Below are 47,132 nucleotides of genomic sequence, written 5' to 3' on the forward strand. Positions count from 1 at the left end.
CGCCGCCAGATCCTCGCGGCTGAACGGGTGCGCTTCCAGTGACAGCACGTGCAGGCGGCGCGCGCGCCGCGGATCGTCGCGCCACGCGCGCCAGACCGCCAGGAAATTCAGGCCCAGGCCGAAGCCGGTCTCGCAGACCGTGAACGCGTCGCGGCCGCGCCAGCGTTCCGGCAGGCCGTTGCCGCGCAGGAACACGTGTTCCGCCTGGCCCAGGGCTCCCGAGGGCGAGTGATAGACGTCGCCATACGCCGGGCTGTAGAGCCGGCCTTGCGCGTCGACGTCGGCAACGGCGGGGGTCAGGGGCACATAGGAGGAAGACATGGGGAAAACCGGGCGCTTCAGGGAAATTTCGGGAATATCGGCAAAGCGGGATTATCGAACGGCGCGGCCGGCCTGCGTTGGATGCGCGCCACGCGCGGCGCGGCTTTTGCCCCGCCGCAACGGCTTTGACGCATACCTGGGCTTACACTGATTTCATGGAAACCTATGACCCGCCCCGCTCGCTGACCTCGCCCATCGACCTGTGCGCGGCGCTGGATGCCGCGGTCACGGCCGCCCATGCCGGCGCGGCCATCCTGCAATCCTACGCGCATCACCGCGCCGATCTGGTGATCGATCGCAAGGCGCGCAACGATCTGGTGTCGCAGGCCGACCGCGAGGCCGAAGCCGCCATCATCGACGAACTGCAGGCGCGCACGCCGAAATTCGGCATCGTCGCCGAGGAAACCGGCGGTCAGGCGCAGGGCGCGGCCACCTGGTACATCGATCCGCTGGACGGCACCACCAATTTCCTGCACGACATCCCGCACTATGCGGTGTCGATCGCGCTGATCGCCCACGCCGGCACCGCCATCTCCGCCAACGAGCGCCTGGCGCGGGACATGCCGGTGGCGGGCGTGGTCTACGACCCCAGCCGCGAAGAACTCTTCACCGCGGTGTATGGCCTGGGCGCCTGGCTCAATGGCCGCCGCATCACCTGCTCGCGCACCCGCACGCTCGAAGACTCGGTGCTGGCCACCGGCTTTCCGTTCCGCGACTTCTCCTTCGCCAGTCAGTACATGCCGATGCTGCACGACGCCATCAACCGCGCGCGCGGCGTGCGGCGCATGGGCGCGGCCGCGCTCGACCTGGCCTGGACCGCCTGCGGCCGCTATGACGGCTATTGGGAAATGGGCCTGGCGCCCTGGGACGTGGCCGCCGGCACGCTGATCGTGCGCGAGGCGGGCGGCGCCTGCAGCGACATGCACCGGCAGGATTCCTGGCCCATCGGCGGACGCGTGGTGGCCGGCAACCCGGACATCGAACGCGCCCTGCACGAGATGATCGCGCCGCACCTGGACCAGCCGGGCTGAACGCCCGGCCGCGCCGCAGCCTCAGGCCGGCTGGCCTTGCGGCGCGGCGGCCTCGGCGTCCGGCCGCAATTCACGCCGCAGGATCTTGCCGACATTGCTCTTGGGCAGTTCGTCACGGAACTCCACATAGCGCGGCCGCTTGTAGCCGGTCAGCTTGTCCTTGCACCACTGCTGCACCTGGGCCTCGGTCAGCGCGGAATCCTTCTTCACCACGAACACCTTGACCGCCTCGCCCGAGTGCTCGTCCGGCACCCCGATGGCCGCGCACTCCAGCACGCCCGGCATCTGCGACACCGCCGCCTCCACCTCGTTCGGATAGACCTTGAAGCCGGACACGGTGATCATGTCCTTCTTGCGGTCGACGATGCGCGTGTAGCCCTTGTCGTCCATGATGCCGATATCGCCAGTGCGGAAATAGCCGTCCGCCGTCATCACGTGACGCGTTTCCTCGGGCTTCTGCCAATAGCCGGCCATGACCTGCGGCCCGCGGATGCTGACTTCGCCGCGCTCGCCCAGCGGCACCTCGTTGCCGGCGTCGTCGAGGATGGCGACGTAGGTGGACGGCAGCGGCAGGCCGATGGAACCGGAATACGCCGTGGCATCGCACGGATTGACCGTGGCCACCGGCGACGTTTCCGACAAGCCATAGCCTTCGATCAGGGGCTTGCCCGTGATCTTCAGCCAGCGCTCGGCCACCGCCTGCTGCACCGCCATGCCGCCGCCCAGGGCCAGCCGCAGCCCGGAAAAATCGAGCCTGGCGAAATCCTCGTTGTGCACCAGCGCGTTGAACAGCGTATTGACGCCGGGAAACACGTTGATGGGCACCTTGCGCCAGGCATTGATCAACGAAGGCTGGTCGCGCGGATTGATGATCAGCACGTTGCGCATGCCCGCGTACATGCCGTACAGGCCGCAGACCGTCATGGCGAACACGTGATAAAGCGGCAAGGCGCTCAGCACGGTGATCTGCCGATCCGTCATGTCGCGCAGGGCCGGCGCCGCCACCGCCTCCATCTGCTTCACATTGGAGGTCAGGTTGCGATGCGTCAGCATCGCCCCCTTGGGCACGCCGGTGGTCCCGCCGGTGTATTGCAGCACCGCCAGGTCGTCCATCGAGATCGCCGGCGCGGTGAACGGCAGGCCGGCCCCCTTGGCCAGCACCTTCGGCAGCATCAGCGCGCCATCGAGCTGCCAGGCGGGCACCAGTTTCTTGACATAGCGGGCCGCCAGGTTCACCAGCGGCGCCTTCAGGCCGCCCAGCAGGTCGCCCGGCCCGGTCACCACGATGTGCCTGAGCTGGCCCCGGTCGGACACGCTCTGCAGGGTGTGGGCGAAATTCTCGAGGATCACGATGACCGCCGCGCCGCTGTCCAGCAACTGCCGCTGCAATTCCTCGGCGGTGTACAGCGGGTTGACATTGACCACCGCATGGCCGGCCCGCAGGGTGCCCAGCAGGGCCACCAGGTAGGCGGGCACGTTGGGCATCATCAGCGCCACCCGCGAGCCCTTCGGCAGATCCAGGCTTTGCAGCCAGCCGGCGAACCCGCGCGCGTGCGCGTCCAGCTGCGCATAGGTGATGTCACTGCCCATGGCGGTGCAGGCGACGCGCCCCGCGAACTGCTTGCAGGCCCGGTCCAGCAGGTCGGTCAGCGATGTGTAGCCGTCGATGGAGATGTCGGCGGGAACCCCTTGCGGGTAATGGGCAAGCCACGGACGGGTCATGGTGTTTGTCTCCATTAAATTGATTTTTGATTGATGATAACCTTGTTGCGTTCCCAAATTCCGCCTGATTCTTCCCATGAAACTGCTCGATCCCATCGTTGCCTGGCGCGACGATATCTCCCAGATCCGGCGCGACATCCACGCGCATCCCGAATTGGCGTTCGAGGAATTCCGCACCGCCGACGTGGTCGCGGCCAAGCTCGAAGAATGGGGCATTGAAATCCATCGCGGCCTGGGCGGCACCGGCGTGGTCGGCATCATCCGCGGCGACCGGCCCGGCGAGCGCGCCGTCGGCCTGCGCGCCGACATGGACGCCCTGCCCATGCAGGAAGCCAACACCTTCGCCCACGCCAGCAAGCACGCCGGCAAGATGCACGCCTGCGGCCACGACGGCCATACCGCCATGCTGCTGGCCGCCGCCCGCTACCTGTCGCAGCACCGCGACTTCGCCGGCACGGTCTATGTGATCTTCCAGCCGGCCGAGGAAGGCGGCGGCGGCGCCAAGCGCATGATCGACGACGGCCTGTTCACCCGCTTCCCGATGGAAGCGGTGTTCGGCATGCACAATTGGCCCGGCATGGCGCCCGGCCAGTTCGGCGTGACCGCCGGCCCCATCATGGCGTCCAGCAACGAATTCTCCATCGTGGTCAAGGGCAAGGGCACCCATGCCGGCATGCCCAACCTGGGCATCGACCCGGTGATGGCGGCGGTGCAGCTGGCGCAATCGCTGCAGACCATCATCACGCGCAACCGCAATCCGCTTGACGCCGCGGTGCTCAGCATCACGCAGATCCACGCCGGCAGCGCCGACAACGTGGTGCCCAACCATGCCGAACTGCGCGGCACGGTGCGCACCTTCACGCTGGAAGTGCTGGACCTGATCGAACGGCGTATGGAAGAGATCGCGCGCCACACCTGCGCCGCCATGGACTGCGAGGTGGAGTTCACCTTCCAGCGCAACTACCCGCCCACCATCAACCATCCGGAAGAAGCGGCTTTCTGTGCCGACGTCATGCGCGACATCGTCGGCGACGACAAGGTCAACGACCACGTGCAGCCCACCATGGGCGCCGAGGACTTCGCCTTCATGCTGCAGGAATTGCCCGGCTGCTACGTCTGGATCGGCAACGGCGTCGGCGATCACCGCGCCGCCGGCCATGGCCTGGGCCCGTGCATGCTGCACAACGGCAGCTACGACTTCAACGACGACCTGCTGCCGCTGGGCGGCACCTACTGGGTACAGCTGGCGCTCAAGCGCCTGGCCAAGCCCTGACGCCCCGCTAGAAACCGCCCCCCTGCCCCGTCCGCACCGCCTGGCACATCGCCAGGAAGCGCTGGGCGGCGCGGGCGGCGGCGTCCGCGTGCGGCACCAGGATGCTCAGTGTGCGCGTCAGCGGCCGCGGCAACAGCCGCAACGCCGCCAGCGCGCCGTCCTCGTGCCGCATCGACATGGCCGACACGAAGCCCACGCCGAGTCCGGCGCGCACCGCCTGCTTCACGCCCTCCACCCCGGCCAGTTCCAGACCGATCGACGGCGCCAGGCCGGCATCGGCAAACGCCCGCTCCACCAGCCGCCGCACGCCTGAACCGGGCTCGCGCATCACCAGCGCCGACAGCGCCAGGTCGCGCAGCGTCACCGCGCCCTTGCCGGCCAGCGCGTGATCGGCCCGCACGATCGCCACCACCTCGTCCTGCCGCCACGCGTGCACCGCGGTATCGGCGGGCAGGCCCGCCGGCACGTCGCCCTCGATGAAGGCCAGGTCCAACGCCGGCAGGCGCTCGACGATCTCGCGGGTATTGCCATCGGACAAGTGCAGGCTGACCGCCGGAAACGCCTGGCGGAAGTCGGCCACCAGCGCAGGAAGCAGGTAGCTCGCGGGCGTGGTGCTGGCCCCCAGCCGCAGCACGCCGGTTTCCAGGCCGCGCCAGGACTCGCGCACCGCCTGCGCCTGGCGATACACCTGGCGCAGCTGGCGCGCCTGTTCGGCCAGGCGCTCGCCGGCCTCGGTCAGCGCAATGCCGTGGCCGCTGCGACGGTATAGCGGTTCCCCGAACCATTCCTGCAAGGCCCGCAGCTGGCCCGACACGGCCGGCTGTGACAGGTGCAGTTGCTGGGCCGCGCGGCTGATGTTGCCGGCATCGGCCACCGTGGCGAAGGTGAGCAATTGATCGGGGGTCATGGGCGGTCCGGCCGGCGGCAACCGTATTATCAGAATTTCCGATATTTCATATCAAAAATGAAAATTTTCCAAATAATTGTCGCGAAACTAATATTTCGTCTGGTTATTTAGATATGCACAAAGGCCCGCCATGAGCACCGCCAGCACCACCGTCCCCCAACATGCCGCCCCCGCCGCGCCGCCCGCCACGGCCGCCGCGGCCACGCCCTGGCGCGACAAGCTCAACGGCGTGCTGTTCGTCGGCCTCATGTCGGCCGCGGTCATGCAGCTGGCGGACCTGCCCGCCATCCGCCAGCTCGGCTTTTCGCCGCTGGTGGTCGGTATCGTCTGCGGCATGCTGTACGGCAACTTCCTGCGCGGCACCATGCCGGTCGACTGGGGCGTGGGCGTCAACTTCACCGCGCGCCGCCTGCTGCGCATCGCCGTGGCCTTCTACGGCCTGAACATCAGCATCCAACAGATCGCCGCCGTCGGCCTGCCGGGCCTGGCGGTCTCGGTGGCGGTCGTGGTGGGCACGCTGCTGATCGGCACCTGGGTGGGCCAGCGCCTGCTCGGGCTGGACCGCGACACCGCCATGCTGACCGCCGCCGGCAGCGCCATCTGTGGCGCCGCCGCCGTGCTGGCCTTCGAACCGACCCTGCGGGCGCAACCGCACAAGAGCGCCGTGGCGGTGGCTACCGTGGTGCTGTTCGGCACGCTGTCGATGTTCCTGTACCCGGTGCTGTATCACGCCGGCTGGCTGCCGTTCGACACCCAGTCGCTGGGTATCTACATCGGCGGCACCATCCACGAAGTGGCGCAGGTGGTCGGCGCGGCCAGCAACATCGACCCCGCCACCACGGAAGTCGCCACCATCGTCAAGATGACCCGCGTCGCGCTGCTGGTGCCGGTGCTGCTCATCCTCGGCCTGTACCTGCGCAGCGCCGCCAGCCATGCCGGCGGCAACGCCAAGGGCGCCAAGCTGCCGATTCCCTGGTTCGCGGTCGGCTTCCTGGTCCTGGCCATCGTCAACTCGCTCAACATCATCCCCGCCGACGTGATCGCCGCCATCCGCCGCCTGGACGTCTTCGCCCTGACCATGGCCATGACCGCGCTGGGCATCGAGACCCGCTTCGCCAATATCCGCAAGGCCGGTCCGCGCGTGATGGCGCTGGGCCTGATCCTGTACGCCTGGCTGCTGGTCGGCGGCTACGGCATCGTCAAGCTGGCGTCCTGATCCGCGCCCGCTTCGATAAAGCGCGCCGACGGGGCGCCGGCCCGCGCCGGCGCCCCGTTTTTCCTGCATAATCGGCTGGTTGCCTTGCATTGGAGCCGGCCGCATGACCTCCAGCACCAAAACTCCCTTCACGACCTTGCCCGCCAATCGCGACGCCGTATTGCGCGTCATGCCGATGCCGGCGGACGCCAACATCCACGGGGACGTTTTCGGCGGCTGGATCATGTCCCAGGTCGACATCGCCGGCTCGATTCCCGCCGCCCGCCGCGCGGCCGGCCGCGTCGCCACGGTCGCCGTCAACGCCTTCCAGTTCAAGCAGCCCGTGTTCGTGGGCGACCTGCTCAGCTTCTACGCGGCCATCGTCAAGACCGGCAAGACCTCCATCACCGTCTCGGTCGAGGTCTACGCGGAACGCCAGCGCCTGGACGCCGAAGTCGTCAAGGTCACCGAAGCCACGCTGACCTACGTGGCCACCGACGAAGCCCGTCGCAGCCGCCCCCTTCCCATTCTTTGAGTCGTAACGCATGACGCAGTCCGCCGCCGCGCAGAAACCGCCCGCGACGCCCCGCCGCCTCGACCCGGAAGACGCGCAGCACGCCCTGGCCGAAGTCCAGGAACGCCTGCGCCGCCAGCAACTGGTCGCCGACCTGGTGCATCGCCAGGAAGAAGGCGACGCCAAGGCCAACCTGGTCGAAGACCTGGTGCACCGCCAGCACGAGGCCGAGCTCAAGACCCTGCTGGACGGCCTGCATCCCGCGGACATCGCCTTCATCCTCGAATCGTTGCCCAAGGATGAACGCCAGACGATCTGGAAGCTGGTCAGCCCCGAGCACGACGCCGACGTGCTGCTAGAGGTCGAAGACTGGGTGCGCGAATCGCTGATCGAAGCGATGGACCGCCAGGACCTGGTGGCCGCCACCGGCAACATGGACGCCGACGAACTGGCGGACCTGGCGCCCGACCTGCCGCCGGACGTGGTGGCCGAGGTCCAGAAAGGCCTGACCGAGGAAGAGCGCGCGCAACTGCTGGAAGCCATGGGCTATCCGGAAGACAGCGTCGGCGCCATCATGGACTTCGAAATGGTCCGGGTGCGCGAGGACGTCACGCTCGAAGTGGTGCTGCGCTACCTGCGACGCCTGCACGAACTGCCCGACCACACCGACCAGATCTTCGTGGTCGACCGCCAGGACAAGCTGCAGGGCATCCTGCCGCTGTCGCGCCTGCTGGTCAGCGAACCCGAGACCGAAGTGCGCGCGGTCATGAACTCGGATTTCCTGACGCTCAATCCGCTCGACTCCGACGCCGACGCGGCCGGCGCCTTCGAACGCTACGACCTGGTGTCCGCGCCCGTGATGGACGACCAGGGCCGCCTGATCGGCCGCGTCACCATCGCCGACGTGGTCGACGTGATGCGCGAAGACTCGCAGGAACAGGCCCTGTCACGCGCCGGCCTGCAGGAAGAGGACATCTTCGCGCCAGCCAGGGCGCTGCGCAACCGCGCGCCCTGGCTGCTGTTCAACCTCTGTACCGCCGCCACGGCGTCGTTCGTGGCCTCGCAATTCGAGGGCACGGTCAGCCAGATCGTGATCCTGGCGTTCCTGATGTCCATCGTCGCCGGCATCGGCGGCAACTCGGGCAACCAGACCATGACGCTGATCATCCGCGCGCTGGCCATGGGCCGCATCACCGGCCGCAACCTGTGGCAGCTGGTCAAGCGCGAACTGTTCGTGACCCTGATGGTGGGGCTGTGCGGCAGCCTGGTCGCGGCCCTGTTCGCCTGGGCCATCTCGCATTCGATCTCGATCGCGCTGGTGATGATGGCGGCGATGGTCTGCAACATGCTGGTCGGGGCCTCGGTCGGCGTGCTGGTGCCGATGGTGCGGGCCCGCTTCGGCAAGGACCCCGCCATGGGGTCGTCGGTGCTGCTGACCTTTGCCACCGACTCGCTCGGCTTTTTCATCTTCCTGGGCCTGGCCACCATTTTCCTGCTGTAGCGCGTCCACAACGGACTTGCACAGGATTGTTTCACCGTATATCCAGGGCGGCTTTTTGACAGCGGCATGACAGTCAAGATGGCGGCGGCTCCGTTACAGTAACGGAGTTGTCATCATTCTCTGTTCTTACAATGACCGCCAGATTCCGGGCCGCGCTTTTTTGCCTGCTGCTCTCGACCTTCAGTGCCGCCGCGCACGCCTGCGACAATTTGCCCTCGTGGGCCCAGTCCGCCTGCCAACGCCTCGACCAGATCTGGACCGAAGGCGGCAATGATCTCTATTTCAGCGGCTACGCGTGGCACAACCGCGCCATGTACAGCCGCGAGAAGATCAACAGCTTCAACGAGCTGGCCTGGGGCGGCGGCTATGGCCGCAGCATCTACGACGAGGACGGCGACTGGCAAGGCCTGTACGCCATGGCCTTCCTGGACTCGCACAGCAAGGTCGAGCCGATCGCCGGCTATGGTTTCCTGAAGATCGGACGGGTCAGCGAGAACTTCCGGCTAGGCGCCGGCTATACGGTATTCCTGACCGCGCGCCACGACATCATGAGCTACGTGCCCTTCCCCGGCGTGCTGCCGCTGGTCTCGGCCGGCTACAAGGACACCATGCTGTACGCCACCTACATCCCCGGCTCGCGCGGCGCGGGCAACGTGCTGTTCATGTTCGGCCGCTGGGCCTTCTGACGGCCCGGCGCGCCGCCGCGGAACCGTCCCAGGCGCCCGCCGCAAGGCGCTTCAGCGGCCTCGGGCGAGCCGCCTTTCAGCAGGGCTGCATGCCCAGGCGACGCACCAGTTCGCCCAGGCGCCAATCGTCAATGCCGTGGGCGCGCAGCGCTTTTTCGGTTTCCACCACGTAATCCAGGCAGGGGCCTGAATGCCCGACCGCGTTGCGCACCGACGCCAGCAGGCGGTCGTCGCTCAGGTCGGCGGCGTATTCCTGGCAGGCGCGATTGAGCAGAAACACCAGGCCGCGCACCGGCGCCTGTTCGGTATGGCAGGTCAGCCAGCGCGGCGTATAGGCGCCAGTGACCATCTCGCGGCGCCACAACGCCTGGAACACCACCGGCACGTCATCGGCCGCGATCTGAAACGCCACGCCGCGGCAGCAGCCGCCGCGGTCCAGCCCGAACACCAGTCCGGGATTGTCGGGCGAGCCGCGGTGGTCATGCGACCACAGGCAAAGCGAGCGGTGATAGCCGCGCACCGTGGCCAGGCGCCGTTCGCGCCAGGCAAAGCCGGGATGCCAGATTAGGGAGCCGTAGGCGAACACCCACAGGTCGTCGGTGCCGTTCCATCCCACCAAAAGCTCTTCCACCGACGCGGGTTGCGTCTTCGCCAGTCCGGCACAGCCGGCGGGTACTGCCAACGACATAGGGTCCTCTGATATCCCGGGTTCATTCCCATGGCGGGAATGACGGATATGCTACGCCGCCCGGCGCGCAAAAGAATTGCGAGATAGGGCGCCTGCAACAGGCCGAAAGAAATTTGTATTCGCCGGAGGCCGGCGCCAGGGAAAAAAATTGCGCGTTGGCGTCCGGGCCCGTTTGCCACCGGCCGCCCCTCCGGGAACGACCCCGCGCGGAGCGTGTCGGGCGGCCGCGCCTAGAGCGCGTCCAGCGGCAATTCCGTGGTGCTCTTGATGACTTCCATCGAGAAGCTGGCGCTGACGTCCAGCAGGTCGACTGCGGCGATCAGGCGGCGGTAGAAGCGGTCATAGGCCGCCATGTCCTCGACCACCACCTTGAGCAGGTAGTCGATGTCGCCCGCCATGCGATGGAATTCGACCACGTTCGGCAGCGCCATGACGGCGTTGATCAGGCTCTGGGTCCATTTCTCGTTGTGCTGGCTGGTCTTGATGGAGACGAACACGGTCAGGTTCAGCCCCAGTGCGCGCGGGTCCAGCAGAATCGCGTTGCGGGCGATGACGCCGTCGTCCTTGAGCTTCTGGATGCGGCGCCAGCATGGCGTGACGGACAGGTTGACCTGCTCGGCGATCTCGGCGACCGAGCAGGTGGCGTCCTTCTGCAGCAACGCCAGGATCTTGATGTCCGTCTGGTCCATGGAGGTTCCTCAAGCGATATCGCCGCAATCTTGCCCTGACGCCCGGACCGCGTCCAGCCGTGGAACACCCTAAGCGGCCCGGGACAGCGCCGGCGGCGCGGCTTCAGTACGTGCCGGGGTAGCCGCCGCCATCGAGCAGGATGTTCTGCGCCGTCATGTAGCCCGCCTGCGCCGAGCAGACATAGGCGCACAGCGCCCCCAGCTCCTCGGGCTGGCCATAGCGGCCGGCGGGACTGGCGCGGCCACGCTCGTCCCACAGCTGCTCGAAGGTCTTGCCGCCTTCCTCCAGCATCCCGCGGATATGGCGCGCCTGCGCATCGGTGGCGAAGGCCCCGGGCAGCAGGTTGTTGATGGTGACGTTGTGCCTCACGGTCTGTCGCGCAAGGCCGCTGACAAAGCCGATCAGCCCGGCCCGCGCGCCGTTGGACAGGCCCAGTTCGGCATGCGGCGCCTTCACGCTGCGCGACACGATGTTGACGATGCGGCCGAAGCGCCGCTCGATCATGCCGTCGACCACGCGCCGGATCATGTCGATCGGGCCGAGCATCATCGAGTCCAGCGCCGCGATCCAGTCATCGTGCGACCAATCGCGGAAATCGCCCGGCATGGGGCCGTCGGCATTGTTGATCAGGATATCGGGATGGGGACAGGCGGCCAGCGCGGCGTCACGTCCCTCTGGCCGGGTCAGGTCGGCCGAGACCCAACCCACGCCGATGCCGGCCTCCCGCGAGATCTCGCTCGCGGCCTGCTCCAGCGTCTGCGGATTGCGCGCCGCGATTGTCACCGCCACGCCTTCGCGCGCCAATTGCAGGGCGCAGGCCCGTCCCATGCCGCGGCTGCCGCCGAATACCAATGCCGTCTTGCCGCTGATCCCGAGATCCATGCCAACCCCTCCAGAGTGGTTCCAAGATGCGGATCAGTATAGGAGCGGGGGCGGCGCGCCGGGGTGGAATTTTTTTCTAAACATCCGTTCCATGCGGGCCAATTTGGCAAAGGCATTCCAGCATGAAACCCTAAGATGAAAGCTTGTCATTCAGGCGTACGTCCATGCCCAACCTCCCGCTCGCCACCGCCGACCTGCGCTCGCTGTGCGAATCGGTGCAGGCCGCCCAGATGAACGCGGCCCGCGCCTTGCTGCGCGAGCTGGCCGCCAGCGTCGCCAATGCCGGCGACATGCTGCAAGCCCTGCCCGCGGAACTGCGCGCCGGCCGCCCCGACCGCTACACCCGCCACATCGCCTATGCCGACCCGCACGGCGCCTTCACCGTCGCCTACCTGATCTGGCGCCCGGGACAATTCAGCCCGGTCCATGGCCACAAGACCTGGTGCACGTACCAGGTGCTGCAGGGCGAACTGGCCGAAACCCATTACCGCTGGGACCCCGCCGCCGGCGCCGCCCTGCCCTGCGGCGAAATCAGCCGCCGCCCGGGCGACATCATCACCGCGTCCCAGGGCCTGCATCAGATCCACCGCCTCGGCAATGCCGGCCCCGGCGTTGCCGTGTCCCTGCATATCTACGGGGTCGACCAGGCCGATCTCTGCACCGGCGTCAATCATCTGGTGCCCACGCCCGCGCCGCACTGACGCCGTCCGCCGCAACCGGCATCCCGAAAAAAAGCGGGGCCTTCCAAGGCCCCGCTGCACATTTCCCGGCCGGGTTCTCAGCCCATCCACTGGCTGACCGGCGCCGCGGCGTCCTGCAGCGGCTGCGCCACCACGTCGATCAGCGCCGGGCCGTCATGCTCCATCGCCGCCTTGATCGCCGCGTCCAGCTTGGCCGGGTCCTCGACCCGCCAGGCCTTCACGCCATAGGCTTCGGCAATGCGGGCGTGGTCGGTACGGTCGAAGTCCACGCTGTAGTAGCGCTTGTCGTAGCCGGCCTTCTGGCTGGCCTTGATCCAGCCATAGACCGAGTTCGAAAACACGATCATCAGCAGCGGCGCCTTGTGGCGCACGATGGTCTCGAGCTCGCCGACCGTGAATCCGAAGCTGCCGTCGCCCATCACCGACACGCACTTGGCGTTCGGCCGGCCGACCCAGGCGCCGAGCGCCGCCGACATCGAAAAGCCCAAGGCGCCATGGGCGCGGTTGGTGATGAAGTGGCGGCCGGGCCGCGACACGTCGTAGTAGGCCGAGAAGTACGGGCACGGCGTGCCGGGATCCGCGCACACCACGGCGTCGTCGGGCAGCAGGCGATTGAGCGACTGCACCACGCGTTCGGGGCGGATCGGCGCCTCCAGGCTGCTCGCCAGCGGCTCCAGTTGCGCGCGCCGCGCGGCCTTGGCGCGGCCCGCCAGCACCGCGCCATCGACGGCGTCGGACGGCCGGTGCGCCAGGCGCGCCTGCACCTCGGCGCCCAGCGCCTGCAGGGCCAGCTTGGCGTCGCCCACCATGCCGACTTCGGTCAGGTAATTGGCGCCGATCACCATCGGGTCGATGTCGATGTGCAGGATCGGCACGTCGCGGTTCGGGAAGCGCCAGTGCTCGGTCGAGGTCGAACCCGCGCGGCAGCCGACGAACAGCACCACGTCGGCCGCGGCCACCACGTCGCGCGTGGCCATCACGCCGCCGTTCGACCCCACCACGCCCGCGTTCAGCGGATGCGTGTCGGCCAGGCTGCCCTGGCCGCTGACGGTCACGCAGACCGCCGCCTTCAGGCTCTCGGCCAGTTCCTGCAGCGCGCCGCTGGCGCCGGCGATCACCACGCCGCCGCCGCAGATGATGACCGGCGAACGCGCGCCCACCAGGCGCTGCGCCGCGCGCGCCACGTCCGACGGATCCGGCGCGTAGCGCAGCGACGGAAATTGCGCGTGCTCGGGCTGGGCCCAGACGTCGGCGCCATCGACCTGCTGCTTCATCACGTCATACGGAAAGCACAGGTGCGCCGCGCCGGGCTTGCCGGTGGTCATGGCGCGGAACGCCGCGCGCACCATGCCGGGGATCTGGTCGGCGCGATCGATGGTGCGGTTCCACTTCGTCAGCGGCCGGTACAGCGCCTCCTGGTCCAGCTCGGTCAGCGGGTACTTGCCGCGCGAACCCACCGCCACGTCGGACGTGATGCCCAGCACCGGAATGGACGACTCGTTGGCCTCCACCAGCCCCGGCAGCAGATAAGTCGCGCCGCCGCCGCTGGGCCCTTCGCATACGCCGACCTTGCCGGTCACGCGGGCATAGGCGTCGGCCATGTAGCCAGCGCTGCGCTCGTCACGGGTCAGGATGTGTTGCATGCCGTGATCCAGCCGGTAGAGCGCGTCGTAGAACGGCAGGCTGGTATCGCCGCACAAGCCGAAAATATGTTTGACGCCGTTGTGTTGCAGCATCCGCACCATTGCTTCGGCGCCAGTCAAGGTATCCATGTCTTCTCCACGCGATGCGCGGACCGGGCGGCGCGCGAAGGCGCGCCGCCACCGGCCGCTCAGTTATCCAGGTTGATGTTGCTGCTCTTGATGAACTTGCTCCAGCGGTCGTATTCCGCCTTCACGTAGGCATCCAGCGCCGGGCCGTTCGAGGCCACGATCTCGAAGCCGGCCTCTTCCAGCTTCTTCTTGACGTCCGGATCGGCCAGCACCGTGTTGAACGCCTGCGTCAGCTTCTTGACGGTCGCCGCCGGCGTGCCCTTGGGCGCGAACATGCCGCTCCACGAATAGGCGACGAAGCCCGGAAAACCGGACTCCGCCACCGTCGGCACGTTGGGCAGGTCCGGCAGGCGCTTCTCGCCGGCCACCGCCAGCGGCTTGATCTTGCCGGCCTGGATCTGGCCGCGCAGCGCGGCAAAGCTCAACCAGGTCATGTTGGCCTGGCCGCCCACCACGGCCTGGATGGCCGGTCCGCCGCCGCCGTACGGCACGTGCAGTAGCTCCACCTTAGACAGGCGCTTGAGTTCTTCGGGCGCCAGGTGGTTCAGCGATCCCACGCCGGTGGAGGCATAGTTGAACTTGTTGGGCGGCTGCTTGGCCGCGGCCGCCAGGAATTCCTTCAGGTTATCGCCCGGCACGCCCGGATTGGCGCCCAGCACCAGCGGGAAGCGCACGGTCTGGGTGATGGCGACGAAGTCCTTGAAGGTGTCGTACGGCAGCTTGGGCTTCACCGCCGGGTTGATGCCGTGATTGTCGAAGCTGACAAGCAGCGTGCTGCCGTCCGGTTCGGCCCGCGCCACGAAAGCGGTGGCGATCTGGCTGGCGGCGCCCGGGCGGTTCTCCACCACCACGGCACGGCCGCCCAGTTCCTTGGACAGCCGAGGCTGCAGGATGCGGGCCAGGATGTCGGTGCTGCCGCCGGGCGGATACGGCACCACCAGGATCAGCGGCTTTTCCTCCGCATGGGCGGGCGCGGCGGCCAGGCCGCCTCCCAGCGCGGCAAGCGCGCACACGGCCGCCAAGGCGCGCCGCATCGTTGTGTAGGTCATGTGTTTTCCCCTGCTGTTGTGGTGTTGGCCGGCGCTGCGACAGCGGGTTCGGCCTGGTCCCGCATGTAAATCGTGGAAAAGCCGGTGCGGATGACATCGGTGATCTGGTCCAGCCGCCGGCCGATGTGGCTGCGCATCATGTCCGGCAGGGCATCCATGTCGCGCCGCTCCAGCGCCTGGACAATGCGCAAGTGTTCGCCCTGGGTGTGGCTGCGGCGGCCCTGCTGCATGTCGATCCAGCGCACGAAATGGATGCGGGCGTTGACGCTCTCCAGCGCGCGCACGAATTCGTCATTGCGCGAATAGCGCGCCAGTGTCAGGTGAAACGCCTCGTCCAGCTCCAGCAGGCGGGTCGCGTCGCTGTCCTCGGGCACGTCGCGCGAGCGTTCGACAAACGCGCGCAGCGCCGCCAGTTCCTCGTCGGTGGCGCGTTCGCAGGCGGCGCGCACAATGCCGGCCTCGAGCACCGCGCGGTATTCATAGAGGCTATGGATCTGCTTGGCGTCGAGCAGCCGCGCGATGAAACCGCGGTTCACCGAACGGGTCAGGAAGCCCTCCACCATCAGTTGGTTGAGCACCTCGCGCAGCGGCGTGCGGCTCACGTTCAGGCGCCTGGCCAGTTCGACTTCGTTAATGCGCTCGCCCGGCTTGAACTCGAAACTCACCGCCATCGCCTTGACGGCGTTGTACAGCTCGGCCTGGCCGGCCGTGGTGCGGGCTGCGGGTCGGGATGACGTCATGAGGGTGTCGGCCGCCTGGGCGCTCCGGGTTGGGGTTGAAGTGCATACTAAAGTGCATACACTTTGCCCCACAACCCGGGTTTGCCCGAAAGACGCACGTCAGCGTTCCGTCCCCGGAAAGACAGGGAGGGAAGTTGGACGAAGGGAAAGACCCGCGCGACGACCGCGCGCGGAAGGTTGGATCAGACGCCGGTATCGAGCGTGTAGTGGGCGCCGTCGCGGTTTTCCAGCGTCAGCGTGGACAGCACCGGGGTCACGGCCGTGGCGTCTTCCCGCACGTGGATGCGCAGGTTGGCCAGCGGCACGTCCCAACCGCCGGCGGCGGCCTCGGCCGTCACCCCTGCCACCAGGGCCAGCCGTTCGGCCACCTGGCGCGGCTGCGCGGCACGGGCGTCGATGCGAAGCAGGCTGCGGGCGCCATTGGGATGGGCCATCAATTCAGGCGACCAGACGCACTCGGGCGTCAGGTGACGGCAGAAATACATGCGAATGCCAGGCAGCGGCTGCTCGGCGAAACGCACGGTATGGAAACGGGCCTCGACTTCCCGGCCGTCCAGCATGGCGGGACGGGACAGTTCCTGCATCGGATTGACGGCGAAGCCGGCGGCGAGCAGGCGCTCGCGCGTGGCCTCGGCGTCGTAGGTGCGGAACACCAGCGCCTCGAGCCCGAAGGGCGAATCGGCGATTTCCTTGCGCGCCGGCGGCGCGCCGGGCGGCCAGCCCAGCAGTTCGACGTAGGAGCCTTCCAGCACGATCAGGCGGTTGCACGAACCCAGGTTGTGCACCGCCTTGTCGCTCAGGTGAAAGCCCTGGCGCTCGAAATGCGGCGCCAGCGCATCCAGCCGGTCGCGCACCATGACCACGGCGTGGTCGAACTCGGTCTGGCCGACGGCATGCAGCATGGCGTTATCCGCTCAGACCAGCTTGCCGTGGCACTGCTTGTACTTCTTGCCGCTGCCGCACGGGCACGGATCGTTGCGGCCCACCTTGGGCAGCACGTTGCGCACCGGCTGGGCGCCCGCGTCGTCGGCCGACTGGGCCAGGGCCTCGTCGTAGTCGGAGTGGTGGTACTGCACGTTCTGCACGTGCGACTGGGCCGCTTCGGCCTCGGCCTGCTCGACCTGCTCGGACGACTGCACGCGCACCGTCATCAGCACGCGCACCACGTCGTCGCGGATGCGGTCCAGCATGCCCGAGAACAGTTCGAAGGCTTCGCGCTTGTATTCCTGCTTGGGGTTCTTCTGCGCATAGCCGCGCAGATGGATGCCCTGGCGCAGATAGTCCAGCGCCGACAGGTGCTCGCGCCAGTGCGTGTCGATCGCCTGAAGCATGATCGAACGCTCGAACTGCGACCACGATTCGGCGCCGACCTGGTCGACCTTGCCCTGGTAGACGTCGCGCGCCGCCGCGATCACGCGCTCGCGCAGATCCTCGTCGGTCAGGTTGGCTTCCTTCTCGAGCATCTCGGTCAACGGCAGGTGGATCTGCCAATCAGCCTCCAGCGCCTTCTGCAAGGCCGGGATGTCCCACTGCTCTTCCACCGATTCCGGCGGCACGTAGGTGTTGAACAGGTCGACCACCGCGGCGTCGCGCAGGTTCTCGACCGTGGCGCTGACGCTGGCCGCTTCCAGCACTTCGTTGCGCTGCGCGTACAGCACCTTGCGCTGGTCGTTGGCGACGTCGTCGTATTCCAGCAGTTGCTTGCGGATGTCGAAGTTGCGGCCTTCGACCTTGCGCTGCGCGGTCTCGATGGAACGCGTCACCATGCCGGCCTCGATCGGCTCGCCCTCGGGCAGCTTCAGGCGTTCCATGATGGCGCGCACACGGTCGCCCGCGAAGATGCGCATCAGCGAATCTTCCAGCGACAGGTAGAAGCGCGACGAACCCGGGTCGCCCTGGCGGCCGGCGCGGCCGCGCAGCTGGTTGTCGATACGGCGCGATTCGTGGCGCTCGGTGCCGATGATGCGCAGGCCGCCCGCGGCCTTGACCTGCTCGTTGAGCGGTTTCCAGTCGGCGCGGACCTTCTCGATGCGCGCGGTCTTTTCGGCTTCGGACAGCGATTCGTCGGCGCGGATCAGGTCGACCTGCTTGTCGACGCTGCCGCCCAGCACGATGTCGGTGCCGCGGCCCGCCATATTGGTGGCGATGGTGATGTGGCCCGGCTTGCCGGCTTCGGCGACGATCTCGGCTTCACGCGCGTGCTGCTTGGCGTTCAGCACCTCGTGCGGCAGCTTGGCCTTTTTCAGCAGGCCCGACAGCAGCTCGGAGTTCTCGATGCTGGTGGTGCCCACCAGCACCGGCTGGCCGCGCTCGTGGCAATCGCGGATGTCTTCGAGGATGGCGTTGTACTTTTCGCCGTCGGTCTTGAAGACCTGGTCGTTCTGGTCCTTGCGGATCATGGGCTTGTTGGTCGGGATGATGACCGTCTCGAGCCCGTAGATCTCCTGGAATTCGTACGCTTCCGTGTCGGCCGTGCCGGTCATGCCGGACAGCTTCTCGTACATGCGGAAGTAGTTCTGGAAGGTGATCGACGCCAGCGTCTGGTTCTCGTGCTGGATCTTCACGCCTTCCTTGGCCTCGACCGCCTGGTGCAGGCCGTCGGACCAGCGGCGACCCACCATCAGGCGGCCGGTGAATTCGTCGACGATGATGACTTCGCCATCCTGCACCACGTATTGCTGGTCGCGGAAGAACAGCGTGTTGGCGCGCAGCGCCACCATCAGGTGATGCATCAGCGCGATGTGGCGCGGGTCGTACAGCGACTCGCCCTCGGGCAGGATGCCCAGGCGCGCCAGGATGCCTTCGGCGTTGACGTGGCCGGCTTCCGACAGGTAGACCTGCTGGCTCTTTTCATCGACCCAGTAGTCGCCCTCGGGTTCCGGCTCCTGCGGCTTGGGCTCGCTGGCCATGCGGGTCAGCAGCGGCGGCACCGCGTTCATGCGGATGTAGAGTTCGGTGTGGTCCTCGGCCTGGCCGGAGATGATCAGCGGCGTGCGCGCTTCGTCGATGAGGATCGAGTCCACTTCGTCGACGATGGCGTAGAACAGGCCGCGCTGGCGCCGGTCCTCAACACGGTATTCCATGTTGTCGCGCAAGTAGTCGAAACCGAATTCGTTGTTGGTGCCGTAGGTAATGTCGGCGGCGTAGGCGGCCTTCTTTTCCTCGTTCGGCTGCTGCGGCACCACCACGCCCGTGGACAGGCCGAGGAAGTGATACAGGCGTCCCATCCATTCGGCGTCGCGGCGGGCCAGGTAGTCGTTCACCGTGACCACGTGCACGCCCTTGGCGGCGATCGCGTTCAGGTAGACCGGCAGCGTGGCCATCAGCGTCTTGCCTTCGCCCGTGCGCATTTCGGCGATCTTGCCGCTGTGCAGGGCGATGCCGCCCAGCAGCTGGGCATCGAAGTGGCGCATGCCGAACACCCGCTTGCCCGCTTCGCGCACCACGGCGAAGGCTTCGGGCAGCAGGTCGTCCAGCGACGTGCCCTGGGAATGACGGGAACGGAATTCCGCGGTCTTGGCCGCCAGCTCCGCATCGGAGAGCGCGGAGATCTTGGGCTCCAGCCCATTGATCTGGGTTACCAGCTTGCGATACTGCTTAAGCAGCCGGTCGTTGCGGCTGCCTATGAGTTTTTTGAGCAGAGAAACCATGCGTATGTCGGCCGCACGAGCCCCGCCGCGCCCGCATGGGGCCAGGGCGGCGTCGCCCGTGACTTGATTTATTTGGTTGAGCGGGGGTCCGCTGGGAAACGAACCAGTTTAACGCACCTGGCGCGTAATAGCCTGGACCTATGGCCAGGGTGGCACTGTAGCCTGGATCGGGCGTCAGCGCGCGGCGCTGTCGCCGGCGGCTTGCGCCACCGTCGGCGGCGCGTGCTGCTGCGGGCCGAGGAACAGCCGCGGATCCAGCGGCTGCCCGGCCAGGCGGACCTCGAAATGCAGGTGCGGCCCGGTGGAGCGGCCGGACGAACCGACCCGCGCCACCTGCTGGCCCCGTTCGACCAATTGCCCCTGCTTGACCATCAGGGAAGAGGCATGGGCATACCGTGTGATCAGGCCGTCGCCATGGTCGATCTCGACCATGTTGCCGTAGCCGGGGTGGAATTTGGCTTCCAGCACCACCCCGCCCGAGGCCGCCAGGATGGGCGTGCCCGGCGGCGCGGCGAAGTCCAGCCCCTCGTGCATGGCGGAGCGTCCGGTGACGGGATTACGCCGCCAGCCATAGGAAGAACTGAGGTAGGGATAATCGGTGATCGGCATCGCCGTCGGCATGCGCGCCTGATCGGCCGAGCGCCGGGTCAGCGCCGCGTCCAGCAGCTTGAGGTTGTCGGTCTGCAGGGCCAGCCGTTCCTGGATCTCGTCCAGCTGGCGGCCCAGGGCCTCGGCCGAGGCGGCGCTGGGCGGCGTGCCTTCGGTGAACAGGTCGTCCATCACCTGGGTGGCCTCGGGCGCATGCTGCGTGTCGACCGGGGCCGAGGCCAGTTGCTTGGCCACCTCGGGGTCGGTGTAGGCCACCCCCGCCACCTTCGCCACCCGCTGACCCAGGCCGTCGATGCTGGCCAGCTTGGCCTGCAACGCGCCCACCTTGGCGGCCAGCAGATTCATGTTTCCGCGCAGGAAATCGGCATCACGCCCCGGCTGTTCGGACAGCGGCCAGCCGACGGTGTGTACGGCGGGCAGGATGGGTGTAATGTAGCGCTGAAGGGCGGCGCCGAAGATGGCGGCCGTCATCAGCGCGCCCCCCAGAAACAACGCCAAGCGCGCGCCTCCCAGGGTGAAATGCCCGTCCTGCCCGTCGCGGGCGTGCATAATCACGATTTTCAAGGTTTGCTTCCTAATTCTCAGAGCCGGGATGAATAGACCCACTTCATACCGTCAACGTTCCAGTTCCAGCCGGCGAGGGGAAAATACCGCCCTGGGATGGCTGGGTCATGACATGCGGGGCGCCGGGGTACTGGCGACCGCCCGCAAGCACTTGCAAATCCAATATGCGGTAGCGGCGATCCTGCCCGCCCCGTTGGGCTCCGTCTGCCAGGTCGGCAAGCTGGAAAACCAGCGCCTTCAACTGGTGGTGCCCAGCGCCGCGCACGCGGCGAAGATGCGTCAATTGGCCCCGCGCATCGCGCAGGCCTTGGCGGACCAAGGCTGGAACCTTAACGAAATTGCCGTGAAGGTACAAGCCGGCCTGCCCAAGCCCGGCGCCCGCAAGCCGCTGCCGCCGAAAGAGGCGCAGCCGCTGGGCGATGCCGCCCTGGGCGCCTTCGAGACCCTGCATGACAACCTGCGCCCCGGCCCGTTGGCCGACGCGGTGGCCAGGCTATTGAAGCACCACAAGAGTAGCTGAGATAGCCGGGCTTGTCCGGATGCCCGCCTTTCGGATGACCGCAATGGCTCCATTGCCGGACGGGATGACCCCGCGGTAGGCGCCGGGACCGCGCCAGCGGAGTGAGGCATGGCCCCAAGCGGAGCCATCCAAATGAAAATGGCCGGTTGCCAGCCGGGGACGGACCCCGGCGCACCGACCATCAGCGGCTGACCGGCCTCAGGCCAGTTGCCATTCGTGCCGGAACGCCTGCGGCGCCTCGGCCTGCGATTCGTAGCTGACCAGTTCCCAGGCGTCACGCTGGGCCAGCAGCGCGCGCGCCAACTGGTTGTTCAGGCCATGGCCCGACTTGCACGCCACATAGCGCGCCACCAGCGGCTTGCCCAGCAGGTAAAGATCGCCGATGGCGTCCAGGATCTTGTGCTTCACGAATTCGTCGTCGTAGCGCAGGCCATCGCTGTTCAAGACGCGGTATTCGTCCATCACGATGGCGTTGTCCAGGCTGCCGCCGCGGGCCAGGCCCATCGAGCGCAGCGCCTCGACTTCGTTGACGAAGCCGAAGGTGCGGGCGCGCGCGATCTCGCGCACATACGAATGGGTGGCGAAATCGATTTCGGCGAAATTCGCGGTCGAGTCGATGGCGGGGTGGCGGAAGTCGATCGAGAAGGCCAGCGCGTACCCTTCATGGGGTTCGAGGCGGGCCCACTTCTCGTTGCGGCCTTCGCCCTCGCGCACTTCCACCGTCTTCAACACGCGGATGAACTGCTTCGGCGCGTTCTGCTCGACGATGCCCGCCGAGCGCAACAGGTACACGAAGGTTGCCGCACTGCCGTCCATGATGGGGACTTCTTCGGCAGTGAGGTCGATATGCAGGTTGTCTATGCCCAGGCCGGCCAGCGCCGACATGAGATGTTCCACCGTGGACACGCGGACATTGCCCTGCTGCAGCACGGACGCCATGCGCGTATCGCCCACGCCCGTGGCCTGCGCGGGCAGGTCAACGACTTCGGGCAGGTCAACGCGATGGAACACGATGCCCGTATTGGGCGCCGCCGGGCGCAGGGTGAGCTCGACCCGCCGTCCGGAGTGGACGCCGACGCCTGTCGTGCGGACGAGATTCTGAATGCTGCGCTGTCGGAACATGAGACTAAGGTATTTTTGAGCCAGGAAGCCGGCAAGATGACAAGAGATTGCCGGCGTAACTGACGTATTGTAACTCTGTCCGGTTCTTGACGCCATCAAAGCGTCACGACCGACCGATAAAACCGTCCCCGATTCACGCCATACAAAGAAAACACGGACCGCTCCGCCTCCGGCCTGCCCGCGGGGACAGGCAGGCCGGAGATGAGGGAGTGCATAGGAGCCTGAAATCAGGCTCCTGGTTCAATCCGCCTGCTTGCGCAGAAACGCCGGGATGTCGAAATGATCCATGCCCGAGCTTTCCAGCGCGCGCACCTGGGCCGACGCCTGGCTGCGCGGGTTGCGCATGACCGACGGCATGTCCAGATTGCGGTAGTCGCCCTGACCGGCGGCCGGCATCGTGCCCATGGGCAGGTTGTCGGTGCCGGTACGCAGCGCCTCGGCGGTGTTCTGCACCAGTTGCGGACGCGCCTGCGCACGGCCCAGGCCGGTCGCAACCACGGTCACGCGCAGGTTTTCACCCATCGATTCGTCGTAGGCGGTGCCGAAGATCACGGTGGCGTCGTCCGAAGCGTAGCTGCGGATCGTTTCCATGATTTCGCGCGTTTCACGCATCTTCAGCGAGCGGCTGGCGGTGATGTTGACCAGCACGCCGCGAGCGCCGTTCAGGTCCACGCCTTCCAGCAGCGGGCAGGCAATGGCGTGCTCGGCGGCGACGCGGGCGCGGTCAGCGCCCGAAGCCGATGCCGTGCCCATCATGGCCTGGCCCTGCTCGCCCATGATCGTCTTGACGTCTTCGAAGTCGACGTTGACGTTGCCTTCGACGTTGATGATTTCGGCGATACCCGCGCACGCGTTGTGCAGGATGTCGTCGGCCGAACGGAAGCAGTCTTCCTGCGTCGCGTCCTCGTCCATCAGTTCATACAGGTTCTCGTTGAGCACCACGATGAGCGAATGCACGTGCTTGGCCAGTTCGGCAATGCCGTCTTCGGCCATCTTCAGGCGCTTGTTGCCTTCGAACGAGAAAGGCTTGGTGACCACGCCCACCGTCAGAATGCCCAGCTCCTTGGCGACTTCGGCCACGACCGGACCCGCGCCCGTGCCGGTGCCGCCGCCCATGCCCGCGGTGATGAAGACCATGTGCGCGCCGTTCAGGGCGGCACGGATCTCTTCACGCGCGGTTTCGGCCGACGCGCGGCCTTGCTCGGGCTTGGCGCCCGCGCCCAGGCCGGTGCGGCCCAGGCGAATCTGCACCGGGGCGTTGGTCGCCGCCAGTGCCTGCGCATCGGTGTTGGCGCAGATGAAATCCACGCCGTGCACGCCGCTGCGAATCATGTGCGCGACGGCATTGCCGCCCGCACCGCCCACACCAACGACCTTGATTACGGTCCCTTTGGTGTTGTTCTCAAGCATCTCAAAGTTCATCATGATGACTCCCTCACAAGTCCGATTTTGCAAATCACAAAAATTCCCCAACAACCTATATTTTGTGAATCGCCTCAAAGCCGAAGCCGACTGCTTTGGTCCGCAACGGGTTTGAGACGCCTCCCCTTTCTGGCCCGGCCCGCCCTACCGCCGCGGATCGTGCCAAGGAGCAGGCCCCAACCTGCCCCCCTCTTCAATTCATGAACCATTCCTTCATGCGCGCCAGCAGGCTCTTGAAATTGCCGGTCTGCGCGGCGACCTTGCGGCCGCGCACGCGTTGCATGCGCGCTTCCTGCAGCAGCCCCATCACGGTCGAGAAGCGCGGATTGCGCATCACGTCGGCCAGGCTGCCTTCGTATTCGGGCACCGCCACGCGCACCGGCTTGAGGAACACGTCCTCAGCCAGTTCGATCATGCCGGGCAATTGCGCCGAGCCGCCGGTCAGCACCACGCCGGAAGCCAGCAGGTCCTCGTAGCCGGAGTCGCGCACCACCTGCTGCACCAGCGTGAACAGCTCTTCGACGCGCGGCTCGATCACGGCGCCCAGCGCCTGGCGCTTGACCTGGCGCGGGCCGCGGTCACCCAGGCCCGGCACTTCCACGGACTCGTCCGGGCTGGCCAGCACCTGCTTGGCCACGCCGTAGCGCAGCTTGATTTCCTCGGCATCGGGCGTCGGCGTGCGCAGCATGGCCGCGATGTCGTTGGTGATCTGGTCGCCGGCGATCGGCAGCACGGCGGTGTGGCGGATCGCGCCGCCGGTGAAGATCGCCACGTCGGTGGTGCCGCCGCCGATATCCACGAGGACGACGCCCAGTTCCTTTTCGTCGGCGGTCAGCACGGCCAGGCTCGAGGCCAGCGGCTGCAGAATCAGGTCCTGCACTTCCAGGCCGCAGCGGCGCACGCACTTGACGATGTTCTGCGCGGCGCTGACAGCGCCGGTCACGATGTGCACGCGCACTTCCAGGCGCAGGCCGCTCATGCCGATCGGCTCGCGGATGTCTTCCTGGCCGTCGACGATGAACTCCTGCGTCAGCACGTGCAGCACCTGCTGGTCGGTCGGAATGTTCACCGCCTTGGCGGTCTCGATGACGCGGGCGACGTCGGTGGCGGTGACTTCCTTGTCCTTCACGGCGACCATGCCGCTGGAATTGAAGCTGCGGATATGGCTGCCGGCGATGCCGGTGTAGACGTCGCGGATCTTGCAATCCGCCATCAGCTCGGCTTCTTCAAGCGCGCGCTGAATCGAATTCACGGTGGTCTCGATATTGACGACCACGCCCTTGCGCATGCCGCGCGATTCATGCTGGCCGAGGCCGAGCACTTCGAATCGCCCTTCGGGCAGGATTTCAGCCACCACAGCCACCACCTTGCTGGTGCCGATATCGAGGGCGACGATAAGGTCCTTGATGTCACGGGTCATGGCGTTAGCGTTTCTTGGGAGGTTTCGGTGTGGATTTGGGTTTGTTTGCTGACGCGGGCAACGGGGCCAGCGCCAGGGCGAAACCATTGGGATAACGCAGGTCGGCCTGTGTGATGGTGCGCCCTTCCAGGCGCGCCGCCACGGCGGGCCAGGCCTGCACAAAGCGTTGAATGCGCGCGGCGAACGGCAGCGCGCCAGGCAGGCCATGCGGATCCGGCGCATCGGCGCCCGGATCGCGGCCCAGGTCCAGCAGCATGCCGTTGGACAGCACCACGCGCCAGGCGTAGCGCGGACTCAGCTCCAGCTGCTTGACATGCATATCGAGCGGCGCGAACCAGCGCGCCAGTTCGGCGTAGCGTTGCACCACCAGCGATTCGGTGCCCTCGGGTCCGGAGAACTGCGGCAACACCGTCTCGTCGTCCACCTCGCCCGTGTTGGCCGTGAACGCCTCGCCCCAGGTGTTGATCATCTGGTTCTCGTTCCACAGCGCCAGCGGCTGCTGTTCCTCGATGCGCACGCGCAGCACATTGGGCCAGATCCGCCGCACGGTGGCGTGGCGCACCCATGGCACCGACTCGAAGATCTCGCGCGCGTCGTCCAGGTCCACCGTGAAGAAGTTGCCCCTGAAGCGCCCCGCGATCGCCGCGCGCACCGCGCCCGGCGAGACATAGTGCAGTTCGGTGTCCGGCGTGGACTCCAGCTCGATGGCCGACAGCGTGAAGTACGGACGCTGCGCCACCCACACCACGCCCGCCAGGAGCATGGCGCAGACCGCCAGCACGGCAAGCGTGTTGGCGATCAGGTTGGTCGTGCGAGCGTCGTTCCACACAGAATGTCCGGGTCAAGTATTGCGAGCGGCGCTGTGCAATTTGCACGAAGCGTCGGCCAAAATCGCCACGCACAGCTCGGCATAGCTCATGCCGGTGGCGCGGGCCGCCATCGGCACCAGCGAATGGCTGGTCATGCCGGGCGAGGTATTCATTTCAAGCAGCCAGGGGCGGTTGTCGGCGTCCAGCATGAAGTCGGCGCGGCCCCAGCCTTCGCAGCCCAGCGCGCGATAGGCGCGCACCGCGATGTCGGCGACTTCCTCGGCCACGGCCGGCGGCAGCGCCGCCGGGCAGAAGTACTGCGTGTCGTCGGAGAAGTACTTGTGCTCGTAGTCGTAGTTGCCGCCGGGCGCGGCGATCTCGATCACCGGCAGCGCGCGCGCGGTCTTGCCGCTGCCCAGCACTGCCACGGTCAGCTCGCGGCCCTGGATGAACTGCTCGGCCAGCACCTCGGCGTCGAACTTGGCGGCCAGGGCGTAGGCGTCCTTCATATCGGAATAGCCCACGACCTTGGTGATGCCCACGGTCGAGCCCTCGTGCGGCGGCTTGATGATGAGCGGCAGGCTCAGGCGGTCCGGCACCAGGCGCAGTTCGGTGTCGGCGTCCAGCAATTCGAATGCCGGCGTGGGCAGGCCATGCTGCAGCCAGACGCGCTTGGTCATGGTCTTGTCCATGGCCAGGGCCGACGCCAGCGGGCCGCTGCCGGTGTAGGGAATGCCCAGCAGCTCCAGCGCGCCCTGGATCGAGCCGTCTTCGCCGAAGCGGCCATGCAGCGCGATGAACACGCGCTCGAAGCCCTCGGCGGCCAGCTCGGCCAGGCTGCGCTCGCCCGTGTCGAACAGGTGCGCGTCGACGCCGGCGCTGAGCAGCGCCTGATGCACGCCGGCCCCGGACATCAGGGACACTTCGCGTTCGGCGGAACGGCCGCCGTACAACACACCCACCTTGCCGAATTTCGCGCTCATGCCAATTCTCCAACCTGTGCGGGAACCTTGCTGATCGAGCCCGCCCCCATGACGATCACCACGTCGCCATCGCGCACGAAGTCGACCACCGCCTGCGGCAGGTCGGCCACGTCCTCGACGAACACCGGTTCCACCTTGCCGGCCACGCGCAGGGCGCGCGACAAGGCGCGGCCGTCGGCGGCCACCAGCGGCGGCTCGCCGGCCGAATAGACTTCGGTCAGCAACACCGCGTCGGCCGTGCCCAGCACGCGCACGAAATCCTCGAAACAGTCGCGGGTGCGCGTGTAACGGTGCGGCTGGAACGCCAGCACGATGCGGCGGTCGGGCCAGGCGCCGCGGGCGGCGGCCAGCGTGGCGGCCATTTCCACCGGGTGGTGGCCGTAGTCGTCGATCACCGTGAAGATGCCGCCGCCATGCGCGGCCGGCACCGGGAATTCGCCCGTCTGCGTGAAGCGGCGGCCCACGCCCTTGAACGAGGCCAGCGCATCGCGGATGGCTTCATCGGCCACGCCCAGCTCGGTCGCCACGGCGATCGCCGCCAGCGCGTTGCGAACGTTGTGCAGGCCCGGCAGGTTCAGCTCCACCTGCAGCGGCGGCAGCAGCGTGTCGCGGTGGCTGCGCTGCACGTTGAAGCGCATGCGCGTGCCGTCGGCCTGCACTTCGTAGCCGCGCACCATCGCGTCTTCGTTCAGGCCATACGAGGTGATGGGGCGCGACACGAACGGCATGATCTCGCGCACGTTGGCGTCGTCGGTGCACAGCACCGCGCTGCCGTAGAACGGCAGGCGCTGGGTGAATTCGATGAACGCGCTCTTGAGGCGGGCCACGTCGTGGCCATAGGTGTCCATGTGGTCCGCGTCGATGTTGGTCACGATGGCCATCACCGGCAGCAGGTTCAGGAACGAAGCGTCGGATTCGTCGGCCTCGACCACGATGTAGTCGCCCTGCCCCAGGCGCGCATTGGCGCCGGCCGAATTCAGGCGCCCGCCGATCACGAAGGTCGGGTCCAGGTCGCCCGCGGCCAGGATGCTGGCCACCAGGCTGGTGGTCGTGGTCTTGCCATGCGTGCCGGCCACCGCGATGCCGCGCTTCAGGCGCATCAATTCGGCCAGCATGATGGCGCGCGGCACCACCGGGATGCGCGCGGCGCGGGCGGCGATGACCTCGGGGTTGTCGCCCGCCACCGCGGTCGACGTGACGATGGCGCCGGCGCCGGTGACGTTGCTGGCGACATGGCCGATGGCGATGTTCACGCCCAGGCCGGCCAGGCGGCGGGTCACGGCCGACTCGTTCAGGTCGGAGCCGCTGATGGTGTAGCCCAGGTTGAGCAGCACCTCGGCGATGCCGCTCATGCCGGAGCCGCCGATGCCTACGAAATGGATATGTTGGATTCTGTGTTTCATGATGAACGCCCCGCTGCTTGTTCACAGACGTCGGCGATGTGCGCCGCCGCATCCGGCTGCGCATGAGCGCGGGCCCGTTCTGCGACGGCTTGCAGTTCTTGTCGATTGCGCTGGCCCAGCCAGTCCGCCAGCCACGCCGGGCTCAAGGCGTTCTGCGGCTGCAGCCAGGCGGCCAGCGCGTCGCTCAGAAAGCGCGCGTTGGCGGTCTGGTGATCATCGATGGCATGGGGGAACGGCACGAACAGCGCCGCCACGCCTGCCGCGGCCACCTCGGACACCGTCATGGCGCCCGCGCGGCAGATCAGCAGGTCGGCGTCGCCCATCGCGCCAGCCATGTCGTCGATGAAGGCGCGGCAGTCGGCCGCCACGCCCGCCTGGGCGTAGGCCTGCTGCAGCGCCGGCAGATGTTGCTCGCCGGCCTGGTGCACCACCACGGGACGGCTCTCCCGCGGCAGGCGCGCCAGCGCTTGCGGCACGGCGGTATTGAGCGCCTGGGCGCCCAGGCTGCCGCCCACCACCAGCAGCCGCAGCGGGCCGCCGCGGCCGGCATAGCGTTGCGCCGGATCGGGCAAGGCGCACAGGTCGGCGCGCACCGGGTTGCCCATGGCTTCGCCCTTGGGCAGCACGCCGGGAAACCCGCTCAACACGCGGCGCGCCATCCTGGCCAGCCACTTGTTGGCGGTGCCGGCCACCGCATTCTGTTCGTGCACCACCAGCGGGGTGCCGCGCAGCGCCGCGATGACGCCGCCGGGAAAGGCGACGTAGCCGCCCATGCCCAGCACCACGTCCGGGCGCACCGACGACAGCCGCGCCCAGGCCTGGGCGAAGGCGCGCACCAGCAGGAACGGCAGCTTCAGCAGCGCCGCCGCGCCCTTGCCGCGCACGCCGGCGAAACGCAGCGGCACCAGCTCGATGCCGCGCGGCGGCACCAGCTTGCCTTCCATCTTGTCCGGGTTGCCCAGCCACAGCACGCGCCAGCCGCGCTGGCGCAGCACGTCGGCCACGGCCAGGCCGGGCATGATGTGACCGCCAGTGCCGCCGGCCATGATCAGGATGGTGCGCGACGCGGCGGTCATACCCGTCCTCCGCGCATCATGATGCGGCTTTCCACATCCACCCGTATCAGCATGGCCAGGGCGCACAAGTTCATCACCACGCCCGAGCCGCCGTAGCTCATCAGCGGCAGCGTCAGGCCCTTGGTCGGCAGCAGCCCCAGGCACACGCCCATGTTGATGAAGGCCTGCACCCCGAACCACATCGCCACGCCATGCGCCACCAGGCCCGCGAAGGTGCGTTCCATGGCGATGGCCTGGCGACCGATGTCGAAGCCGCGGTAGACGATGATGGCGAACAGCGTGATCACCAGCATCACGCCGGCGAAACCCAGCTCCTCGCCCACCACCGCCATCAGGAAGTCGGTATGGGCTTCGGGCAGGTAGTGCAATTTTTCGACGCTGGCGCCCAGGCCCACGCCCAGCCATTCGCCACGCCCCAGGGCGATCAGCGAGTGCGACAGCTGGTAGGCGCTGCCGTAGGCGTTGTCTTCGTTCCAGGGATCCAGGTAGGCGAACAGGCGCGCGCGGCGCCACGGCGACAGCCAGATCAGCATCAGGAAGGTGCTGACCAACACCGCCAGCAGGCTGCTGAAGTACTTGCCGTTGATGCCGCCCAGGAACAGGATGCCGATCGCGATCGCCACGATCACCATGAAAGCGCCCAGGTCCGGCTCGAGCAGCAGCAGCATGCCGACGCCGGCCAGCGCGAACGCCATCGGCAGGAAGCCGCGGGCAAACGCCTGCATGTGTTCCTGCTTGCGCACCGTGTAATCGGCGGCATAGAGCAGCGCGGCCAGCTTCATCAGTTCGGACGGCTGGAAATTCAGCGGACCCAGCGGGATCCAGCGGTGCGCGCCATTGACCTCGCGGCCGATCCCGGGAATCAGCACCGCCACCAGCAACACCATGGCCACCACGAACATCGGCACCGCCAGACGCTGCCAGACGCGGATCGGAATCGCCAGCACGACCGCGCCCGCCACCAGGCCCGCGCTGATGAACAGGCCGTGGCGGATCACGAAGTAGTAGCGGCCATAGGAGGCATAGCGCGGGCCGTCGGCCAGCGCGATCGACGCCGAATACACCATCAGCAGGCCGAGCAGCAGCAAGGTCGACGCCGCAATCGCGAGCGGCATGTCGAAATTGCGCATGCGGGTACGGCCGGGCCGTACGGCGTTGACGCTGGCGGTGAGATCGGCGATCAGGCTCATGCCACCTCTCCCCGGTCGCGGGCCAGGTCTTCGACCTCTTCCACGAACACTTGCCCGCGGTGCGGGTAATTGCGGAACATGTCCAGGCTGGCGCAGGCCGGCGACAGCAGCACCACGTCACCGGCCTGTGCCACTTCGGCGGCGCGGCGCACGGCGTCGCGCAGCGATTCGACGGCGATGCAGTCGACGCCGGTGGCGGCCAGCACGCGGCCGATCTCGGGGCCGTCCTGGCCGATCAGCAGCACGGCGCGCGCATGGCGCGACACCACCGGGATCAGCGGCGAGAAGTCCTGGCCCTTGCCCTGGCCGCCGGCGATCAGCACCACCGGCTGGCCCATGCCCTCAAGCGCGGCCACGGTGGCGCCAACGTTGGTGCCCTTGCTGTCGTTGATATAGTCCACGCCGCCGATACTGCGCACGAAGGCGGCGCGATGCGGTTCGCCGGCGTATTCGCGCAGGGCCCGCAGCATCGGGCCCCAGCCCAGATCGAGGCAACGCGCCAACTGCAACGCGGCCAGCGCGTTCAAGGCATTGTGGATGCCGCGGATGCGCAAGGCATCGACCGGCATCAGGCGGCTCATGCGGCCCTTGGCGCGCGTCGGCTCAGGCGCGTCCTTCTTGCGGCGCACCGGCGCGACGGGCTCATCGAAGTCGACCGGCTCGGCCGCCACCAGCCAGGCCACGCCCTGGCCCAGCTCCAGGCCCATGTCGCCCACCAGCTCGGGCACTTCGCGGCCAAAGCTGCGCACCGGCATGGCATCCAACGACGGCACCATGTCCACGGTATAGGGATCATCGCGGTTGACGATGGCGATGCGCGTCATCTTCAGCAGGCGCGCCTTGCTCCGCGCATAGGCGTCCATGCCGCCATGCCAGTCCAGGTGATCCTGCGTCACGTTCAGCACGACGGCCGCGTCGGCCATCAGCGTGTGCGTGGTCTCGAGTTGGAAGCTGGACAGCTCCAGCACCCACACCTGCGGCAGCGCGTCGGCATCCAGCGCCTGCATCAGCGCGGTCAGCGCGGCCGGGCTGATGTTGCCGGCGGCCAGCACCGACAGGCCACTGGCCGCGATCAGGTCGCGCGTCAGGGCGGTGACGGTGGTCTTGCCGTTGGTGCCGGTCACGGCCAGCACGCGCGGGCGGTATTCGCGGGTCTCGGCCAGTTCGGCCAGCGCCCGCGCGAACAATTCGATCTCGCCGATGACCTCGATGCCGCGGGTCTTGGCCTCACGCAGCAACTCGCCGGCCGGCGCGCCTTCGGGCGCGAGTCCCGGGCTGACGACGACCTGGCTCACGCCATCCAGCAACGCGATGTCGAAAGACGCATCGCAACCCAGGCGGTACTCGACCTCGGCCTGCGCCAGCGCGTCGCGCAACGCGTCCAGCCCACCCGGCTCCGCGCGCGTGTCGGCCACCCGCAGGCGGGCGCCCTGGCGGGCGCTCCAGCGTGCGGCGGCCACGCCCGACTCGCCCAATCCGAGGATCAGGACGAGCGGCGCATCGGCGCGGGAGGTTTCCATCGTATTCATCGCAACTTCAGGGTAGAGAGGCCAATCAGCACCAGCATCATGCTGATGATCCAGAAACGCACGACCACCTGGGTTTCCTTCCAGCCGCCCACTTCGAAGTGATGATGCAGCGGCGCCATGCGGAATATGCGTCGACCTGTTCCATAACGTCGCTTGGTGTACTTGAACCACGTCACCTGGATCATCACCGACAGGGTCTCGACCACGAACACGCCGCCCATGATGAACAGCACGATCTCCTGGCGCACGATGACCGCGATGGTGCCCAGCGCGCCGCCCAGCGCCAGCGCGCCGACGTCACCCATGAACACCTGCGCCGGATACGCGTTGAACCACAAAAATGCCAGCCCCGCGCCCCCGATCGCCGCGCACAGCACCATCAATTCCGAGGCGCCGGGGATGTAGGGGAACAGCAGGTACTTCGAATAGTCGACCCGGCCGACGACGTAGGCGAAGATGCCGAGCGCGCTGCCAACCATCACGGTAGGCATGATCGCCAGGCCATCCAGGCCATCGGTCAGGTTGACGGCGTTGCTGGTGCCGACGATCACGGCCCACGTCAGCGCCACGAAACCGAGCACGCCCAGCGGATAGCTGACAGTCTTGAAGAACGGCACGATCAGGTCGGCGCGCGTCGGCAGCGACATCGTGAAGCCGCTTCCCACCCAGGCCTTGAACAGCGGCCACAGTTCGGTGTTGGCGGGCGCCGACACGGCGAACGCCAGGTAGATCGCGGCCACCAGGCCGATGGTCGCCTGCCAGAAGAACTTCTGGCGCGCCGGCATGCCTTCGGGATCGCGATAGACCACCTTGCGGTAATCGTCCATCCAGCCGATCCAACCGAAGCCGAACGTCACCAGCAGCACCACCCACACGAAGCGGTTGGTCCAGTCGGCCCACAGCAGCGTGCTGATGGCGATGGAAATCAGGATCAGCACGCCGCCCATGGTCGGGGTGCCGGTCTTGACCAGGTGGCTTTCCGGGCCGTACGAACGCACGGCCTGGCCGATTTTCATCTCGGTCAGCTTGCGGATCACGCGCGGGCCGGCCACCAGGCCGATCAGCAGCGCCGTGGCGCACGCCAGCACCGCGCGCAGCGTGATGTACTCGAACACGCCCAGCGCGCGCACATCATCGGAAAGCAGGCGGGCGATCTCAAGCAGCATGGTTGTCCCCCTGCCCCTTGGCCGCTTGCCCGTCATTCGAAGTAAAAGCCGTCACTACCCGCTCCATGCGCATAAAGCGCGATCCCTTTATCAATACGCAGGACGCGCGCAGGCCGCGCAATGCGGCAACGACTTCGTCTACCGATGCGCAGGCGTGCGCGCCCGTGCCGAACGCGGCCGCGGCCGCCCGGCTGGCATCGCCTAGCGTGATGAGCGCGTCGAGGCCAAGCTCGCGCGCGTAATTGCCCACCTCTTCATGCATGGCGGGGCCGTTGTCCCCGACCTCGCCCATGTCACCCAGTACCAGGACGCGGGTGCCGGCGATACGCGCCAGCACATCGATGGCCGCGCGAACCGAGTCGGGATTGGCATTGTAGGTGTCATCGATGAGCAACGTTCCGTCACTCAATTTCTTGTACTGCATGCGCCCGGCGACCGGGCTGAAACCGGCCAGCGCCCGCACCGCCACGTCCAGCGGCGCCCCCGCCGCGATGGCGCTGGCGATCGCCGCCAGCGCGTTGCGCAGGTTGTGCACACCGGGCACCGGCAGCGTCAGGTCGGCATTGCCCACCGGCGTCACCACGCGGCAGCGCGTCGAATCGACGTCCGCCAGGATCTGCTCGGCATAGACATCCAGGCCGGGCTGCAGGCCGAAACGCAGCGCGCGGCGCGGCGCGGCCAGCTTGTCCCAGATCGCCGCATAGGGTTCGTCGCCCGGATAGACCGCCACGCCATCGGCCGGCAGCGCCGCGATGGCGGCGCCATTTTCCAGCGCCACCGCTTCCACGGTGTGCATGAATTCCTGGTGCTCGCGCTGCGCGTTGGTCACCAGCGCCACGCTGGGCGCCGCGATGGCGGCCAGTTGCGCGATCTCGCCCGGATGGTTCATGCCGAGTTCGAACACGGCGGCGCGATGTTCGGGACGCAGGCGCAGCAGGGTCAACGGCACGCCGATGTCATTGTTCAGGTTGCCGGCCGTGGCCAGGCGGCCCGTCTCGCCACGCCAACCCGCCAGCATGGCCGAGATCATTTCCTTGGTGGTGGTCTTGCCGTTGCTGCCCGTTACCGCCACCACCGGCAGCGTAAAGCGGGCCCGCCAGGCGGCGCCGATGCGCATCAGCGCCACGCGGGTATCGCCCAGCACCAGTTGCGGCAGGCTCGATTCCGGCACGGCGTGCGCGACCACCGCGGCGCAGGCGCCGCGTTCGGCGGCCTGATCCAGATAGTTGTGGGCGTCGAAGTTCTCGCCCACCAGCGCCACGAACAGCTCGCCAGCGCCGATGCGCCGCGTATCCGTGGAAACGCCCTTGACCAGCGGCAGCAGCAGCGCCAGGCGCGCCCACTCGCGATCGTCGAACGGCAGCTTCTCGCCGGCGATCTCCTGATAGGTTTCGTGGCCCTTGCCCGCCAGCAGCACCACGTCCTCGGGCGCGCTGGCCCAGATGGCCTGCATGATGGCGCGGGCGCGGTCGACCTGCACCTCGACCGCCGCCGACGCCGGAATGCCGGCCAGGATCTGCGCCACGATCGCTTCGGGCGACTCGCTGCGCGGGTTGTCGCTGGACACCACCACGTGGTCCGCGAGTTCGGCGGCGATGCGGCCCATCTCAGGGCGCTTGCCGGCGTCGCGGTCGCCGCCGCAACCGAACACGCACACCAGGCGGCCGGCGCGCGCCTGCGCCACCGGACGCAAGGCCATCAACGCGCGCGCCAGCGAATCGGGGGTATGGGAGTAATCCACCACCACCAGCGCGCCACGGCCCGAGTGGGCCTGCGTGCTGGCGGCAACCGGTTCCACGGTCTGCAGGCGGCCATCGACCGGATCGGTGGCGGCCAGTTCGCGCGCGATCTGCGCGAATGGCAGGCCCAGCTTGTACAGCACGCCCGCCACCAGCAGCAGGTTGGAAACATTGTGCGCCCCCAGCAGGCGCGTCACGATCTGGGCCTCGCCATGCGGCGACACCAGCGTGAAGATCTGCCCTTGCGCGGTGGCCTGCAGGTCGCGTGCGCGCATCGCGGCGGGAATCGCGGGATCCGCGCTCAGGCTGTAGCCCATCACCGACAGATCCGACGGCAGCGAGGCGATCAGGCGGCGTCCGGCTTCGTCATCGGCATTGACCACCGCGGCGCTCAGGCCGGGCCAGCGGAACAGGCTGGCCTTGGCCGCCTCGTAACGTTCCATCGTGCCGTGATAGTCGAGGTGATCGCGGGTCAGGTTGGTGTAGGCGGCCAGCGCCACCCGCACGCCATCCATGCGGCCCTGCTCGATGCCGATCGAAGACGCTTCCATCGCCACCGCCTTGGCGCCGGCGTCGCGCATGGCGGCCAGCAGGCGGTGCACGGTCAGCACGTCCGGGGTCGTGAGATGGCCGCCCAGCGTCTGCCCGTCCGGCAGCACGGCGCCCAAGGTGCCAATGGTGCCGCAGGGCTTGTCGTTGCGGCCCAGCGCGTGGGCGATCCATTGCACCGACGAAGTCTTGCCGTTGGTGCCGGTCACGGCCACCACGGCCAGGGTCGACGACGGCCGCCCGTACCAGGTGTCGCCCAGCTCGCCCAGCAGGGCGCGCAAGCCGGTCACCGGCAGCATCGGCGTATCGCCGGCGGCGGCCGCGGCCTCGATGGCCTCGGTCGCGGGCGCCTCGAACAGCACCGCGCTGGCGCCCAGCGCCAACGCCTTCTCTATATATAGACGGCCGTCGCTGGACAGCCCCGGGCAGGCGACGAACACGTCGCCCGGCTCGATCTCGCGGGAGTCCAGCTTCAGGTGCGCGGTCAACGACACGCGCGAATGCAACCACGCCACGGCTTGTTCGACCGTGGCGGCGGGGGATGAGAGGAAGCCTTTGGCGCTCATCTGCCTGGCTCCTTGATACCAGCAACAATTGTCGATTCGAAGGGCGCGTCCGGCCGCACCCCCATCAGCCGCAGACTCCCGCCGACAATGTGGGAGAACACGGGCGCGGCGATCGCGCCGCCGTAATAACCGCCGACCGTGGGCTCGTCGATCGAGACGGCCACCACGATCTTGGGATCGGACACCGGCGCAAAGCCCACATACGAGCTGCGATACCGCTGCGTGCTGTACTTGCCGTCGACAATCTTGCGCGCGGTGCCGCTCTTGCCGGCTACACGGTAACCCTGGACCTGGGCGGCCTTGGTGCCGTCCGGCCCGGTGGCGGCCTCCAGCATCCCGCGCACCAGCGCGGTGGTCTTGGGCGTATAGATCTTGACGCTGGTCGGATCGCTGTCGCGCTTGACCAGGGTCAGCGACACCATGTCGCCGTTGCGGGCGAACACCGTGTAGGCGCGCGCCACTTGCAGCAGCGACACCGACAGGCCATAGCCGTAGGCCATGGTGGCCTTCTCGATCAGGCGCCAGCGGTCCCAGGGGCGCAGGCGGCCGGGCGCCGCGCCGGGAAATCCCACTTGAGGAGCCTGGCCCAGGCCCAGTTCGGTGAAGCGGTCCCACATCTCGCGCGATTCCAGCTTCTCGGAGATCATCGTCATGCCGATGTTGCTGGACTTGCGCAGCACGCCGGCCACGTCCAGCGTGCCGTTGCGGCTGACGTCGCTGATCGTGCTGCCTTGATACGTGAAGCGGCCGTTGCCGGTCTCGAACAGGGTCGAGGTGGTGATGCGGCCCAGGTCCAGCGCCAGCGCGGCGGTGAACGGCTTCATGATCGAGCCCGGCTCGAACGTGTCGGTAATGGCCTGGTTGCGCAGATTGGCGCCGTGGAAGGTCTCGCGCTTGTTCGGGTCGAACGTCGGCACGTTGGCCAGCGCCAGGATCTCGCCGGTATGGACGTCCACGACCACGGCGGTGGCGCCCTTGGCCTGGTGCTTGTCCATCGCGTCCTTCAGTTCCTTGAACACCAGGTACTGCAGGCGGGTGTCGATCGACAGCCGCAGGTCGCGGCCGTCCACCGGCAGCGTCACGGCCTGCACGTCCTCGATGACACGGCCCAGCCGGTCCTTGATGACGCGGCGGCTGCCCGGGCGTCCCGACAATTGCTGGTTGAAGGTCAGTTCGACGCCTTCCTGGCCCTGGTCCTCGACGCTGTTGAAACCCACCACGTGGGCCATCACGTCGCCGTCCGGGTAATAGCGGCGGGTCTCGGGCTGCTGGTGCACGCCCGGCAGGCCGAGCTGCTTGATCTTGTCGGCCACGTCCATCGAGACCTGGCGCTTCAGGTAGACGAAGTTCTTGTCTTCCTCGACCCGGCGGCGCAAGTCGGCGATCGGCGTTTCCAGCAATTTGGCCAGCGAGTCCAGCTGGCTCGGGGTCGCCTGCTTCAGATCCTCGGGAATGGCCCAGATGGCGCGCGCCGGCACGCTGGAGGCCAGCACCGCGCCGTTGCGGTCCATGATCTTGCCGCGGGTGGCGGACAGCGTCAGGGTGCGCTCATAGCGACGCTCGCCTTGCTGCTGCAGGAATTCGGTGGACAACCCTTGCAGGAACAACGCGCGGCCGGCCAGCACGGTGAAACCGCCAAATAGCAGGATCAGCACAAGACGCGCGCGCCAGGTCGGCAGTTGCCCGCGCAGCACCGGATTGTCGAAGAACGGAACGCGCTTCATTGGGCACCTCCGCTGGCCGGCACCGGCGCCTGATTCAGATAGAGCGTGCGGTCAGGCACGATGGGAATCATCTTCAGGCTGTCGCGCGCGATCACGTCGACCCGCGCGTTGCGCGCCAGCTCGGCGCGCTCCAGCTGCAGACGCCGCCAGTTGGTTTCCAGGTCGCGCTCCTGCGCCTGATCGCGGCCCAGCTCGACGAAGAGCTGGCGCGACTGATACCGGCTGGTGACCAGGGAAATGGCCGACAGCATCAGCAAAGCCGCAACGATCAGGTTGACGCGACCCATCAGCGGCGCCCTCCCTTGCCGCCGCGGCGAGGCGGCGGAGCCAGATCGCTGCCCGGCAGCGATCCGATTTTCACGAACGCCATGCCGCCCTCGGCGGGCAGGGGCGTGGCGGTGCGTTCGGCGACGCGCAGCACGGCCGAACGGGCGCGGGCGTTGGCCGAGACCTCATCGTCTTCGGCCAGCACGCGTCCCAGCGAACGCAGCACCGGCTGGGGCATTTCGCTTTCGCGCAGGGGCAGGCGCGCATGCGCGGCAGCCGGACGAGCCGCCGCCGCGATGCACTGCTTGACCATGCGGTCTTCAAGCGAATGAAAGCTGATCACCGCCAACCTCCCCCCCGGGGCAAGCAGGTCTAGAGCTGACGCGAGGGTGCGCGCGAGCTCTTCGAGTTCCCGATTGATGTAAATCCGTAGAGCTTGAAAGGTGCGTGTGGCCGGATGCTGCCCCTTTTCGCGCGTGCGGACGGCGCTGGCGACGCACTCGGCAAGCTCGAGCGTGGTGCGCAGCGGCCTTGTTGCGCGGCGAGCAGCAATCGCCTTTGCAACCTGAAAAGCAAACCGTTCTTCGCCATAATCCGCTATGACCTCCCGCATCTCATCCACACTGGCTTGCGCCAGCCAATCCGCCACCGTGGGTCCACGAGTGGTGTCCATCCGCATGTCGAGCGGGCCGTCCCGCATGAACGAGAAGCCGCGCTCGGCATCGTCGATCTGAGGCGACGACACCCCCAGATCCAGCATCACGCCATCGACCTTGTCGATGCCGAGCTGCCGCAATTCTTCGGCCATGGTGGCAAAGCCGCCATGCACCACCGTCACCCGGGAGTCCGCCGCCGCCAACGCATTGGCTACCGCGATCGCCTCGGGATCCTTGTCGAACACCACCAGGCGGGCCGCCGGACCGAGGCGGCCGAGCAGCTCGCGGCTGTGGCCGCCGCGACCAAAGGTGCCATCCACGAAGACACCCCGTTCCGCTCGCGTAGCCGCGGCCGGCTCGTCCTGGACCTGCGACCGTGCCGCGCCCTTGCCGCCGAAATCGGCCAGCAACAGCGCGTCCACCGTCGGCTCCAGCAGGACGGGCCGATGTTCGAATTCCATAACTCTTTCAGAACGAAAACTGATTCAACACATCCGGCATACCCTTGGCCAGGTCCTCAGCCTCGCGGCTCGCCAGGGTAGCGGCATCCCACAGCTCGAAGTGGGCGCCCAGACCGAGCAGCATCACATCGCGCGTCATACCGGAAGCGTTGCGCAGTTCAGGCGCGATCAGGACGCGGCCGGAGCCGTCCAGTTCCACGTCCTGAGCGTTGCCCAGCAACAGCCGCTGCAACGCGCGCGCCGTCATGGGAAAGGCGGCAATCTGCTCGCGCTTCTTTTCCCACTCGGGCCGCGGGTACACCAGCAGGCAGCCGTCTGGGTGGCGGGTCAGGGTCAGGCGGCCTTCGGCCTGCGCCATCAGCGCGTCACGATGCCGGGTCGGAATCGAGATCCGTCCCTTGGCATCCAGCGTGAGCGCGCTGCTTCCCTGAAACACCACTTTTACCCCACTTAATTGCACAATTTCCTACTATTTCCCACTCTACGGTATGGCAATGGGGCGGTCAAGCGCGCGGTTGCAATTTTTTCAATCACAACAAGGACTTAGAGCAACTTGTAAATACGCAAAAAGAAAAACCTCCCAATAAATCAGGAGGTTGCGTCACTATCTAAAAGTGCTTCTTAAGAAGTGGCGGCTAACAATGCCTTTGCATTGTTTTACCCAGCCCGCTTGCCGAAGACTGGCGGGCGTTGCGCGCCAGGTAGCGGATATCGCGGCGAGAAAAAAGCGCCGCGGCGCCACGCGTCGATCGGAAATCCAATGCAAGACGGGTCTATAGGCCGGATTCTGTACACCAGGTTTCCCTGGCGGACGATCATTCCTCTGCGCGGATCATTGCTGAGCCGCTGTAGCCATCTACCCGCATGCTCGGACGGAGCCGCCCTTCGCGGCCCGAAAGCCGCACGCATGCCTATTTGATGTTGCTCCGGGTAGAGGTTGCCGCGTTTCACCCTGAGATGCCGCCGGCCGTTGCCGACCGGCGCGATACGGAGATGGCCGTATCGGTGCGCGACTGGCGCGCCCGCCCCGCAGACTCGTCTCTGTGGCCCTATTCCTCGACCGCGCCCGAAGACGCGGCCGGACGGCCGTTAGCCGCTACCCTGCCCTGTGGAGTCCGGACCTTCCTCGATGGACTCGCATCCACCGCGATCGCCCGACCCGCCTTGCGGTGCGTATTCTAGTACAGGTCACGGCTCTGTCCCCGAACACCTTCCCGGGTTCCTGCGACAATACGGCTTGATCCGCTTACCCCGCCGCAAGAACGACTCACTACATGGCTCTCGCAACGCTCATCACCCTGACCGACATCCAGCTGGCCTATGGCCACCATCCGCTGCTGGACCACGCCGACTTCGCCATCCAGGCCGGCGAGCGCATCGGCCTCATCGGCCGCAACGGCGCCGGCAAGTCCTCGCTGCTGCGGCTGCTCGACGGCCGCACCGTGCCGGACGATGGCGACATCGCCCGCAGCTCGGGCCTGCGTGTGGCCACGGTCGAACAGGAACCGGAGCTGGACGAAAACGCCACCGTGTTCGACGTGGTCTGCAACGTCGACGGCGACCATGAGGACTGGCAACGCCCGTCGCGCGTGCGCGCCATGCTGGAAAAGCTCGGCCTTCCCGCGGACGCCCAGATCGCCGGCCTGTCGGGCGGCACCCGCAAGCGCGTCGCGCTGGCCCGCGCGCTGGTCGAGGAACCCGATCTGCTGCTGCTGGACGAGCCCACCAACCACCTCGACTTCGACGGCATCGCCTGGCTCGAAGAGATGCTGCGCACCTGGAAGGGCGCCGCCGTCATCATCACCCACGACCGCCGCTTCCTGGATTCCGTGGCCACCCGCATCGTCGAGCTGGACCGCGGCCGGCTGCTCAGCTTCCCCGGCAACTTCTCGCAATGGCAGGAGCGCAAAGCCCAGTGGCTGGAATCCGAGCGCCTGGAACAGGCCCGCTTCGACAAGCTGCTGGCCCAGGAGGAAGTCTGGATCCGCAAGGGCGTGGAAGCCCGCCGCACCCGCAATGAAGGCCGCGTGCGCCGCCTGGAACGCCTGCGCGTCGAGCGCGCCGAGCGCCGCGAACGGGTCGGCGACGTGTCGCTGGCGCTGGCCGAGGGCCAGCGTTCGGGCAAGCTGGTGGCCGAACTCGAACATGTCGGCAAACGCTTCGGCGACAAGGTCGTGGTGGACGACTACTCCACCACCATCCTGCGCGGCGACCGCATCGGCATCATCGGCCCCAACGGCGCCGGCAAGACCACGCTACTCAAGCTGATCCTGGGCGAGATGCAGCCCGACAGCGGCAAGACCCGCATGGGCACCAATGTATCGGTGGCCTACTTCGACCAGATGCGCGCCCAGCTCGACGAAAACGCGACCCTGGTCGACATCATCAGTCCGGGCAGCGAGTGGGTCGAGATCGGCGGCACCCGCAAGCACGTCATGAGCTACCTGGGCGACTTCCTGTTCTCGCCCGCCCGCGCCGGTTCGCCGGTGCGCAGCCTGTCGGGCGGCGAACGCGCCCGCCTGCTGCTGGCGCGCCTATTCGCGCGCCCGGCCAACGTGCTGGTGCTGGACGAACCCACCAACGACCTCGACATCGAAACGCTGGAGCTGCTCGAAGAACTGCTGCAGGAATACTCGGGCACCGTGCTGCTGGTCAGCCACGACCGCGCCTTCCTGAACAACGTCGTCACCCAGACCATTGCCTACGAAGGCAACGGCCACTGGCGCGACTACGTCGGCGGCTACGACGAATGGGTAGCCCAGCGGCCTGCGCCGACGCCCGCCGCTGCGGCGGAAGAAGACGCGGCCAAGGCGGCTCGCGCCGCCGACGAGGCCGCGGCCCGCGCCAAGGCCGCCAAGCCAAAGCCGGCCCGCGCCGCCAAGATGAATTCGTGGGAATTGCGCGAACTCGAAGGCCTGCCCGACGCCATCGCCGCGCTCGAGGCGCAGCAGGCCGAACTGGCCGGCAAGCTCGCCGACGGCAGTCTCTACCGCGATGCGCCCGCCGAAGTCGAACGCATCAACAGCGAGCTGTCCAAGCTGGAAAGCGAACTCGAGGAAAAGTTCGCGCGCTGGGAACTGCTCGAGGCGCGCCGCGAAAGCGCGCTCTGATCCCGTCCCGTCGGCGCCGCCGCCACGGCGACTCCTGCCCTCTATATATAGAGGGCAGTTGCCGCGCTCAGACCGACGCGCGCCAGGCCAGCGTCTCGCCGGCGGCCAGCGGCACCAGCGCGGTGTTGCCGAACGGCACCTCGTCCGGGATCTGGAAGTTTTCGCGCACCAGGGTTAGCTTGCCAGTATTGCGCGGCAGGCCATAGAAATCAGGGCCGTGGAAGCTGGCGAACCCTTCCAGCTTGTCCAGCTTGCCAACCGCATCGAACGCCGTCGCGTACAGCTCCATCGCATGCAGCGCGGTGTAGCAACCGGCACAGCCGCAAGCGTGCTCTTTCAGGCCGCGCGCGTGCGGCGCACTGTCGGTGCCCAGGAAGAAACGCGGGCTGCCGCTGGTCGCCGCTTCCACCAGTGCCAACCGGTGCGTCTCGCGCTTGAGGATCGGCAGGCAGTACCAATGCGGCCGCACACCACCCTGGAAAATCGCATTGCGGTTGTACAGCATGTGCTGCGGCGTGATCGTGGCCGCGATCGGCCCTTCGGCATCGCGCACGTACTCGGCGCCTTCCTTGGTGGTGATGTGCTCGAACACCACCTTCAAGGCCGGAAACGCGCGGCGCAGCGGCTTCATCACGCGCTCGACGAAGATCGCCTCGCGATCGAACACGTCGATCGACGGATCCGTCACTTCGCCATGCACCAGCAGCGGCATGCCACACTTTTCCAACGCCTCCAGCGCCTTGGCGCACTTGCCCAACAGATCGGTCACGCCGGCGTCGGAATTGGTGGTCGCGCCCGCGGGGTACAGCTTGACCGCGTAGACCTGGCCGGACTCATGTGCGCGGAAGATCTCCTCGGCCGAGGTATTGTCGGTCAGGTACAGCGTCATCAGCGGCGTGAAAGCGTCGGCATCGCCGCCCGCCTTGGTCAGCGCCGCCAGGATGCGGCCGCGATAGGCCAGCGCCTGCTCGGTGGTGGTCACCGGCGGCTTCAGGTTGGGCATGATGATGGCGCGGGCGAACTGCCGCGCGGTATCCGCAACCACCGCTTCCAGCGCCGCGCCGTCGCGCAGATGCAGGTGCCAGTCGTCGGGGCGGGTGATGATCAGTTGATTGGTGTTGTGCGTGGACATGGGGAGGCTTCTTAATCTGCCAGGGGCATGCCCCGTTCGGCCAGCGCGCAGAACATCGCGCTGCCCAGGGGAATGACGGCATCGTTGAAATCGAAATGCGAGTTGTGCAGCACGCAGCCGGATTCGGCGCCGCCCTGCCCCAGGCGGAAGTAGGCGCCTGGCTTGCTCTGCAGCATGAAGGAAAAATCCTCCGACCCCATCGACGGTACCAGATCCCGCACCACGTTTTCCTTGCCGATCATCTCGGTGGCGATGTCCGCGACCAGGTTGGCGTGCTGCGGCGTGTTCAGGGTCGCGGGATAGATGCGTTCGTAGGTCAGTTCGGCCGTGCCGCCGAAGGCGCCAGCGATCGCCGTCACCAGCTCGCGCATGCGCGTCTCGACCATCTCCTGCACCGACTTGCGGAATGTGCGCACCGTGCCCACCAGCCGCGCCTCGCGCGGGATCACGCTCATCGCGCCAGGGTGGCCCGCCTGCAGGGACCCGATCGACACGACCGCGGAATCCAGCGGATTGACGTTGCGCGAGACAATGGTCTGCAATGCCGTGATGACCTGGCCGGCGATCGTGACCGGGTCAATCGTCTGATAAGGATGCGCGCCGTGGCCGCCACGGCCTGTGATCAGGATCTCGAAGCGGTCGGCCGCCGCCATCATCGGCCCGGGATTGATGCCGATGGTGCCGGGCCTCAAGCCCGGCCAGTTGTGCAAGGCATAAATGGCATCGCACGGAAAAGTATCGAATAACCCGTCCTCCATCATGGCTTTGGCGCCACCGCGCCCTTCCTCGGCCGGCTGGAAGATGAGCACGGCCGTGCCATCGAAATTGCGCGTCTGGGCCAGATATTTGGCCGCCCCGATCAACACCGCCGTGTGGCCGTCGTGACCGCAACCGTGCATCAGCCCGGGCTTGGTCGACTTGTGGCCGAACTCGTTGTCCTCGGTCATCGGCAGCGCATCCATGTCGGCTCGCAGGCCGATCATGCGGCCGCTGTCGCAGCGTTTGCCGCGAATGACGCCCACCACGCCGGTCTTGCCAATTCCGCGATGCACCTCGATTCCTAACGCCTCAAGCGCACCCGCGACGATCCCGGACGTCCGGACCTCTTCGAAGCCAAGCTCGGGATGGGCATGCAAGTCGCGCCGCAGCGCTGTCAATTCGTCATGGAACAGGCGAATTGATTCCAAAGGAGAACGTGCGTACATAGGAGGTTACAGAATGACGTGATAGGGGGGACAGTGGGGATATTTTAGTTGCTACAGAGGATAAATGCCTTTGTCTTTACGGGAGAGACACGTTATGCTCCGGCCGCAGGACAATTTTTCCAACAGCCAGAGAAGGAGCGCCGCATTATGGCCACAACCTCCAAACCCGCGACCGCGCGCAAGCCGAACGCTGCATTCATGAAGCCCCTGACTCCCAGCGCCGAACTGGCCGCTGTGATCGGTTCGGAAGCCGTGCCGCGCACCGAGGTCACCAAGAAGATCTGGGAATACATCAAGAAGCACAACCTGCAAGATGCGAGCAACAAGCGCAACATCAACGCCGATGCCAAGCTGCGCCCGATCTTCGGCAAGGATCAGGTCACGATGTTCGAACTGACCAAACTGGTCAACGCGCATCTGAAGTAAGCAGGCAAAGGGCGTACCCCGTACGTCCCTGCCTCGATACTGTCGCGACGCCCTGGCTTGAACGCCGGGCGGACTCGACTTGCGGCACCCCAGCCTGCCGCGCTTGCGCAAGCATTCCGGTTTGCGCCGCCAGCCCCATACAAGCGATGGGCACGGCCCCGCCACCCGACCACTTTCTTCCCCAGATAGCCTGCCACGCTCCCCGCGCTTTTGCGCCGCTGGACATCATCGCGACATGCGCGCCGTCTTGCCGAAGGCAGGGGCAGCAAGTCGCAAGGCCGCACCACGACTGGCTATGCGCGTTTCGCCGAAGTGAAAGCGGGGCGTGAATGGCGCGGAGCAGCCAGCCGGGAAACACCAGTGCCAGCGGCCGCTGCGCGGCTGCGCGCGAAGCAACCAGCCAAGAGCTATGGTCATCGGCCAACACCGGCTCGAACTGGCAAATCAGACGCCCGGCCCGCCGGTCATCGCCCGCCAGCATCAAGCGTCCCGACGCCACACCCGAGCCATCGACGGCAGCCTGCCGCATCAGCGCGGCATCGCTTAACCGCACACCCTGCGTCAAGCCCAGCGCCACGCCGGCCCGCTCGCACCACTGCCGCCACGCGGCATGCGGTTCGTCAAGCAGCAGCATGACCTTTGCCAGCCCCCTGCGCCACCAACGCCGGCGCCAGGCGCGGATGGCAGACCAGGCTCAAATTTTCCGCAGGATCAGATCCGTTTTCAGGCCACCGCCCCAGGCCCGAACGGATGCCCAAGTCGAATGGATGCCCCAGTCGAATGCATCATCGGCTGCCCACGAGTGCGTGGAGCTGGCGATCCGGAACCCGATGTCGGGATGGCGCTCGCGAAACGCCGGCTGCCGCGACAACAGTCACCACGACGCAAATGACGGCAGCGTCTTAATGCGCTACGGCACGGTGCGCGCTTCACGCGGCTGCTCCGTTGCCGCAGCCATGCAATCAAATGCGAGCGATAGCTCGCGCAGATAGCCCTGCCCCGTACGGGTCAATGCCGAGGCATGCCTGCAGAGCACGTGACGTTCACGGTCATGTTCGCCCGGTTCCTGAAGCCCGGGCTCGGCCTATCATTGCGGGTTGGCCAGCTCAGCATCACGTTCGTCGTCCTCGACCTGTGTTGCCACCTCCCATGGATCCTGGCGGCAGGGTGCTCCCTGGTCGCTTCAATTCACGACGGGCGCTGCGGCTCCAGGCCGCCGTCTTCGCCACTTCGATGCTTCTGGTCGCGTTGTGCGTGATCACGAGTTGACATCGCGCCGGTCTCATCGAAAAGCGCCGGGAATCCGCGGCAGGAAGAAGCGGCCAGCCCTGGGCGGTCACAGCCAATGAAAAAGGCCGGCGCAATGCCGGCCTTCGTCCCAAACGCCTCGGTTTCAGGCGTAGGAGGTGGGCGCCGTGCCTTCCAGCAGCGCCAGCCAGCCCTTGATCAGGCGGTACAAGCCCCACACGATGGTCGCGATCACGCCGATCCATCCAATATAGATAAGCACAGCCAGGCTGCTGATTGCCAGCCACAGCAGGGCCCACCAGAACGTGCGCAGCAACCAGTCGAAATGGGCCGCATAGACGGTGCCGGCAACATCCGAGCGCTTCAGATACATCAGCACGACGGCTGCCAGCGTGGCGATGCCCAGGAAACCACTGGTCAGAAAGCCCAAGGCGAATAAGCCATAGGCCACATGGGTCAGCGTGCGCAGGTCTAATGCCGTACCGGGCGCGGGGGTCTGGGTATCACTCACGATTACGCTCCAACAATTGACTCGGTCAATCTTACCGCACAAAGCCAGCCGACCCACGTGCGTTGTTATTTGGGCACATTCAATGCTGGCGCGGGTTGCAGGCTTGCTCAAGGTGATTTTGGCAGACCATTTTCAGCGTTGGGAAGATCACGGCGTCGACGATTACGTCGTCGTGGCGGCGTCTTGAAAACCGCTGTGAAGGCGGCAATGGACGGTCAGCGGCCGCCTTGCAGAGCGTTGAAATGCGCTGATGGAAAGCAAGACCTTCTACGACAAGCTGCAGCGCCACGGCATCGACCGCCAGGAATACACGGGCACGCCGGGGTGACCGATCCGCGCGGGATCGACGCCGTCAAACAAAAACCCCCGTGCGGCGCCAGCCGCACGGGGGTTTCTTTTTGGG

General features: G+C 67.1%; 42 protein-coding genes and 1 other RNA gene (1 of these 43 running past the window's edge). 10 read left to right on the forward strand and 33 right to left on the reverse strand.

Annotation, left to right across the window (positions count from 1 at the left end; genetic code table 11):
* A protein-coding gene (gene mnmC, locus HV742_RS21480) for a bifunctional tRNA (5-methylaminomethyl-2-thiouridine)(34)-methyltransferase MnmC2/FAD-dependent 5-carboxymethylaminomethyl-2-thiouridine(34) oxidoreductase MnmC1 (protein WP_175146316.1) crosses the window boundary here: on the reverse strand, positions 1-321 show its 5' end (the start). 1,551 nt of this gene lie to the left of the window's left edge; 321 of the gene's 1,872 nt are visible here — the first part of the coding sequence; it begins with the start codon at positions 319-321; its stop codon lies off the left edge, out of view.
* A 155-nt stretch (positions 322-476) separates the two neighbouring features.
* On the opposite strand from mnmC, the gene HV742_RS21485 reads away from it, so the two are divergent.
* Positions 477-1,352: an inositol monophosphatase family protein gene (locus tag HV742_RS21485; RefSeq protein ID WP_054419242.1), complete on the forward strand. Its 876-nt coding sequence runs from the start codon at positions 477-479 to the stop codon at positions 1,350-1,352.
* Between the two features lie 21 nt (positions 1,353-1,373).
* On the opposite strand, the gene HV742_RS21490 is transcribed toward HV742_RS21485, so the two are convergent.
* Complete coding sequence (locus HV742_RS21490; protein ID WP_059269331.1) at positions 1,374-3,074, reverse strand: AMP-binding protein; 1,701 nt, start codon at positions 3,072-3,074, stop codon at positions 1,374-1,376.
* Positions 3,075-3,150: 76 nt separating this feature from the next.
* On the opposite strand from HV742_RS21490, the gene HV742_RS21495 reads away from it, so the two are divergent.
* Complete coding sequence (locus HV742_RS21495) at positions 3,151-4,347, forward strand: M20 aminoacylase family protein (RefSeq protein ID WP_049071422.1); 1,197 nt, start codon at positions 3,151-3,153, stop codon at positions 4,345-4,347.
* Positions 4,348-4,354: 7 nt separating this feature from the next.
* Here HV742_RS21495 and HV742_RS21500 read toward each other — a convergent pair whose 3' ends face one another.
* Positions 4,355-5,254 (reverse strand): LysR family transcriptional regulator, encoded by a 900-nt coding sequence (locus HV742_RS21500; RefSeq protein ID WP_049071420.1) that lies wholly within the window; start codon positions 5,252-5,254, stop codon positions 4,355-4,357.
* 130 nt (positions 5,255-5,384) lie between these two features.
* Between HV742_RS21500 and HV742_RS21505 the strand changes: the two genes are divergently transcribed.
* The 4 genes from HV742_RS21505 (at position 5,385) to pagP (ending at position 9,150) form a co-directional block, all read left to right on the forward strand.
* Positions 5,385-6,470: a YeiH family protein gene (locus tag HV742_RS21505; protein WP_254601208.1), complete on the forward strand. Its 1,086-nt coding sequence runs from the start codon at positions 5,385-5,387 to the stop codon at positions 6,468-6,470.
* 103 nt (positions 6,471-6,573) lie between these two features.
* A complete protein-coding gene (locus HV742_RS21510) occupies positions 6,574-6,984 on the forward strand; it encodes an acyl-CoA thioesterase (protein ID WP_049071416.1) in 411 nt (136 codons plus the stop codon).
* A 10-nt stretch (positions 6,985-6,994) separates the two neighbouring features.
* Complete coding sequence (gene mgtE, locus HV742_RS21515) at positions 6,995-8,464, forward strand: magnesium transporter (RefSeq protein ID WP_175146317.1); 1,470 nt, start codon at positions 6,995-6,997, stop codon at positions 8,462-8,464.
* A 131-nt stretch (positions 8,465-8,595) separates the two neighbouring features.
* The gene (gene pagP / locus HV742_RS21520) at positions 8,596-9,150 is read left to right on the forward strand and encodes a lipid IV(A) palmitoyltransferase PagP (RefSeq protein WP_049071412.1); all 555 of its coding nucleotides are present in this window, start codon (positions 8,596-8,598) and stop codon (positions 9,148-9,150) included.
* A gap of 76 nt (positions 9,151-9,226) precedes the next feature.
* Here pagP and HV742_RS21525 read toward each other — a convergent pair whose 3' ends face one another.
* The 3 genes from HV742_RS21525 to HV742_RS21535 all read right to left on the reverse strand — a co-directional run bounded on the left by HV742_RS21525 (position 9,227) and on the right by HV742_RS21535 (position 11,410).
* Complete coding sequence (locus HV742_RS21525) at positions 9,227-9,838, reverse strand: gamma-glutamylcyclotransferase (RefSeq protein ID WP_049071410.1); 612 nt, start codon at positions 9,836-9,838, stop codon at positions 9,227-9,229.
* A gap of 230 nt (positions 9,839-10,068) precedes the next feature.
* A complete protein-coding gene (locus HV742_RS21530) occupies positions 10,069-10,527 on the reverse strand; it encodes an Lrp/AsnC family transcriptional regulator (protein ID WP_006388798.1) in 459 nt (152 codons plus the stop codon).
* A 103-nt stretch (positions 10,528-10,630) separates the two neighbouring features.
* Positions 10,631-11,410 carry an SDR family oxidoreductase gene (locus tag HV742_RS21535; RefSeq protein ID WP_049071409.1) on the reverse strand — a complete coding sequence of 260 codons (780 nt, stop codon included), beginning with the start codon at positions 11,408-11,410 and terminating at the stop codon, positions 10,631-10,633.
* A gap of 164 nt (positions 11,411-11,574) precedes the next feature.
* On the opposite strand from HV742_RS21535, the gene HV742_RS21540 reads away from it, so the two are divergent.
* The gene (locus tag HV742_RS21540) at positions 11,575-12,111 is read left to right on the forward strand and encodes a cysteine dioxygenase family protein (protein ID WP_175146318.1); all 537 of its coding nucleotides are present in this window, start codon (positions 11,575-11,577) and stop codon (positions 12,109-12,111) included.
* A 77-nt stretch (positions 12,112-12,188) separates the two neighbouring features.
* Here HV742_RS21540 and HV742_RS21545 read toward each other — a convergent pair whose 3' ends face one another.
* The 6 genes from HV742_RS21545 to HV742_RS21570 form a co-directional block, all read right to left on the reverse strand.
* Positions 12,189-13,883 (reverse strand): thiamine pyrophosphate-binding protein, encoded by a 1,695-nt coding sequence (locus HV742_RS21545; RefSeq protein ID WP_175146319.1) that lies wholly within the window; start codon positions 13,881-13,883, stop codon positions 12,189-12,191.
* A gap of 59 nt (positions 13,884-13,942) precedes the next feature.
* Positions 13,943-14,932, reverse strand: coding sequence for a tripartite tricarboxylate transporter substrate binding protein (locus tag HV742_RS21550; protein WP_049071401.1), 990 nt, complete (start codon positions 14,930-14,932; stop codon positions 13,943-13,945).
* A complete protein-coding gene (locus tag HV742_RS21555; protein WP_054419231.1) occupies positions 14,929-15,672 on the reverse strand; it encodes a GntR family transcriptional regulator in 744 nt (247 codons plus the stop codon). The genes HV742_RS21550 and HV742_RS21555 overlap by 4 nt, the downstream gene beginning before the upstream one ends.
* Positions 15,673-15,854: 182 nt before the next feature.
* Positions 15,855-16,574 (reverse strand): VOC family protein, encoded by a 720-nt coding sequence (locus HV742_RS21560; RefSeq protein ID WP_175146320.1) that lies wholly within the window; start codon positions 16,572-16,574, stop codon positions 15,855-15,857.
* A gap of 12 nt (positions 16,575-16,586) precedes the next feature.
* On the reverse strand, positions 16,587-19,322 hold the full coding sequence (gene secA, locus HV742_RS21565) for a preprotein translocase subunit SecA (RefSeq protein ID WP_054419228.1): 2,736 nt from the start codon (positions 19,320-19,322) through the stop codon (positions 16,587-16,589).
* A 174-nt stretch (positions 19,323-19,496) separates the two neighbouring features.
* On the reverse strand, positions 19,497-20,480 hold the full coding sequence (locus HV742_RS21570; RefSeq protein WP_049071396.1) for a M23 family metallopeptidase: 984 nt from the start codon (positions 20,478-20,480) through the stop codon (positions 19,497-19,499).
* A gap of 127 nt (positions 20,481-20,607) precedes the next feature.
* On the opposite strand from HV742_RS21570, the gene HV742_RS21575 reads away from it, so the two are divergent.
* Entirely contained in the window at positions 20,608-21,015 is a 408-nt protein-coding gene (locus HV742_RS21575; protein ID WP_006388788.1) for a flagellar hook-length control protein FliK, read from the forward strand.
* Positions 21,016-21,213: 198 nt separating this feature from the next.
* On the opposite strand, the gene lpxC is transcribed toward HV742_RS21575, so the two are convergent.
* The 16 genes from lpxC to rnpB form a co-directional block, all read right to left on the reverse strand.
* Complete coding sequence (lpxC, locus tag HV742_RS21580; RefSeq protein WP_006388787.1) at positions 21,214-22,137, reverse strand: UDP-3-O-acyl-N-acetylglucosamine deacetylase; 924 nt, start codon at positions 22,135-22,137, stop codon at positions 21,214-21,216.
* A gap of 240 nt (positions 22,138-22,377) precedes the next feature.
* The gene (ftsZ, locus tag HV742_RS21585; protein ID WP_020925134.1) at positions 22,378-23,562 is read right to left on the reverse strand and encodes a cell division protein FtsZ; all 1,185 of its coding nucleotides are present in this window, start codon (positions 23,560-23,562) and stop codon (positions 22,378-22,380) included.
* Between the two features lie 190 nt (positions 23,563-23,752).
* Complete coding sequence (gene ftsA, locus HV742_RS21590; RefSeq protein WP_006217473.1) at positions 23,753-24,979, reverse strand: cell division protein FtsA; 1,227 nt, start codon at positions 24,977-24,979, stop codon at positions 23,753-23,755.
* A 4-nt stretch (positions 24,980-24,983) separates the two neighbouring features.
* Positions 24,984-25,808: a cell division protein FtsQ/DivIB gene (locus HV742_RS21595; RefSeq protein WP_049071394.1), complete on the reverse strand. Its 825-nt coding sequence runs from the start codon at positions 25,806-25,808 to the stop codon at positions 24,984-24,986.
* A 12-nt stretch (positions 25,809-25,820) separates the two neighbouring features.
* Positions 25,821-26,771: a D-alanine--D-alanine ligase gene (locus tag HV742_RS21600; RefSeq protein ID WP_049071392.1), complete on the reverse strand. Its 951-nt coding sequence runs from the start codon at positions 26,769-26,771 to the stop codon at positions 25,821-25,823.
* Positions 26,768-28,174, reverse strand: coding sequence for a UDP-N-acetylmuramate--L-alanine ligase (gene murC / locus HV742_RS21605; protein ID WP_175146321.1), 1,407 nt, complete (start codon positions 28,172-28,174; stop codon positions 26,768-26,770). Before murC ends, HV742_RS21600 begins: the two co-directional genes overlap by 4 nt.
* The gene (gene murG / locus HV742_RS21610) at positions 28,171-29,250 is read right to left on the reverse strand and encodes an undecaprenyldiphospho-muramoylpentapeptide beta-N-acetylglucosaminyltransferase (protein ID WP_175146322.1); all 1,080 of its coding nucleotides are present in this window, start codon (positions 29,248-29,250) and stop codon (positions 28,171-28,173) included. Before murG ends, murC begins: the two co-directional genes overlap by 4 nt.
* On the reverse strand, positions 29,247-30,440 hold the full coding sequence (gene ftsW / locus HV742_RS21615) for a putative lipid II flippase FtsW (RefSeq protein WP_049071387.1): 1,194 nt from the start codon (positions 30,438-30,440) through the stop codon (positions 29,247-29,249). Before ftsW ends, murG begins: the two co-directional genes overlap by 4 nt.
* Entirely contained in the window at positions 30,437-31,969 is a 1,533-nt protein-coding gene (gene murD / locus HV742_RS21620; protein ID WP_175146323.1) for a UDP-N-acetylmuramoyl-L-alanine--D-glutamate ligase, read from the reverse strand. Before murD ends, ftsW begins: the two co-directional genes overlap by 4 nt.
* Complete coding sequence (gene mraY / locus HV742_RS21625; RefSeq protein WP_059269325.1) at positions 31,966-33,135, reverse strand: phospho-N-acetylmuramoyl-pentapeptide-transferase; 1,170 nt, start codon at positions 33,133-33,135, stop codon at positions 31,966-31,968. The genes murD and mraY overlap by 4 nt, the downstream gene beginning before the upstream one ends.
* The gene (gene murF / locus HV742_RS21630) at positions 33,125-35,989 is read right to left on the reverse strand and encodes a bifunctional UDP-N-acetylmuramoyl-L-alanyl-D-glutamate--2,6-diaminopimelate ligase MurE/UDP-N-acetylmuramoyl-tripeptide--D-alanyl-D-alanine ligase MurF (protein WP_049071382.1); all 2,865 of its coding nucleotides are present in this window, start codon (positions 35,987-35,989) and stop codon (positions 33,125-33,127) included. The genes mraY and murF overlap by 11 nt, the downstream gene beginning before the upstream one ends.
* Positions 35,986-37,713, reverse strand: coding sequence for a peptidoglycan D,D-transpeptidase FtsI family protein (locus HV742_RS21635; RefSeq protein WP_054419225.1), 1,728 nt, complete (start codon positions 37,711-37,713; stop codon positions 35,986-35,988). The genes murF and HV742_RS21635 overlap by 4 nt, the downstream gene beginning before the upstream one ends.
* Positions 37,710-38,000, reverse strand: a complete 291-nt coding sequence (ftsL, locus tag HV742_RS21640; RefSeq protein WP_049071379.1) for a cell division protein FtsL — start codon at positions 37,998-38,000, stop codon at positions 37,710-37,712. Before ftsL ends, HV742_RS21635 begins: the two co-directional genes overlap by 4 nt.
* Complete coding sequence (gene rsmH, locus HV742_RS21645; protein ID WP_049071377.1) at positions 38,000-39,097, reverse strand: 16S rRNA (cytosine(1402)-N(4))-methyltransferase RsmH; 1,098 nt, start codon at positions 39,095-39,097, stop codon at positions 38,000-38,002. The genes ftsL and rsmH overlap by 1 nt, the downstream gene beginning before the upstream one ends.
* 7 nt (positions 39,098-39,104) lie before the next feature.
* A complete protein-coding gene (mraZ, locus tag HV742_RS21650) occupies positions 39,105-39,533 on the reverse strand; it encodes a division/cell wall cluster transcriptional repressor MraZ (RefSeq protein WP_006392946.1) in 429 nt (142 codons plus the stop codon).
* Positions 39,534-39,857: 324 nt separating this feature from the next.
* An RNA gene (gene rnpB, locus HV742_RS21655) (RNase P RNA component class A) lies at positions 39,858-40,263 on the reverse strand.
* 108 nt (positions 40,264-40,371) lie between these two features.
* Between rnpB and HV742_RS21660 the strand changes: the two genes are divergently transcribed.
* Positions 40,372-42,207, forward strand: coding sequence for an ATP-binding cassette domain-containing protein (locus HV742_RS21660; RefSeq protein ID WP_068952201.1), 1,836 nt, complete (start codon positions 40,372-40,374; stop codon positions 42,205-42,207).
* 67 nt (positions 42,208-42,274) lie between these two features.
* On the opposite strand, the gene pyrC is transcribed toward HV742_RS21660, so the two are convergent.
* Positions 42,275-43,339, reverse strand: coding sequence for a dihydroorotase (pyrC, locus tag HV742_RS21665; protein ID WP_049071373.1), 1,065 nt, complete (start codon positions 43,337-43,339; stop codon positions 42,275-42,277).
* A gap of 11 nt (positions 43,340-43,350) precedes the next feature.
* The gene (locus tag HV742_RS21670) at positions 43,351-44,544 is read right to left on the reverse strand and encodes a M20 aminoacylase family protein (RefSeq protein WP_049071372.1); all 1,194 of its coding nucleotides are present in this window, start codon (positions 44,542-44,544) and stop codon (positions 43,351-43,353) included.
* Between the two features lie 147 nt (positions 44,545-44,691).
* Here HV742_RS21670 and HV742_RS21675 point away from each other — a divergent pair, with 147 nt between their 5' ends.
* Positions 44,692-44,970: an SWIB/MDM2 domain-containing protein gene (locus HV742_RS21675; protein ID WP_006217453.1), complete on the forward strand. Its 279-nt coding sequence runs from the start codon at positions 44,692-44,694 to the stop codon at positions 44,968-44,970.
* On the opposite strand, the gene HV742_RS21680 is transcribed toward HV742_RS21675, so the two are convergent.
* The 3 genes from HV742_RS21680 to HV742_RS21690 all read right to left on the reverse strand — a co-directional run bounded on the left by HV742_RS21680 (position 44,951) and on the right by HV742_RS21690 (position 47,018).
* Positions 44,951-45,604 (reverse strand): LysR family transcriptional regulator, encoded by a 654-nt coding sequence (locus tag HV742_RS21680; protein WP_254601209.1) that lies wholly within the window; start codon positions 45,602-45,604, stop codon positions 44,951-44,953. The genes HV742_RS21675 and HV742_RS21680 overlap by 20 nt on opposite strands.
* A 759-nt stretch (positions 45,605-46,363) precedes the next feature.
* Positions 46,364-46,729, reverse strand: a complete 366-nt coding sequence (locus HV742_RS21685) for a DUF4870 family protein (protein WP_049071370.1) — start codon at positions 46,727-46,729, stop codon at positions 46,364-46,366.
* Positions 46,730-46,808: 79 nt separating this feature from the next.
* Positions 46,809-47,018 (reverse strand): hypothetical protein, encoded by a 210-nt coding sequence (locus HV742_RS21690; protein ID WP_175146324.1) that lies wholly within the window; start codon positions 47,016-47,018, stop codon positions 46,809-46,811.
* Positions 47,019-47,132: the final 114 nt, after the last annotated feature.

The sequence above is a fragment of the Achromobacter ruhlandii genome (assembly GCF_902859695.1).
In the GTDB taxonomy this organism is placed as follows: domain Bacteria; phylum Pseudomonadota; class Gammaproteobacteria; order Burkholderiales; family Burkholderiaceae_B; genus Achromobacter; species Achromobacter ruhlandii.

Excerpts from the sequence above, each read along its gene's own strand:
- HV742_RS21545 (WP_175146319.1), bottom strand. The coding sequence starts at position 13,883 with ATGGATACCTTGACTGGCGCCGAAGCAATGGTGCGGATGCTGCAACAC.
- HV742_RS21530 (WP_006388798.1), bottom strand. The coding sequence starts at position 10,527 with ATGGACCAGACGGACATCAAGATCCTGGCGTTGCTGCAGAAGGACGCC.
- HV742_RS21570 (WP_049071396.1), bottom strand. The coding sequence starts at position 20,480 with ATGCACGCCCGCGACGGGCAGGACGGGCATTTCACCCTGGGAGGCGCG.
- murC (WP_175146321.1), bottom strand. The coding sequence starts at position 28,174 with ATGAAACACAGAATCCAACATATCCATTTCGTAGGCATCGGCGGCTCC.
- HV742_RS21575 (WP_006388788.1), top strand. The coding sequence starts at position 20,608 with ATGCGGGGCGCCGGGGTACTGGCGACCGCCCGCAAGCACTTGCAAATC.
- HV742_RS21540 (WP_175146318.1), top strand. The coding sequence starts at position 11,575 with ATGCCCAACCTCCCGCTCGCCACCGCCGACCTGCGCTCGCTGTGCGAA.
- HV742_RS21550 (WP_049071401.1), bottom strand. The coding sequence starts at position 14,932 with ATGACCTACACAACGATGCGGCGCGCCTTGGCGGCCGTGTGCGCGCTT.
- HV742_RS21635 (WP_054419225.1), bottom strand. The coding sequence starts at position 37,713 with ATGAAGCGCGTTCCGTTCTTCGACAATCCGGTGCTGCGCGGGCAACTG.
- HV742_RS21535 (WP_049071409.1), bottom strand. The coding sequence starts at position 11,410 with ATGGATCTCGGGATCAGCGGCAAGACGGCATTGGTATTCGGCGGCAGC.
- pagP (WP_049071412.1), top strand. The coding sequence starts at position 8,596 with ATGACCGCCAGATTCCGGGCCGCGCTTTTTTGCCTGCTGCTCTCGACC.
- HV742_RS21500 (WP_049071420.1), bottom strand. The coding sequence starts at position 5,254 with ATGACCCCCGATCAATTGCTCACCTTCGCCACGGTGGCCGATGCCGGC.
- HV742_RS21600 (WP_049071392.1), bottom strand. The coding sequence starts at position 26,771 with ATGAGCGCGAAATTCGGCAAGGTGGGTGTGTTGTACGGCGGCCGTTCC.
- pyrC (WP_049071373.1), bottom strand. The coding sequence starts at position 43,339 with ATGTCCACGCACAACACCAATCAACTGATCATCACCCGCCCCGACGAC.
- HV742_RS21505 (WP_254601208.1), top strand. The coding sequence starts at position 5,385 with ATGAGCACCGCCAGCACCACCGTCCCCCAACATGCCGCCCCCGCCGCG.
- HV742_RS21670 (WP_049071372.1), bottom strand. The coding sequence starts at position 44,544 with ATGTACGCACGTTCTCCTTTGGAATCAATTCGCCTGTTCCATGACGAA.
- HV742_RS21510 (WP_049071416.1), top strand. The coding sequence starts at position 6,574 with ATGACCTCCAGCACCAAAACTCCCTTCACGACCTTGCCCGCCAATCGC.
- secA (WP_054419228.1), bottom strand. The coding sequence starts at position 19,322 with ATGGTTTCTCTGCTCAAAAAACTCATAGGCAGCCGCAACGACCGGCTG.
- murF (WP_049071382.1), bottom strand. The coding sequence starts at position 35,989 with ATGAGCGCCAAAGGCTTCCTCTCATCCCCCGCCGCCACGGTCGAACAA.
- HV742_RS21525 (WP_049071410.1), bottom strand. The coding sequence starts at position 9,838 with ATGTCGTTGGCAGTACCCGCCGGCTGTGCCGGACTGGCGAAGACGCAA.
- HV742_RS21560 (WP_175146320.1), bottom strand. The coding sequence starts at position 16,574 with ATGCTGCATGCCGTCGGCCAGACCGAGTTCGACCACGCCGTGGTCATG.
- murD (WP_175146323.1), bottom strand. The coding sequence starts at position 31,969 with ATGAATACGATGGAAACCTCCCGCGCCGATGCGCCGCTCGTCCTGATC.
- HV742_RS21555 (WP_054419231.1), bottom strand. The coding sequence starts at position 15,672 with ATGACGTCATCCCGACCCGCAGCCCGCACCACGGCCGGCCAGGCCGAG.
- rsmH (WP_049071377.1), bottom strand. The coding sequence starts at position 39,097 with ATGGAATTCGAACATCGGCCCGTCCTGCTGGAGCCGACGGTGGACGCG.
- HV742_RS21490 (WP_059269331.1), bottom strand. The coding sequence starts at position 3,074 with ATGACCCGTCCGTGGCTTGCCCATTACCCGCAAGGGGTTCCCGCCGAC.
- HV742_RS21675 (WP_006217453.1), top strand. The coding sequence starts at position 44,692 with ATGGCCACAACCTCCAAACCCGCGACCGCGCGCAAGCCGAACGCTGCA.
- HV742_RS21495 (WP_049071422.1), top strand. The coding sequence starts at position 3,151 with ATGAAACTGCTCGATCCCATCGTTGCCTGGCGCGACGATATCTCCCAG.
- murG (WP_175146322.1), bottom strand. The coding sequence starts at position 29,250 with ATGACCGCCGCGTCGCGCACCATCCTGATCATGGCCGGCGGCACTGGC.
- ftsZ (WP_020925134.1), bottom strand. The coding sequence starts at position 23,562 with ATGATGAACTTTGAGATGCTTGAGAACAACACCAAAGGGACCGTAATC.
- ftsW (WP_049071387.1), bottom strand. The coding sequence starts at position 30,440 with ATGAGCCTGATCGCCGATCTCACCGCCAGCGTCAACGCCGTACGGCCC.
- lpxC (WP_006388787.1), bottom strand. The coding sequence starts at position 22,137 with ATGTTCCGACAGCGCAGCATTCAGAATCTCGTCCGCACGACAGGCGTC.
- ftsL (WP_049071379.1), bottom strand. The coding sequence starts at position 38,000 with ATGGGTCGCGTCAACCTGATCGTTGCGGCTTTGCTGATGCTGTCGGCC.
- HV742_RS21680 (WP_254601209.1), bottom strand. The coding sequence starts at position 45,604 with ATGCTGCTGCTTGACGAACCGCATGCCGCGTGGCGGCAGTGGTGCGAG.
- HV742_RS21485 (WP_054419242.1), top strand. The coding sequence starts at position 477 with ATGGAAACCTATGACCCGCCCCGCTCGCTGACCTCGCCCATCGACCTG.
- mgtE (WP_175146317.1), top strand. The coding sequence starts at position 6,995 with ATGACGCAGTCCGCCGCCGCGCAGAAACCGCCCGCGACGCCCCGCCGC.
- HV742_RS21660 (WP_068952201.1), top strand. The coding sequence starts at position 40,372 with ATGGCTCTCGCAACGCTCATCACCCTGACCGACATCCAGCTGGCCTAT.
- ftsA (WP_006217473.1), bottom strand. The coding sequence starts at position 24,979 with ATGACCCGTGACATCAAGGACCTTATCGTCGCCCTCGATATCGGCACC.
- mraY (WP_059269325.1), bottom strand. The coding sequence starts at position 33,135 with ATGCTGCTTGAGATCGCCCGCCTGCTTTCCGATGATGTGCGCGCGCTG.